53 protein-coding genes, 4 tRNA genes and 3 pseudogenes (1 of these 60 only partly in view) are annotated in these 56,976 nt (G+C 63.9%); 31 read left to right on the top strand and 29 right to left on the bottom strand.

The window, feature by feature from the left end; genetic code table 11:
- From MB901379_RS00295 to MB901379_RS00285, 3 genes are all read left to right on the top strand, one after another.
- Positions 1–45 carry the 3' portion of an amino acid ABC transporter ATP-binding protein gene (locus MB901379_RS00295; protein WP_158018849.1) on the top strand. It extends 702 nt beyond the left edge of the window, so the window shows 45 of its 747 coding nt (coding positions 703–747); its start codon lies off the left edge, out of view; the stop codon is at positions 43–45.
- Positions 46–108: 63 nt separating this feature from the next.
- A complete protein-coding gene (locus tag MB901379_RS00290) occupies positions 109–621 on the top strand; it encodes a MarR family winged helix-turn-helix transcriptional regulator (RefSeq protein ID WP_158014786.1) in 513 nt (170 codons plus the stop codon).
- 30 nt (positions 622–651) lie between these two features.
- Positions 652–1,317 carry an SDR family oxidoreductase gene (locus MB901379_RS00285; RefSeq protein ID WP_158014785.1) on the top strand — a complete coding sequence of 222 codons (666 nt, stop codon included), beginning with the start codon at positions 652–654 and terminating at the stop codon, positions 1,315–1,317.
- A gap of 57 nt (positions 1,318–1,374) precedes the next feature.
- Here the strand turns inward: MB901379_RS00285 and leuS are convergent, their stop codons facing one another.
- Positions 1,375–4,305 carry a leucine--tRNA ligase gene (gene leuS, locus MB901379_RS00280; RefSeq protein WP_408632324.1) on the bottom strand — a complete coding sequence of 977 codons (2,931 nt, stop codon included), beginning with the start codon at positions 4,303–4,305 and terminating at the stop codon, positions 1,375–1,377.
- Positions 4,306–4,503: 198 nt separating this feature from the next.
- Here leuS and MB901379_RS00275 point away from each other — a divergent pair, with 198 nt between their 5' ends.
- Both MB901379_RS00275 and MB901379_RS00270 read left to right on the top strand, forming a co-directional pair.
- Positions 4,504–5,583, top strand: a complete 1,080-nt coding sequence (locus MB901379_RS00275; protein WP_158014784.1) for an LpqN/LpqT family lipoprotein — start codon at positions 4,504–4,506, stop codon at positions 5,581–5,583.
- Between the two features lie 77 nt (positions 5,584–5,660).
- A complete protein-coding gene (locus MB901379_RS00270) occupies positions 5,661–6,011 on the top strand; it encodes a hypothetical protein (protein WP_158014783.1) in 351 nt (116 codons plus the stop codon).
- Positions 6,012–6,069: 58 nt separating this feature from the next.
- Here MB901379_RS00270 and MB901379_RS00265 read toward each other — a convergent pair whose 3' ends face one another.
- Entirely contained in the window at positions 6,070–6,678 is a 609-nt protein-coding gene (locus tag MB901379_RS00265; protein WP_158014782.1) for a YqgE/AlgH family protein, read from the bottom strand.
- Positions 6,679–6,818: 140 nt separating this feature from the next.
- Between MB901379_RS00265 and MB901379_RS00260 the strand changes: the two genes are divergently transcribed.
- Both MB901379_RS00260 and MB901379_RS00255 read left to right on the top strand, forming a co-directional pair.
- Positions 6,819–8,105, top strand: coding sequence for an MFS transporter (locus tag MB901379_RS00260; protein ID WP_158018847.1), 1,287 nt, complete (start codon positions 6,819–6,821; stop codon positions 8,103–8,105).
- A 12-nt stretch (positions 8,106–8,117) separates the two neighbouring features.
- Positions 8,118–8,891 (top strand): TIGR03084 family metal-binding protein, encoded by a 774-nt coding sequence (locus MB901379_RS00255; RefSeq protein ID WP_158014781.1) that lies wholly within the window; start codon positions 8,118–8,120, stop codon positions 8,889–8,891.
- A 104-nt stretch (positions 8,892–8,995) separates the two neighbouring features.
- Here MB901379_RS00255 and MB901379_RS00250 read toward each other — a convergent pair whose 3' ends face one another.
- Together MB901379_RS00250 and MB901379_RS00245 are read right to left on the bottom strand one after the other, a co-directional pair.
- A complete protein-coding gene (locus tag MB901379_RS00250) occupies positions 8,996–9,316 on the bottom strand; it encodes a DUF2710 family protein (RefSeq protein ID WP_158014780.1) in 321 nt (106 codons plus the stop codon).
- Between the two features lie 87 nt (positions 9,317–9,403).
- Entirely contained in the window at positions 9,404–10,567 is a 1,164-nt protein-coding gene (locus tag MB901379_RS00245) for a DUF5631 domain-containing protein (protein WP_158014779.1), read from the bottom strand.
- A 79-nt stretch (positions 10,568–10,646) separates the two neighbouring features.
- On the opposite strand from MB901379_RS00245, the gene MB901379_RS23940 reads away from it, so the two are divergent.
- On the top strand, positions 10,647–10,790 hold the full coding sequence (locus MB901379_RS23940) for a hypothetical protein (protein WP_174236956.1): 144 nt from the start codon (positions 10,647–10,649) through the stop codon (positions 10,788–10,790).
- A 4-nt stretch (positions 10,791–10,794) separates the two neighbouring features.
- Here MB901379_RS23940 and MB901379_RS00240 read toward each other — a convergent pair whose 3' ends face one another.
- The 6 genes from MB901379_RS00240 to MB901379_RS00215 form a co-directional block, all read right to left on the bottom strand.
- Positions 10,795–11,100 carry a DUF2694 family protein gene (locus MB901379_RS00240; protein WP_158014778.1) on the bottom strand — a complete coding sequence of 102 codons (306 nt, stop codon included), beginning with the start codon at positions 11,098–11,100 and terminating at the stop codon, positions 10,795–10,797.
- Entirely contained in the window at positions 11,097–11,414 is a 318-nt protein-coding gene (locus MB901379_RS00235; RefSeq protein ID WP_158014777.1) for an ESX-1 secretion-associated protein, read from the bottom strand. Before MB901379_RS00235 ends, MB901379_RS00240 begins: the two co-directional genes overlap by 4 nt.
- 49 nt (positions 11,415–11,463) lie before the next feature.
- On the bottom strand, positions 11,464–12,741 hold the full coding sequence (locus tag MB901379_RS00230) for a DUF4226 domain-containing protein (protein ID WP_158014776.1): 1,278 nt from the start codon (positions 12,739–12,741) through the stop codon (positions 11,464–11,466).
- 62 nt (positions 12,742–12,803) lie between these two features.
- On the bottom strand, positions 12,804–13,166 hold the full coding sequence (locus MB901379_RS00225; RefSeq protein ID WP_158014775.1) for a DUF4226 domain-containing protein: 363 nt from the start codon (positions 13,164–13,166) through the stop codon (positions 12,804–12,806).
- Between the two features lie 49 nt (positions 13,167–13,215).
- Positions 13,216–14,043: a C40 family peptidase gene (locus MB901379_RS00220; RefSeq protein WP_158014774.1), complete on the bottom strand. Its 828-nt coding sequence runs from the start codon at positions 14,041–14,043 to the stop codon at positions 13,216–13,218.
- Positions 14,044–14,072: 29 nt separating this feature from the next.
- A complete protein-coding gene (locus tag MB901379_RS00215) occupies positions 14,073–14,837 on the bottom strand; it encodes a helix-turn-helix domain-containing protein (protein WP_158014773.1) in 765 nt (254 codons plus the stop codon).
- Positions 14,838–14,980: 143 nt separating this feature from the next.
- Between MB901379_RS00215 and MB901379_RS00210 the strand changes: the two genes are divergently transcribed.
- From MB901379_RS00210 to MB901379_RS00200, 3 genes are all read left to right on the top strand, one after another.
- Complete coding sequence (locus tag MB901379_RS00210) at positions 14,981–15,397, top strand: WhiB family transcriptional regulator (RefSeq protein WP_158014772.1); 417 nt, start codon at positions 14,981–14,983, stop codon at positions 15,395–15,397.
- A 151-nt stretch (positions 15,398–15,548) separates the two neighbouring features.
- A complete protein-coding gene (locus MB901379_RS00205) occupies positions 15,549–16,517 on the top strand; it encodes a pirin family protein (protein ID WP_158014771.1) in 969 nt (322 codons plus the stop codon).
- Positions 16,514–16,822, top strand: a complete 309-nt coding sequence (locus MB901379_RS00200; protein ID WP_158014770.1) for a GNAT family N-acetyltransferase — start codon at positions 16,514–16,516, stop codon at positions 16,820–16,822. Before MB901379_RS00205 ends, MB901379_RS00200 begins: the two co-directional genes overlap by 4 nt.
- A gap of 425 nt (positions 16,823–17,247) precedes the next feature.
- Here MB901379_RS00200 and MB901379_RS00195 read toward each other — a convergent pair whose 3' ends face one another.
- From MB901379_RS00195 to MB901379_RS00180, 4 genes are all read right to left on the bottom strand, one after another.
- Positions 17,248–18,495: an ammonium transporter gene (locus MB901379_RS00195; protein ID WP_232022174.1), complete on the bottom strand. Its 1,248-nt coding sequence runs from the start codon at positions 18,493–18,495 to the stop codon at positions 17,248–17,250.
- A 235-nt stretch (positions 18,496–18,730) separates the two neighbouring features.
- A complete protein-coding gene (locus MB901379_RS00190) occupies positions 18,731–20,314 on the bottom strand; it encodes a DHA2 family efflux MFS transporter permease subunit (RefSeq protein WP_158014768.1) in 1,584 nt (527 codons plus the stop codon).
- Positions 20,315–20,608: 294 nt separating this feature from the next.
- Entirely contained in the window at positions 20,609–21,583 is a 975-nt protein-coding gene (locus MB901379_RS00185) for a nicotinamide-nucleotide adenylyltransferase (protein ID WP_158014767.1), read from the bottom strand.
- Between the two features lie 513 nt (positions 21,584–22,096).
- Positions 22,097–22,179: transfer RNA gene (locus tag MB901379_RS00180), tRNA-Leu, on the bottom strand.
- A gap of 232 nt (positions 22,180–22,411) precedes the next feature.
- Here MB901379_RS00180 and MB901379_RS00175 point away from each other — a divergent pair.
- From MB901379_RS00175 to pknB, 7 genes are all read left to right on the top strand, one after another.
- Positions 22,412–24,013, top strand: a complete 1,602-nt coding sequence (locus tag MB901379_RS00175; RefSeq protein WP_158014766.1) for a DUF3662 and FHA domain-containing protein — start codon at positions 22,412–22,414, stop codon at positions 24,011–24,013.
- Between the two features lie 125 nt (positions 24,014–24,138).
- Positions 24,139–24,606 (top strand): FHA domain-containing protein FhaB/FipA, encoded by a 468-nt coding sequence (locus tag MB901379_RS00170; protein ID WP_158014765.1) that lies wholly within the window; start codon positions 24,139–24,141, stop codon positions 24,604–24,606.
- Positions 24,603–26,186, top strand: coding sequence for a PP2C family protein-serine/threonine phosphatase (locus tag MB901379_RS00165; RefSeq protein WP_158014764.1), 1,584 nt, complete (start codon positions 24,603–24,605; stop codon positions 26,184–26,186). The genes MB901379_RS00170 and MB901379_RS00165 overlap by 4 nt, the downstream gene beginning before the upstream one ends.
- Positions 26,183–27,592, top strand: coding sequence for an FtsW/RodA/SpoVE family cell cycle protein (locus tag MB901379_RS00160; RefSeq protein ID WP_158014763.1), 1,410 nt, complete (start codon positions 26,183–26,185; stop codon positions 27,590–27,592). The genes MB901379_RS00165 and MB901379_RS00160 overlap by 4 nt, the downstream gene beginning before the upstream one ends.
- On the top strand, positions 27,589–29,064 hold the full coding sequence (pbpA, locus tag MB901379_RS00155) for a D,D-transpeptidase PbpA (RefSeq protein WP_158014762.1): 1,476 nt from the start codon (positions 27,589–27,591) through the stop codon (positions 29,062–29,064). The genes MB901379_RS00160 and pbpA overlap by 4 nt, the downstream gene beginning before the upstream one ends.
- Positions 29,061–30,368: a serine/threonine-protein kinase gene (locus MB901379_RS00150; RefSeq protein ID WP_408632323.1), complete on the top strand. Its 1,308-nt coding sequence runs from the start codon at positions 29,061–29,063 to the stop codon at positions 30,366–30,368. Before pbpA ends, MB901379_RS00150 begins: the two co-directional genes overlap by 4 nt.
- Positions 30,365–32,245 carry a Stk1 family PASTA domain-containing Ser/Thr kinase gene (gene pknB / locus MB901379_RS00145; RefSeq protein WP_158014761.1) on the top strand — a complete coding sequence of 627 codons (1,881 nt, stop codon included), beginning with the start codon at positions 30,365–30,367 and terminating at the stop codon, positions 32,243–32,245. Before MB901379_RS00150 ends, pknB begins: the two co-directional genes overlap by 4 nt.
- Here pknB and MB901379_RS00140 read toward each other — a convergent pair.
- The gene (locus MB901379_RS00140; protein ID WP_158014760.1) at positions 32,223–32,909 is read right to left on the bottom strand and encodes an aminodeoxychorismate/anthranilate synthase component II; all 687 of its coding nucleotides are present in this window, start codon (positions 32,907–32,909) and stop codon (positions 32,223–32,225) included. The genes pknB and MB901379_RS00140 overlap by 23 nt on opposite strands.
- 37 nt (positions 32,910–32,946) lie before the next feature.
- Positions 32,947–33,690 (bottom strand): DUF881 domain-containing protein, encoded by a 744-nt coding sequence (locus MB901379_RS00135; RefSeq protein WP_158014759.1) that lies wholly within the window; start codon positions 33,688–33,690, stop codon positions 32,947–32,949.
- A 129-nt stretch (positions 33,691–33,819) separates the two neighbouring features.
- Between MB901379_RS00135 and crgA the strand changes: the two genes are divergently transcribed.
- Positions 33,820–34,101: a cell division protein CrgA gene (gene crgA / locus MB901379_RS00130; protein WP_158014758.1), complete on the top strand. Its 282-nt coding sequence runs from the start codon at positions 33,820–33,822 to the stop codon at positions 34,099–34,101.
- A gap of 155 nt (positions 34,102–34,256) precedes the next feature.
- Complete coding sequence (locus MB901379_RS00125; RefSeq protein ID WP_158014757.1) at positions 34,257–34,682, top strand: PH domain-containing protein; 426 nt, start codon at positions 34,257–34,259, stop codon at positions 34,680–34,682.
- A 10-nt stretch (positions 34,683–34,692) separates the two neighbouring features.
- Here MB901379_RS00125 and MB901379_RS00120 read toward each other — a convergent pair whose 3' ends face one another.
- Positions 34,693–35,241: a peptidylprolyl isomerase gene (locus MB901379_RS00120; RefSeq protein ID WP_158014756.1), complete on the bottom strand. Its 549-nt coding sequence runs from the start codon at positions 35,239–35,241 to the stop codon at positions 34,693–34,695.
- Positions 35,242–35,381: 140 nt separating this feature from the next.
- Between MB901379_RS00120 and cwsA the strand changes: the two genes are divergently transcribed.
- The 4 genes and pseudogenes from cwsA (at position 35,382) to MB901379_RS00100 (ending at position 37,593) form a co-directional block, all read left to right on the top strand.
- Positions 35,382–35,810, top strand: coding sequence for a cell wall synthesis protein CwsA (cwsA, locus tag MB901379_RS00115; RefSeq protein ID WP_158014755.1), 429 nt, complete (start codon positions 35,382–35,384; stop codon positions 35,808–35,810).
- Positions 35,811–36,456: 646 nt separating this feature from the next.
- Positions 36,457–36,751, top strand: a pseudogene (locus MB901379_RS00110) (hypothetical protein).
- 12 nt (positions 36,752–36,763) lie between these two features.
- Positions 36,764–37,226, top strand: a pseudogene (locus tag MB901379_RS24295) (hypothetical protein); the annotation flags it as partial.
- Positions 37,227–37,248: 22 nt separating this feature from the next.
- Positions 37,249–37,593, top strand: a complete 345-nt coding sequence (locus MB901379_RS00100; protein WP_232021952.1) for a hypothetical protein — start codon at positions 37,249–37,251, stop codon at positions 37,591–37,593.
- A gap of 25 nt (positions 37,594–37,618) precedes the next feature.
- Here the strand turns inward: MB901379_RS00100 and MB901379_RS00095 are convergent.
- Positions 37,619–37,681, bottom strand: a tRNA-Ala gene (locus MB901379_RS00095).
- Positions 37,682–37,805: 124 nt separating this feature from the next.
- Here MB901379_RS00095 and MB901379_RS00090 point away from each other — a divergent pair.
- The 3 genes from MB901379_RS00090 to MB901379_RS00080 all read left to right on the top strand — a co-directional run bounded on the left by MB901379_RS00090 (position 37,806) and on the right by MB901379_RS00080 (position 40,728).
- The gene (locus MB901379_RS00090; protein ID WP_232021951.1) at positions 37,806–38,288 is read left to right on the top strand and encodes a hypothetical protein; all 483 of its coding nucleotides are present in this window, start codon (positions 37,806–37,808) and stop codon (positions 38,286–38,288) included.
- Complete coding sequence (locus MB901379_RS00085) at positions 38,285–39,394, top strand: protein kinase domain-containing protein (RefSeq protein WP_158014754.1); 1,110 nt, start codon at positions 38,285–38,287, stop codon at positions 39,392–39,394. The genes MB901379_RS00090 and MB901379_RS00085 overlap by 4 nt, the downstream gene beginning before the upstream one ends.
- Positions 39,395–40,254: 860 nt before the next feature.
- Positions 40,255–40,728: an NADAR family protein gene (locus MB901379_RS00080; RefSeq protein WP_158014753.1), complete on the top strand. Its 474-nt coding sequence runs from the start codon at positions 40,255–40,257 to the stop codon at positions 40,726–40,728.
- Positions 40,729–40,731: 3 nt separating this feature from the next.
- On the opposite strand, the gene MB901379_RS00075 is transcribed toward MB901379_RS00080, so the two are convergent.
- Positions 40,732–40,959, bottom strand: a complete 228-nt coding sequence (locus tag MB901379_RS00075) for a hypothetical protein (protein WP_158014752.1) — start codon at positions 40,957–40,959, stop codon at positions 40,732–40,734.
- Between the two features lie 230 nt (positions 40,960–41,189).
- On the opposite strand from MB901379_RS00075, the gene MB901379_RS00070 reads away from it, so the two are divergent.
- The gene (locus tag MB901379_RS00070; protein WP_158014751.1) at positions 41,190–42,743 is read left to right on the top strand and encodes a hypothetical protein; all 1,554 of its coding nucleotides are present in this window, start codon (positions 41,190–41,192) and stop codon (positions 42,741–42,743) included.
- 41 nt (positions 42,744–42,784) lie between these two features.
- The gene (locus MB901379_RS00065; RefSeq protein WP_158014750.1) at positions 42,785–43,966 is read left to right on the top strand and encodes a hypothetical protein; all 1,182 of its coding nucleotides are present in this window, start codon (positions 42,785–42,787) and stop codon (positions 43,964–43,966) included.
- A gap of 8 nt (positions 43,967–43,974) precedes the next feature.
- Here MB901379_RS00065 and MB901379_RS00060 read toward each other — a convergent pair whose 3' ends face one another.
- On the bottom strand, positions 43,975–44,367 hold the full coding sequence (locus MB901379_RS00060) for a hypothetical protein (protein WP_158014749.1): 393 nt from the start codon (positions 44,365–44,367) through the stop codon (positions 43,975–43,977).
- 242 nt (positions 44,368–44,609) lie between these two features.
- Between MB901379_RS00060 and MB901379_RS25220 the strand changes: the two are divergent.
- Positions 44,610–44,663: pseudogene (locus MB901379_RS25220) on the top strand (Arm DNA-binding domain-containing protein); the annotation flags it as partial.
- 24 nt (positions 44,664–44,687) lie between these two features.
- Positions 44,688–45,695 (top strand): tyrosine-type recombinase/integrase, encoded by a 1,008-nt coding sequence (locus MB901379_RS00050; RefSeq protein WP_158014748.1) that lies wholly within the window; start codon positions 44,688–44,690, stop codon positions 45,693–45,695.
- A 17-nt stretch (positions 45,696–45,712) separates the two neighbouring features.
- Here MB901379_RS00050 and MB901379_RS00045 read toward each other — a convergent pair.
- The 9 genes from MB901379_RS00045 to dnaA all read right to left on the bottom strand — a co-directional run bounded on the left by MB901379_RS00045 (position 45,713) and on the right by dnaA (position 56,952).
- A tRNA-Ala gene (locus tag MB901379_RS00045) sits at positions 45,713–45,785 on the bottom strand.
- A 139-nt stretch (positions 45,786–45,924) separates the two neighbouring features.
- A tRNA-Ile gene (locus tag MB901379_RS00040) sits at positions 45,925–45,998 on the bottom strand.
- 59 nt (positions 45,999–46,057) lie between these two features.
- Positions 46,058–46,969, bottom strand: a complete 912-nt coding sequence (locus MB901379_RS00035) for a DUF3566 domain-containing protein (protein ID WP_158014747.1) — start codon at positions 46,967–46,969, stop codon at positions 46,058–46,060.
- A gap of 99 nt (positions 46,970–47,068) precedes the next feature.
- Positions 47,069–49,588, bottom strand: a complete 2,520-nt coding sequence (gene gyrA, locus MB901379_RS00030; RefSeq protein ID WP_158014746.1) for a DNA gyrase subunit A — start codon at positions 49,586–49,588, stop codon at positions 47,069–47,071.
- A 37-nt stretch (positions 49,589–49,625) separates the two neighbouring features.
- On the bottom strand, positions 49,626–51,653 hold the full coding sequence (gene gyrB, locus MB901379_RS00025; RefSeq protein WP_158014745.1) for a DNA topoisomerase (ATP-hydrolyzing) subunit B: 2,028 nt from the start codon (positions 51,651–51,653) through the stop codon (positions 49,626–49,628).
- A 243-nt stretch (positions 51,654–51,896) separates the two neighbouring features.
- The gene (locus tag MB901379_RS00020; protein ID WP_158014744.1) at positions 51,897–52,460 is read right to left on the bottom strand and encodes a DUF721 family protein; all 564 of its coding nucleotides are present in this window, start codon (positions 52,458–52,460) and stop codon (positions 51,897–51,899) included.
- A complete protein-coding gene (gene recF, locus MB901379_RS00015; RefSeq protein WP_158014743.1) occupies positions 52,457–53,614 on the bottom strand; it encodes a DNA replication/repair protein RecF in 1,158 nt (385 codons plus the stop codon). The genes MB901379_RS00020 and recF overlap by 4 nt, the downstream gene beginning before the upstream one ends.
- Before the next feature lie 20 nt (positions 53,615–53,634).
- A complete protein-coding gene (gene dnaN, locus MB901379_RS00010; RefSeq protein WP_158014742.1) occupies positions 53,635–54,834 on the bottom strand; it encodes a DNA polymerase III subunit beta in 1,200 nt (399 codons plus the stop codon).
- Between the two features lie 549 nt (positions 54,835–55,383).
- Positions 55,384–56,952 (bottom strand): chromosomal replication initiator protein DnaA, encoded by a 1,569-nt coding sequence (gene dnaA / locus MB901379_RS00005; protein WP_158014741.1) that lies wholly within the window; start codon positions 56,950–56,952, stop codon positions 55,384–55,386.
- Between the last annotated feature and the right edge of the window lie 24 nt (positions 56,953–56,976).

Raw genomic sequence — 56,976 nt, 5'->3', positions numbered from 1 at the left:
GCACAAACCGAGCGGCTACAGCGGATCCTGGCCCAAGTGCTGTGATCATCGCGGGCTGGACCAAACAGTGTCTTGAGCTAGACACATGTCGGGTTAGACTGCCGACTTATGGCGGAGAGCAAATCCACCGCACCCGAGGTGACGGAGCTGGCGGAGGGATTGCATCGCGCATTGTCCAAGCTGTTCTCGATCCTGCGGCGCGGAGACCCCAACGGAGCGGTCGCCGGCGAATTGACGCTAGCGCAACTGTCGATTCTAGTGACGTTGCTCGACCGAGGTCCGATCAGGATGACCGACCTGGCCGCGCACGAACGGGTTCGAACGCCCACGACCACCGTGGCGATCCGCCGCCTGGAGAAAATTGGCCTGGTCAAGCGATCACGTGACCCATCAGACCTGCGTGCCGTGCTGGTCGACATCACCGCAGAGGGGCGTTCCGTACACGCCGAGTCGCTGGCCAACAGGCACGCTGCTCTCGCCGGCATGCTTAGCCAACTCCCGCACTCCGACCTCGACACCCTGACCGCGGCGCTGGCGCCGCTGCAACGTTTGGCCGCTGGCGAACCCGCCGGCCCGCCCCCGAGCGACCCATCGCACCCAATGAATCGTGAAACTAACTGACTGCCAGAGAGATTGGTAATTACTAAAGCGATGCCAACTGCACTCATCACCGGCGCCAGCCGCGGCATTGGCTCCGCGATCGCGAAAGCGTTGGCGCCAACGCACACCCTGCTCTTGGCCGGCCGTCCCTCCGAGCGGCTTGACGCCGTCGCCGAGCGGCTGGGTGCCACCACGTTTCCGCTGGAACTGACTGACACCGATACGATCCAGGCCAGCTGCGAGGTGGTGGACCAACTAGACGTGTTGGTCCACAACGCCGGGTTGTCCATTCCCGGTCATTTTGGGGACTCCGACGTCGACGACTGGCGGGCCACTTTCGATGTCAATGTCTTTGGAGCGGTGGCACTTACGTTGGCCCTGTTACCAGCGCTGCGACAAGCACGCGGCCAAGTGGTGTTCATCAACTCTGGCTCGGGACGCAATGTTTCCCCGGGCATGGCGTCCTACTCCGCGAGCAAGTTCGCCTTACGCGCAGTCGCCAACTCGTTGCGTGCCGACGAGCCCACGTTGCGGGTGACCACGGTCTTTCCCGGACGTACCGATACCGACATGCAGCGCGAACTGGTCGAGTTCGAAGGTGGTGACTACGATCCCAGCAGATTCCTGCGGGCCGACACCATTGCCGCAGCGGTCGCCAACGCGGTGGCCACCCCGCCCGACGGCCACGTCCACGAGGTCGTCATCCGGCCTCGGTAGCGTGCTACCGTGCGTACCATTCCCGTCATATCACGAAAATGATTGTGCACCGGCCACTTAGACGACGAGGTTGACCAAGCGACCGGTGACCACGATGACCTTGCGTGGCGTGGCACCGGCCAGAAACGCCTGCACTTTTTCATCCGCCAGTGCAGCGGCCTGGACCGCGTCGTCGGCGGCGTCGGCGGCCACAACTACCCGACCGCGCACCTTGCCATTCACCTGCACCGGGTATTCGACGGTGTCGTCGATCAGATATCGAGGATCGGCTTGCGGGAAAGGGCCGTGCGCTAGCGAGGTGCTATTTCCCAGCCGTAGCCACAGCTCCTCTGCCATGTGTGGGGCAAGTGGCGCGAGCATCAACACCAGCGGCTCCACCGCGACCCGAGGAACTGACGCGCGATGCTGCTTGGTCAGATGGTTGGTGTACTCGATCAGCTTGGCCGCCGCAGTGTTATTGCGTAGTGCCGCATAGTCTTCAGAGACACCGGCGATCGTGCGATGCAACACACGTAAGGTGTCGATATTCAGCTCGCCATTGTCGTCGCGTACCCGGGTTTCGCCGGTGCGCTCGTCGATTACCAACCGCCATACCCGCTGCAGAAAGCGTTGGGCACCAACGACGTCCTTAGTAGCCCACGGCCTGGACGCCTCAAGTGGGCCCATCGACATCTCATAGACCCGCAGCGTATCGGCTCCGTATTCGTCGCAGATTTCGTCGGGTGATATCGAATTCTTCAGGCTCTTACCAATTTTGCCGAATTCCTCGAACACTTCGATCTCGCCGTCAGGGCCCGGATAGACAAACTTGCCGTCACGCTCGATCACCTTGTCGGCCGGCACATACGATCCGCGCGAATCGGTATAGGCAAATGCCTGGATGTAGCCCTGATTGATGAGCTTGCGGTAGGGCTCGCGCGAACTCACGTGACCCAGGTCGTATAGCACCTTGTGCCAGAACCTGGCGTACAGCAGATGCAGGACGGCGTGCTCGGCGCCACCGACGTACAGGTCGACGCCGCCAGGATCGTCCGGGCCGTATTCGGCTGGCCTCGGGCCCATCCAATACGCCTCGTTTTCCTTGGCGCACAGCTGTGTTGAGTTGTGCGGATCCGTATAGCGCAGCTCATACCAAGAGCTACCGGCCCACTGCGGCATCACATTGGTGTCGCGGGTGTAGGGCTTTAGGCCGTCGCCCAGATCCAATTCCACGTGTACCCAGTCGGTCGCCTTGGCCAGCGGTGGCGAGGGCTGGCTATCCGCGTCGTCTGGATCGAACAACACCGGCGAGTAGTCCGGCACATCGGGCAACTCAACCGGCAACGCGGCCTCGTCGAGGGCATGCGGCCTTTCATCGCTGTCGTACACGATCGGGAACGGCTCGCCCCAATACCGCTGTCGCGCGAAAAGCCAGTCACGGAGCTTGAATTCGATACGCGCACGGCCCCGGCCATCTGACTCGAGGCGAGCGGTGATGGCTTCTTTGGCGTCCGCCACGTTCATGCCGTCGAGATAGCCGGAGTTCACCAGGGCGCCGTCACCGGTGTACGCCGATTCTGAAATATCGCCGCCAGCAATCACTTCCACGACCGGAAGGCCAAAGGCCCGGGCAAAGTCCCAGTCCCGCTGATCATGGCCCGGCACCGCCATGATGGCCCCGGTGCCGTAGCCGGCCAACACGTAGTCAGCGATGAAGATCGGCACCCGCTGACCGTTGGCCGGGTTCCCAGCGTAGCTGCCCAGGAAGACGCCGGTCTTCTCCCTGCTTTCCTGACGCTCCAAGTCCGACTTGGCCGCAATTGCGCGACGATAGGCGGCGACGGCCTCTGCCGGCGTTGCCGCGCCATAGGTCCATCGCGAGTCGACGCCATCTGGCCAAGCTGCGGCGACCAGGTCATCAACCAGTTCATGTTCGGGAGCCAGAACCAGATACGTCGCGCCGAACATGGTGTCGGGCCGGGTGGTAAAAACCTCGAGGTCGACTCCTGCACCGGCCCGGTCACCACTGGCCGCCGTCGCCGAAAACAACGCAGAAGAGCCGGTCGAGCGGCCGATCCAGTTTCGCTGCATGGTCTTGACCTGCTCTGGCCAATCCAGCACATCCAGGTCGTCGAGCAACCGGTCCGAGTAGGCGGTAATGCGCATCATCCATTGCCGCAGCCGCTTGCGGAACACCGGAAAGTTACCCCGATCGCTGCGGCCGTCGGCGGTGACTTCTTCGTTGGCCAGCACCGTGCCCAGCCCCGGGCACCAATTGACCATCGAGTCGGCCCGATAAACCAGCCGGTAACTGTCGACGACATCGGCCCGCTCCCCCGCCGACAGCGCGGCCCAATACCGACCATCATCGAGAGTCTTGGCACCGGAATCGAATTCGGCAATTAGCTCTTTGATGGGACGGGCCTTGTTGGAGTTGACATCGAACCAGGCGTTGTAGATCTGCAGGAAAATCCACTGCGTCCACCTGTAGAACTCGACATCCGTGGTCGAGAAGCTGCGGCGGCTGTCATAGCCGAGACCAAGTCGGCCCAACTGGCGCCGGAAGTTGACGATGTTGGCCTCGGTCCTGATGCGCGGGTGCGTGCCCGTCTGTACGGCGTATTGCTCCGCTGGCAGCCCAAAGGAATCGAACCCCAACGCATGCAGCACGTTGTGGCCCTTCATCCGGTGGAAGCGGGCGAAGACGTCGGTGGCGATATAGCCCAGCGGATGACCTACGTGTAGGCCTTCACCGGATGGATAGGGAAACATGTCCTGGACGAACAGCTTGTCGGTCGGTACCGGGGACCCGTCCATTGGAGCCAACGTTCCCACCGGGTTGGGCACATTAAACGTCCCCAGTCGGTCCCAATTGTCCTGCCAGGTCCGCTCCAGCCCGGCCGCCAGCTCGGCGGTGTAGCGGTACCGCGGCGCCTCGGACTCCGCGTCTTGGACACCGAGCATGTCGCCGGGTGGGCCGCCGGGTGTCGTGGTCGACGATTCGGTCACGCCCAACAGGGTATAAGGGCGGCACCGTGGGGGTTAGCGCCCAGGCGGCGGCCACAGGTTGGTATCGGTTGCATTGCACACCGGTCAGAGGTTCATCCCAGCTCTATTTCGAGCCTGTTCAGCGCCGTTGACCGCTGGTTACATTCAGCCTCGACGACGGGCATTGGCGCCCGATCAGTTCGGAGGGACCGACGCAAAATGATCCGGATCGCGCGCACCTTGCGGGTCTTCGCAGGTGGCATCGCCGCCGGTGTCATCGGCGTCATGGTTATCGCGGGCGGCAAGGCGTCAGCCGAACCACTGATTCCCCAGCCACCCGCCCCCGCTCCGGTTCCCGCGCAGTCGACAACCCCACCCGTTCAGAACCTCACCGCAGTTCCGGGCGGGGTCAGCAACAGATTCTCTCCCGCTCCCGCACCGGTACCCGTACAAGCGCCGATAGCGACCTCGGCGCCCATCCCCGCAGCCGTCCCGGCAACCGGGTCCGCACCCGCGGCAGCGGTGCCGCTGCCCCCCTCGGTGACTCCCGCCACGACCGGCACGCTGAGGGAGTACCTGCAAGACAAAGGCGTCAAACTGGAGGCGCAGCGCCCCGAGGGGTTCAAAGCTCTCGACATCGTGCTGCCAATGCCTCCGCGGTGGACTCAGGTGCCCGATCCCAATGTGCCCGATGCGTTTGCGGTCATCGCCGACCGGGTCGGCGGCAATAGCGTTTACACGTCGAACGCACAGGTGGTGGTGTACCGGCTGCTCGGCGATTTCGATGCCACCGAGGCGATCTCGCACGGCTTCGTCGAAAGCCAGAAACTGCTGGCCTGGCGCACGACAAACGCGTCGATGGCCAACTTCGCCGGCTTCCCGTCCTCAATCATTGAGGGCACCTTTCGCGAGAACGACATGACGCTCAACACCTCCCGACGCCATGTGCTGGCCAGCGCTGGAGCCGATAGATATCTGGTGTCGCTATCGGTGACTACCGCGCTGTCGCAGGCGGTGGCCGACGGTCCGGCCACCGACGCCATCATCAACGGGTTCCGGGTGTCAGTGCCGGCGGCGCAGGGGCATGCGCCCGCGCGACCGGGGGCAGCGTCCACAGCACCGGTCGCGCCCGTTCAAGCACCGGCCCCGGTAACAACCCACCCGGCGCCGGTGGCCGCGCCCGCCCAGGTACCCCCGCACGCGCCCGCACCCAACCTCAATACCGCCGTGCAGTCGGTGCCGGGCACCGCGTCCGCGCTGCCGCCGCTGGCAACGCTGACGCCCGCCCCGTCGCACTAGCCACCGCCGAACCCGCGCGATCGATCCCGAACCTGGCCGAAGGCGTAGCGGTAATCGCCAGCTCGTATTGTGAGCCCATGCTTATCGCGGGCGTGCTGTGTCTATGCGCGGCGCTGGCTTCAGCAATTTCGGCCACCTGGTCCGTTTCCCAGCCGCCGACCGCGGAAACCGGTCGGCTAGCGCTCCGCGCGATGGCGCCCACTCAGTTCGCCGCCGCCATCATGCTGGCAGCCGGGGGAGTGGTTGGGCTCACCGCATCCCCGCCCACCGCCGTGGTGGTGGTGATCGTCTGCGTTGCCGGCGCGTTCGGAACTCTGGCCGCCGGTTCGTGGCAGAGCGCCCGCTACCTGCTCGCGCGGCAGGCCGCGGACCCTGACCCGGATGCTTGCACCGGCTCCTGCGAATCCTGCGCGTTTTCCTGTCACTGAATTCGGGGCCATCGATCACCCGGTGCGTATCCAGGGGCCGACGAGCCGGGGGAGCGCGCTAGTTCCGACTGAGATCGATCGGATGGGTGGCAATCAGCGAAAGTGGCCACGGCTGTCGGCGCAGCACCTGTCCCCACAGGTCGGCTCTGGGCGGGACCAGAACGTCAGATGGCAATGCCGACAACACAATCCAATCGTCGCGTTCGATCTCTCCTTCGAGCTGACCGATGGTCCAACCGGAGTACCCAGCGTAGATTCGTACCCCTTCGACCAGCGGCGCGATCAGATCCGGTTCGGCATCGAGATCAACCATCACGATGCGGCCTGCGACGTGACGCAGGCCGGATACTCCATCTGGATCGGCGCCGATACGCAACGCCGCCAGACACAGCGCAGCGTCGCGCTTCACCGGGCCTCCCACGAACATCGTCTTTGGCTTGGACGCGAGTTTGGCCCACTGTGGCAATACGTTGTAGACCGCGGTTTCGCTGGGTCTGTTGAGCACCACACCCAAGGTGCCGCCGTCATTGTGCTCGACGATGTAGATCACACTGCGCCGGAAAGTTGGTTCCAGCAGATCGGTGTTGGCCAGTAGCAAAGTGCCCGCCCGCACCCGCTGCGCCGCGGGTGCGGCATAGTCTTCCGGATCGTCGTGCGCCGCCACCACAACATCATGGCACTCCCAACAGCATTGCCGGGTTAAACCAGCGCGGTCGACAGATATTTGTACTGTTGTTGGATCGGCACCGCGGGAATCAGCCTTGCCTGCGTCCGACCGTGGAAGTGGGTTCAGTGATTCGCAGCCGGATGCACGCCAGCGCACCGCTGGCACTTTGGCATTCGGTGCGTGATCTGCCCGATTTCTGGCGGCTGTTGCAGGTGCGCATGGCAAGCCAATTCGGCGACGGGCTTTTCCAGGCGGGTTTGGCAGGAGCGCTGCTATTCAACCCTGACCGGGCTACCGATCCGATGGCGATTGCGCGCGCGTTTGCGGTGCTGTTTCTGCCGTACTCGCTGATTGGTCCCTTTGCCGGCGCGCTGATGGACCGGTGGGATCGGCGGCTGGTGCTGGTTGGCGCCAACGCGGGCCGGTTGGTCTTCATTGCCGGGATCGCCACGATTTTGGCGGTTGGGGCCGGCGACCTGCTGCTGCTGTGCGGCGCCCTGCTGGCCAACGGCTTGGCCCGGTTCGTGGCCTCCGGGTTATCGGCGGCGTTGCCGCACGTAGTGCCCCGCGAGCAGGTGGTCACGATGAATTCGGTGGCCATCGCGGCGGGCGCGGTCTCGGCATTCCTCGGTGCCAACTTCATGTTGCTGCCCCGTTGGCTCGCCGGCGGCGGAGACCACGGCGCCGCCGCAGTCATCTTCATCGCCATGCTCCCGGTAGCGCTGGCACTGCTGCTATCGCTGCGATTCGCGCCGCGGGCGCTTGGTCCCGACGACACCCAGCGCGCAATCCACGGATCGGCCGTCTACGCGGTGATCACCGGCTGGCTACACGGGGTGCGCACCGTTATTCAGCTCCCCAGCGTCGGCGCCGCCTTGTCCGGCTTGGCCGCACACCGGATGGTGGTCGGCATCAATTCATTGCTGGTCCTGCTGTTGGTCCACCACATGCGAGACGCCGAGGTGGAAGGGTTGGGGACCGCCCTGATGTTCTTCGCCGCCACCGGTCTCGGGGCGTTTCTGGCCAATGTCTTGACCCCGGCCTGCATTCGGCGCTGGGGCCGCTATGCCACCGCCAACGGCGCATTGGCGGCGGCCGCGACCGTCCAGCTCGCCGGTGCCGGCTTGGTGCTCCCGATCATGGTGGTGTGCGGATTTCTGCTGGGTGTGGCCGGTCAAGTGGTTAAACTGTGCGCCGATTCCGCGATGCAAATCGACGTCGACGACGCCCTGCGCGGCCACGTTTTCGCTGTGCAGGATGCGTTGTTCTGGGTCTCATATATCGCTTCGGTTACTGTGGCCGCGGCATTGATCCCAGATGACGGACACGCGCCGGCGTTCGCCCTGTCCGGTTCGGTCATCTATGTGGTCGGGCTGGCGGTGCACGGCATGGTGGGGCGGCGGACACCGTCGTCGAACGGCAACTAAGGGAGGTTAATCATGGCGGACCCAGGTCCGATCGTCGCTGACCTACGCGCGGAGAGCGACGACCTCGACGCCCTGGTGGCACCCCTACCACCGGAGCGCTGGAGCGAGCCGACGCCGGCGCCGGGTTGGAGCATCGCGCACCAGATCGCGCATCTGCTGTGGACCGACCGGGTGGCGCTGACCGCGGTCACCGATGAGGCCGCTTTCGCCGACGTCCTGACCGCGGCCGCGGCCAACCCGACCGGGTTCGTGGACGAGGGCGCCGAAGAGCTGGCCACCGGGGCGCCCAGCGAGCTGCTCCGCGATTGGCGGGTCACTCGCGGCCAACTCCACGATGCGCTGCGGACTGTTCCCGAGGGCCGCAAGTTGCCCTGGTTTGGTCCGCCAATGAGCGCCCCGTCGATGGCCACCGCACGGTTGATGGAGACCTGGGCGCATGGACTTGACGTGGCCGACGCCCTGAGGGTCGTTCGTCCCGCCACCGAACGGCTGCGGTCGATCGCGCATCTCGGTGTCCGCACCCGTGATTACGCCTACTTCGTGAACAATCTGGCACCGCCGACCCAGCCTTTTCTGGTCGAGCTGAGCGGCCCGGGCGGAGACATCTGGTCGTGGGGACCGGCCGATGCGGCGCAGCGAGTCACCGGATCCGCCGAAGACTTCTGCTTTCTGGTCACCCAGCGGCGACCGTTGAGCGAGCTCAACCTCAACGCGACGGGGCAGGACGCACAGCAGTGGCTAGAGATCGCGCAAGCCTTCGCCGGACCTCCCGGCCCTGGCCGATAGGCGCGCGCAGCGACTCATGCTCACCAGGATTCCGCATCCTGGTCAAACACCATGTACTACAACGTGTTCAGTCAATACGCCCGCGTGAAGCGCGGCCACGCACGTCACTGCAGGCCACCGCCGTACCGGGCCTCGTTCTCGGCCTCGGCCTCGGCGCGCAGGGCCGCGATCGCGGCGTTCAATCTGTCCGCCAGCTCTCCATGCGAGTAGCCGGTCATTACGCCGGGATGAAGCGTCAACTCCAGCAGCCGACCGTCGGAATTGGCAACTGCGTGAATATCTCCCAGGTCCACGCTGTAAGTAACGGTCTCTGCCTGCGCAACCAACGCCTCCCACTTGTCGGCCGCCTCGCTTAGGTCGCGAAGAACCGATTCGACGAGGTCTTTGTCACTCAGTTCCGCGCGACTGCCAGGCCCCGACACCAAGACAGTATGTCGACGGCTCCCACCAGCGTCAATTCAAAAATGCGGCGCATTTGCGGTAAGAACAAGAAGTAATCGTCCACCCGTCCACTAGGTCACCGGCGGCTGGTCAAACGCCCGAAACCAGGAGAAGTGATAGTTCGCCGACATCGCATCGCCGGTGACGCTGCTCTCGATGGCGGCCAACAACATGCAGTTGAGCAGCAACGGGACATCGACACCGGGATACTGCGCCAAGGTCTCGTGCTGCGCGGTGTCTAAATGCACTCGCACCAAGTCGATTTCGTCTTCGGCGACGTGCGTACCGGCGGCGGCAGCCTTCGCCAATATATGTACCACTCGCGGCAGTTCGGCCCGCGCGAGTGTAGCGTCGCTCAGCTTTTGTTCCAGGTTCTCCAGGTTCGGCAACTCCCGCGGCCGTACCGAAGACCGCGTCGCGGTTGGCCTTTCCGTCCAGGCCAAAGAGTCCCCGGGGCTGTAGGTCACCGTGCGCGCCGTAACACCGAGAAGAGCGGTGCCTCGGCGACTACGCTGACCGGGCGGCAACAATCGCACGCCTTCGGGAACCATGATGCCAGGAGGTATCCAGCCGTGGGCGAGATCGGTGGCCAGCACCACTGCCCCGTCCTCGAGTTGTCCGACCGCCCAACGCAGACGAGGTTCCTGACGGGCCACAAAGGTAAGCAGCCGCCGCAGTCGCTCGCCCTCGGATTCCTGCGCATCGGCGGCCTGCACCGGGGGCCGAGGCTCCTTTTCAGCAATCCCTCGCTCGGATTCGGTTGCGGGTTCGCCAACGTCCTCGTCGATGGAGACGGTCGCCGGTTCGACAGCCGGCTCCTCGTCTCTGACGGCCGGCAACACCTGGGTCCGCTCCAGCGCTGGGTTGCCTTGCTGCCCGGAACGCTCGCGCTCGCGTAGTTGACGCAGAGTCGAATCAACTCGTCGCACCGCCAGCACGCGTGCTTCATCGATCACCCTGGCTTCTGCTTCGCGCCGAGCCGAATCAATCAAGACCGACTGCCTGATGTTCCGCAGCTCTTCGTTGGCAACGCTGACGATGCGTTGCAAATCGGCTTGCAAATACTCTGCGAGCGTGGCCGTTTCGGCGATGTTCGGCGACAGCTCGGCTGGCCATAGCCCGCCGATCACCCAGGGCGTGCAATCAGGCGGGGAGCTAAACGCCGGAATCGTGAGCGATTCCTCGGTCGCTCTCCGCAGGCGCCGGCGCGCCGCTCTTCGACCAAAGATCGCCACCGGCTAAGCGTACCGGGATCCCCACCGCCGCTGCGGGTGGTGAATTGTGTCGCAGACACCGCCTGGGTAGCGTGGGGCCATGGCTGATTCTGCGCTGCAGCAGCAACTCGACGAGGTGCGCTCCTTGCTAAGCCGCGCGCGAGAATTGTTCGGCGCCAATCCCGTCGAGCCGCCCACCGAAATCGCACCCGATCCCGACGCTGCCAAGCGCTGGCTGCTCTAACCCGTCAGCGACGGCGCGGACGTAATTGGTGCGCTACTAGTTTCTCAATCGCCGCGTCGAGATCTTCGACCGTCGGAACCTCCGCGGAGGGTGTGTGACCGGCCGCAACGATCTCATCGCGCACTTCGAGCAATGCCTTGAGGCATGAGACGTCGGCGGTCAGCCGAATTCCCTCCGCCAGCGTTTGGGCATCGGTTTCCATCGCCGCCTCGCTTAGTGCGACGCTGTGCATGTACCCACCGCGGCAGGACCGCACCAGAATGGATCCGCTGGGGTGGACGGTATCGAATGCGGGGTTAGCGTCGGTCATCGACCGTCGTCAACGATGCTGCCGAAGTCACGAGCCGCGTCTTGGTCATGCTGTTCCCACATCGCGGCCGACGTCCTTAGGTTCTGCGCGATATCGGCATGATCGTCGGCCTGTTGCTCATAACACTGGCGCCGCAACTCAAGCAGATCACGCCCGGCACCGCGGAGCTCGCTGAAGATTGGCCCGAGTGAATCCAGGCTCTCCAGGATTGCGGCGTGCGACGACGGCACCGTCCGCAAATACTCGGAGGTTTGTTCATGGTGTGCAGCGGCTTCCCGCAGGTGCTCCGGCGCCACATGGATTCCATCTGCCATCCGCTGTCTCCTCTTTGTTCACCGGTGGTTGACGCCGGCGGGCTCAGTATTACGAGGCGGCCGTCGTGCCGGACGGCCGGGTAGGTGTGGGTGCGTCGGTCCTGGCCGGCGCAGTCGTGGTCATGGGCGCGCTCGGCGCTGTCGGCGGATGCTGCCAGCCTAGGAAGTTCGTCCCGGAAATGCTGGAGACCTGTTGGATCTGCCCGTCAAGCAGAGCCTTGTCACGGCCGAGGGCCAGGGCGTGCCGATCGGTGAGGATGCCGATGTCCCCCGCAGCGACCTGCGCTGGATCGAGCGGGTTGCTGACCGGCGTACCCGGCGGTGGAATGGTAATTCCTTGCTGTTGGAAGGCATCTGAGATCGGCGTTCCGCCAGCGGCGGCCTTGATTGCGGCTGCCAGTTCGGGGCTGGCGGCGGTCACCGTCTCCCCGTTGGGCAGGGACACGGTCGTCGGACCCGCTGGCAAGGGTTTCGGCTGGCCCGAGGATGCGTCATCCTCGGTGTCCTGTTGACGGCTGTCGTCGTCTGGGCCGTCCGAGAATGCGTGTGCCTCACGATCGGGATCGAAATCGTTCAGGTCTCGTTCGTCGACGTCGTCGAGTCCCGATCTGATTCCCCGCAACAGCCCAGAAAGCGGCGCCCGGGTATCGCCGCTTGGGCCGGGCCCGATGGCCGGCGCAGTTGCGCCTGCCGGCGCGCCACCCAGACCGGGAATGCTGGGCATCGTCGGACTCGCCGGCGGCGCTGGCAAGGCGGCGCCTTGGTTGGCTGCGTAGTCGTCGAGCGGGCTCGGATCGTCCAGCAATAGCGAGGCCAGTAGGGGATCAACCGGCATCAGATCGGGCTGTTGGTCCGGGCTAGCGGCGCCTCCCACGGGAGCCAAGACCGGTGAGTCTTGGGCGCCCAGCTCACTCTTCGACGCGTTATACAGCGACGTCCACGCCGCCATCAAGCTTGCCTTGGACGTGTCGTCCAGACTCACGTTGGCGACTACGCCACGGATGTCCCTGAGCTTGCCGATCAGAAACCGCTGGAAATCACGAGCTCCGGTCGGTGTGTCCAGATCGGATCGGCTCCGTACCGCGGCTTCGGTTTCTTCTTGCAGTTGGTTCAGCGCTTCTCCGCCTTCGACGGCGGTAAGGTGCGCATTCAGGATCGCCGAGACCACTTGCAGATCCAGCAGAGAACTTTGTGAATTCTGATGCGCTAGAGCCGCTTCGGCGTCTGCGATCGCTTCAGCCGCGGCCCCTCGTTCATGCTTTACTGGTGCCGACGGCACCTCGGCGGGAACGCTGCCCCGCTGCGGGCGATCACGCGACCCTTCCATGTCGCGTGACAGTACCCAGGCACCTCGGCGCCGACAATTCACCCACTACTGCTGTCGAATACCTATCCTGCCGGATCTGCGTAGTGGCCCCGCAAGCTCGCCAGCACAGCGCTTTTCGTGCGATCGAGCTCACGCAGACCGGTCACGATGGCAGCGATCTCGCGCTGTTTGGAGACCAGGAATCGCTCAAACTCACGGGCTCCCATTGGGGTATCGACGGCAAGGTCAGTCTGACCCGACACCGCACCGTCAATTTCGGCGCCGATTGCGTCTAGCCGACGAATGCTCTCGCGCATCGCGGCATGTGCACTGGCAAGCGCCTGCGTCAGTGCGCGGTCGGCCTCGGCCGCGGCGTCGTGTTTTCTGGCCAGCACCGCTTGCTGCGCCCGAATGGCAGCTAGCGAGGATCCGGCTGACTCAGACATGGTTTCCACTTTCTCATTCCGTCCAAAGCGCTGGGCAGCATTTGGGTGCTCACCACGGCCTACGGATCGCTACGGTGTTGCCCAACGGACTGATCCGGACCGAGGCGCCGGAGTACGGCGCCTCGACGACCAGGTTGTTGCCGATCGCCAGCTGCACGTGTCCCGGGTGCGGAAAGACCAGATCACCAGGCCGAACCTGCGGGCGCGGCACCGGGATCCCGTCGTTGATCTGCTGATACGTGGTTCGGTCGAGGTGAACCCCGGCGTGCGCGTAGGCCCACTGGACCAACCCGGAACAGTCGAACTGGCTGGGCCCGCTCGCCCCCCAGACATAAGGGCAGCCCAGTCTCGATAGCGCGGCGCGCACCGCGATCCCCGCACGTCCGCTACGTGACGGCAGCCTGAGCGCCGCACCGCCGTGATGTGCTATCCGATACCGCAATAGCCGCAATGCCGCCAGATGCCGTCGCGCGCGTCCACGAGCTGACAAGACATGCGCGTGTTGCGCCCGCAGCCGAGCCGCTCGCCGTCGGAGCGCCTCTCGCTGGGCCATCGGCGTTACCGGCGCGGTCGCGGCGTCAGCGCGGGCCGCCGCCAGTACCGTTCCGGTCAATTCACGGGCCCCGTCCCGATCCCGGTGGGCGTCGGCAACGACCGCGGTAACCGCCGTGTCGGTCCGTGCCGCGGCGAGCAGCGCGTCGTAGCTGCGCTGTGTCCTTAGTTGATAGCGCCTCTGTGGCGCCGCGACAGTCAGCGCTACGGCACCTCGTAACCGCATTTCGTAAGGTGCGGCAGCGGCGTCCACCACCGGCTGACGACCGCCGCCCGTGAACATCTGATGCGCGCGCCTCAAGGCGTCGATTTCCGTGGGACTCAATCGTCGTCCTCTCCGCCGTCTCGACGCACCTAGTCGTCGTCCGTCGATTCCGCATGGCCGATCGCATCGACGAAGGCACGGATGCGGGGGAGGGCTCCGGCGGGGATCACACCCCTATTGCGGATATCCCACAATTCCTCGCTGCCAACCCCGATCAGCGCCGCGACCACCGCTTCCGGCAACGGCGACTGCGCACAAGCCCGATCAAACCGTGCGCTCAAGCTCGTCGGCATCCGATCCAGCAGGGCGGCGCGGATTGCCTCAAGGGCGCGCAGATGCGCCATGAGCCGGCCACTTGAGTCAGAGCCGGCGTTTACCGCCACCCGCCACGAGCTGGCGGCGAGCATCTCTGCCTTCACGCATTGAGCGACCACAGAGAGAATATACGTCTCATATTCGTTTGAGGTACTCGCCGGCAGGCGATCGATGACAGATCTGAGGGCATCCAGCTGCGCTTCGGCGTAGCCTTCCAGCACATCGGTGTCGCTGTGACGGTCGACCACCACGGTCCCGGTACGCCGAGGCGACATTGCCTCGGGCGGTTGCGCCGCCATCAGCCGGGCTAGCTCGGCATCCGGGTCCGCGGCCACCAACAGCCGCGAATACGTCCCCGGCGGCAGGCCTAGGCCGTTTTCAACCTTTTGAACTGTGCCTTTGTGTGGTTTGCGGGCGCCCCGTTCCAGATAGCTCAACCCCATGATGCTGACGCCCGTCGCTCCGGCGAGGTCGGCCAGGGACCAGTCGCGCGACTCCCGCAGGGCGCGGATGGCCGCGCCTGCCGATTCACGGCTCACCGCGGGCTCCGGCCATAGGCCGGATATTACACAGGGGCCACGCCTCTTCCACAAATATACGTTTTTGTCACTTTTCCCTTGCCGGCCCGCATGGTTTGCGTATACGCTTTTGCCTACGTTTTACTCGAGGAGGAGACAGACCGATGGCGAATCCCTGCGCGGCCAACCCGGAACTGTGGTTCGGCTACCCCGACGATGACAGCGGCGACGGAGCCGCGAAGGCACGCGCCTACGAGCGGTCCGCCATCGAGGCGCGGATCCACTGCCTGCGCCGCTGCCCGCTCGCGCAGCAACGCCTGTGCGCCCAACGAGCCGTCAAGCATCGGGAGGAGTACGGCGTCTGGGCCGGCGTCAAACTTCCCGGCGGCCAGTACCGCAAGCGCGAACAGCTGGCACAGGCTCACGAAATCTTGCGGCAGATCGCCGCCGGCGAAATCAATGCGCGACAGTTACCGGACAATGCGGCACTGCTCGCGCGCACCGAACGCCACGCGATCCCGATAGCCGCGGTGGTTGTGCACATGCCCGCCGCACAGGTGGGCCCGCGCACGGCGGCGTGACCCCTTTCCCCGGCCGATGCCGGGGGAGGGGGCCTCCCCGGCAACGCTGGACGGCCCACGCCACCAAGCCGGAGACGTTCGGCGGGCGGATAGCTAAACCGGCGTAGGGTCGCCGGTATCTCGCGAAGCAAGCCCACACGAAGGCTGGACGATGAGCACCCTGGACGCCGCGCCCATCGAAGTCATCTGCAGTGCTTCACACGCCACCGGTATCGAGGTGCTCAGTCCGCGTGCGGTTCCCCTGGGTGGACCGCGAGGGATCCGGGTGCAACGGACACTTCCGCAACGGCGCCGCTCGCTGGTCGGCGCGTGGTGCTTTGTCGACCACTACGGGCCGGTGTCGGCACGCATGGATGTCGCTCCCCACCCACACACCGGACTGCAAACGGTCAGCTGGCTGTTCAGCGGGGAGGTGGAACATCGCGACAGCGCCGGCGTCCACGCCATAGTCCGGCCCGGCGAACTGAATCTGATGACCGCGGGTGCGGGCATCTGCCACTCGGAAGTGTCGGTGGGAGCACGCGTTCTACACGGTGCGCAGCTGTGGGTCGCCCTGCCCGACTCCGCCCGAAACACCGGCCGCGACTTCGCTCATTACCGTCCTTCGCCAATCTCACTGCCGGGTGCCGCCGCGCGGGTTTTTCTTGGTGAGCTGGCCGGAAGTCGTTCGCCGGTACACACATTCACCCCCCTGCTGGGCGCCCAGATCGACCTCACCGCGCAGGCCGCGCTGGTCATCGACGTCGACCCGGCATTCGAACATGCGGTGTTGTGCGATACCGGCGATCTGGAAATGCGCGGCAATGCACTGACGGTTGGCGATCTGGGCTATCAGGGGCCCGGCGACACCACCCTGCCGTTGCGCAACATCGCGGCACGCCCCGCCCGGGTGTTACTGCTGGGCGGCACTCCGTTTACCGAAGAATTAGTGATGTGGTGGAACTTCGTGGGACGCAGCCACGACGACATCGTCGCCTATCGACAGCAGTGGCAGGACGGCGACGAACGATTCGGCGTCGTTACCGGGTATCAAGGGACGGTGGCCCGGCTGCCGGCCCCGCCGCTGCCCACCACCCGATTGCTGCCCAGACCGCTACCGAGCCGAAAGGAATCCCAGTGACGACCGACAAGACAGGCGCCCAAACCACCGTCACCGCCGAAGAGGGCAAATACACGATCACCGTCGAGGGCCAAACCGTGGGTTTTGCCAGCTATATCGATCGCGGCCAACAACGCGTTTTCGATCACACCGAAATCGAACCGGAGTTCGGTGGTCGCGGGCTGGCCACCATTCTTGTGGAGCAGGCCCTGCGTGACGCGCGGGCAGCAGGCAAGCGCATCGTCGCGGCGTGCTCCATGGTCGGCACGGTGCTCAAAAGCCATCCCGAGTACGACGACATCACCGATCCCGTCAGGATCGTTTAGCGGGCTCGGCGATGGGCAAGGGGCGTGTCGGTAGCCGCGGAACATGGCCGGATCGCCGCCCCCTCGGGTGGGCCAACAACATCGAATGAATCTCGGGCGGTATTGCCATCCATACCGGGGTCGTCACCATCGGCCTTGCCCGCAGACCGTGCGGCCAGCTCGCGCGCTCAGGTAACGCGACATTACACATGACTTCGTCATCGGCGATCCCCCGGACCTGCCGCCCCGGTTGCCGCAACGTGCGATCAGGGCGGTAACGGCATATCGCTACATCAAGGCCAGTAACCCGCGGGGCGACCGGCTAACCCCCGCAGTCCAAGTGGGTTCAGCCGGACCGGGCCAGGATCCACCGCAGGGCGGTGAGCTGGAGGCGCCACCCTGCGGCGCTCCGGTTGCGAGTCCGAGCCGCGTGCGAATACGGGTACTTAGCCCGCTTCGCCGCCGTTCGGCCGCGGGCGGAACACGTCCCGCTCACCTAACAACGGACGATGCAACTGCTGATGGCCATAGACGCCCTCGGTATAGGCCGTCTCAGCATGCTGGGTGAGGTCGACGCCACTTACCTCTTCCTCGCGGCTGACCCGGAAGCCCATGAGGCGCTCGATCACCGTGGCCAGCACATAGCTCACCGTGAAGGCGTAGGGGCCCACCACCGCCATCGCCAACGCCTGCTTGCCGAGTTGGGCCAATCCCCCGCCATAGAAGAGGCCCTGCGGACCGCCGGTCATCACGGCGGTGGCCAGGAGCCCGATCAGCAGCACACCCACGACGCCGCCGACAAAGTGCACGCCCACCACGTCGAGCGAATCGTCGTAGTTGAGTTTGAACTTCAGCCCGATCGCGAACGAGCACACGATTCCGGCCAACAGTCCCACCACCGCGGCTCCGACGGTGTTTACCGTGCCACACGACGGAGTGATCGCCACCAAACCGGCAACCACACCCGAGGCGGCACCGAATGTGGTCGGTTTGCCATCCCGAATCTGTTCTACCGATAGCCATCCCAGCATCCCCAGGCAACCGGCGACCAAGGTATTCAGGAAGATCGCGGCCGCTAATCCATTGGCGGCCAACGCCGAACCCGCGTTGAACCCGAACCAGCCAAACCACAGCAGCCCCACCCCCAGCAGCACGAAGGGCAGGTTGTGCGGGCGCATGGCCTCCACCTTGAAACCGATGCGCGGACCGAGCACCAGCGCCAACGCCAACGCCGAAGAGCCCGACACGATCTCGACAACCAGTCCGCCCGCGTAGTCGAGCACACCCATCTTGAACAACCAGCCGTTGGGCGCCCACACCCAGTGCGCAACAACGGAATACACCGCGACCGCCCAGAGTGGCACGAAGACCATCCAGGCGGCGAACTTGGCCCGGTCGGCGATGGCCCCGCTAACCAGGGCCGCGGTGATGATCGCAAAACTGAGTTGAAAGGTGGCGTACAGCAGTTCGGGAACCGATCCGTGCGCGGCTTCCGGGCCGATGCCCCGCATCCCGGCATGCGTGATCCCGCCCACGAATCCGCCCCCGCCGCCGCCGGAGAACGCCAGGCTGTAGCCGACCAGCAGCCATGCCACGGTAACCAGCGGGATCGAGATGAAACTCATCATGATCATGTTGAGCACGCCGGTGGTGCGCACCATGCCCCCGTAGAAGATCGCCAACCCGGGTGTCATCAGCAGCACGAGCGCGGTGCTGGCCAGTAGCCAAGCGGTCGCGGCGGGATCGATGTCCAACTCTGCGGCTCCTTCGATGGTCGTCGACGACGAATGCCGGCGAGGTTTCAGATAGACGGTAGACGGTGCCGCTATCGGCGAAGGAGGCCGTCGCGCGTTCGGTCCGCGCCCTACCAGCCCGGCCGAACTGTGGTGACAAGACCACGTCGGCGCCAGTCCACCTCGGCGACGACGATCAGGGAACTCCCGTCGAGGACTGCCCGCTACGCAGCGTGGTGTCGCCGGAGGGTGCGTCACTTTCGGATGTGGGTTGGCGCGATGTCTCGCTGAGTGCCGCCTTCGGCGACCCTTTGGGCAAAAAGGCCAGTGGGATAGGGATCAACCCCACCAGCAAGGCCGCTATCACAAACGCCACGCTGTAGGCGTGCGCAACGGTCTCCGGGAAACCGGGGGAAGGCAAGCCGCCTGGTATGGCACCGATCCTGTGTGTGCCGGAGACGTTTTCACCACCGTTGACCTGGCTGCTCACGATCACCGACATCAGCGCGGCCCCCACCGCCGCCGCCATCTGCTGATTGACTTTGATCAGCGTTGAGCCTCGTGCGATCTGACTTGGCGAAAGGCTCCGCATCGCCACCGCGACCAGCGGCATCCTGGTGCTGCCCATGCCCAGCCCCAAGATCGTCAGACCGATCAACAGCATCGGAAGGTTGCCGCTCCGGAAGGCAACCCCGTAGACGAAGATGCCCAGGCCCGCGGCGAGTAGCGTGACGCCGACGATGAGAACGCCGCGACCGCCACGCCGATCCACCAGCGCTCCCGCCAGAGGTATCGCCAGCGCGGCACCGATCCCTCGGGGTAGCAAGCTCATCCCAGCTTGCAGCGGAGTGTGACCGAGCAACTGCTGGAAGTAGCTGGGAAACAACACGCCGGCGCCGAAAGTCGAGACGATGTAAAGAAACATCGCCGCGTTAGCCAGTGTGAGCGCTCGGTTGGTCAACAAGCGCAGATCGATAAGGGGCTTGTCGGCACGGTAGAGAGCATGGAACACGAACGCGACGATCAACGCTATCCCGATGCCCGCCGGTATCCACACCCGGAGATCAGCCACGGTGCCGCAGCTTGGGATCTCCGACATCCCGTAGAGGAACGCCGGCAACCCAGGTGAGAGCAGCAGCATTCCGATGAAATCGAAGGTCTCCGACGGGGCTGGGTGATCTCGGGGGAACACGAGCGCGGCGAGGCCGACAGCGGCCACGCCGACCGGCAGGTTGATCCAGAAGATCCACTGCCAGCCATAGCTGTCGATGAGCCAGCCGCCCAAGGCCGGCCCGAAGGCCGGGCCGAGCACACCTGGGATCCCCAGCACCGCCATTACCCGGCCGACGCGTTTGGGGCCTGCCTCACGATTGACGATGGTGAGGGTCAACGGTGCCAGCATGCCGCCGCCAAAGCCCTGCAACGCTCTAAAGGCGATGAGCGATGTGATGTTCGGCGCTAGCGCGCACAACAGCGAGCTCAGGGTGAAGACGAGAACCGAACCCAGAAAAATTCGTTTGGTGCCGAATCGATCGGCCGCCCACCCTGCCAGTGGGATCACGGCGGCCAGCGCCAGGGTGTAGCCGGTGATCGTCCAGGCGACGACCGCCTGGGTCGAATCGAAGGTGATGGCAAACGTGCGTTGCGCAACGGTAACAACACTGGTGTCAACCATGGTCATGATCGAGCCCAGGACGCAGACCCCCGCGATGCGCCACAGCCTGGCGTCCAGCTTGTCCGGATAGCTGCATTGATCTGGGCTCACCGAGGACGATGTCATGCGCTTCCTGCCGCGGTGGGCGCTCTCCGCGGCGCCAGCATGCGGCCACCTCGGCTCGGCATCCACCTCGGTTGCTTCGGCTTGGTCCGCGTCATCCGCCCAGCTTCTTCCACTGCATCGGCGCAAGCCAGAAGGCGCCGGATAGCACGCTGCTCTGGCAAACCAGGACGGGAAGATGCTAATCGAATTCGCGGGATCTCGGCGGGCTCTTCGGCCGCATCAACATCGATGTCCCCGACCACGAGCAGCACACCACGCCCACCCGATTGCCGGGACGATCCCCATTCGCCGTGCTTACGAGCGCTGCGAAGGCGCCAGCTTCTCGACGGCCCGCAGGGCCGCGGAGGTCCTCTCTTCCCAACCGCCGCCGACCACCACAAAGGGTCGTCCGGCCGCGCGCAGAGCGTGCTCGCAGGCGGCGAAGAACTCGTCGGACTGCCCCGGTAGACAGCGCACGCCGTTACCGCTGCAGGGCGCATCGGGCCGAGTCAACAGCGTCAGATCGTAAGGACGCCTGGCCAATTCACGCAACTGTTCGGGGCAGCTGCCTCGCAGGAACTCGGCCCAAACGGTGGCCACCAGCGGATCGGTGTCACAGATCAGCACCCGATCGGCGTTGCGCGCCAAAGCCTCCTCCGAAGCGATTTGCCCCCGAACAATTTCGGTCCAGTCCAGCCCCACCAGCGAGCCACCGTTGCGGTCCCGCAGCGTCCTCGTCCACTCCGGGACCCAGGTCGTTTCGAGCGTTTCCGCGACGACCCGGGCGAGGGTCGTCTTTCCGGTGAATTCGGGGCCGATGATGCTCACCCGTTTTACGAAGGCGGGACGCACGCAGCGCGGGATGTGTTGCCAGTGGGCAAGCGGGTCCGCTCGGATGCTCGTTCCGCTGACCGGAACGATGGCGCGAGCCTGATCCACCGCCACAAAACGCGCTCCGAGGATGTTGGCGAGGTCCACGCCGTACGGCTCGGAGGCAAAGACGAACTCGGGCCGCTTAGGAAGCACGCGCTCCAGCCTCGCCTTCCAGACGTCCCAGGATGGCGGCTGCTCGCACGGATCCTGCGGCTTCCTGACGGCGAGATGGACCACGCGATCGAACGGGAACAACTCCCGCATCCATGCGAAACGTTGGGTACCCGAAATCGGGTCTCCGTTCTGAACTGAGATGACGATCGTCAGATCATCCACCCATCGGCGCGCGAACTCGCAGAGGTAAACGTGACCGGCATGGGGCGGTAGGAACCGTCCGAGCACCATTCCGTGCGTCATGTCGGTGCCCGCAACGTGGCCCGCACATCGCGGGGTGGCGCTGGTTCGTCGGTCACCGGTGGGCCGTACGCGCCGTGCTCGGGACCGATGTGGACCACCGGCTCCCCGTGGGGCGATGAGATATCGAGCGATGAGGTAGCGGTGCCCGATCGGGCGGGACCTGCCACCGGAAGGCGACCGCGTCTAGCTCGTCGGGCCGCGCGGTGGGGTGAAACATAGTTTCCCCAGGATAACGTCGAGTACACCCGCTGCGGGTGGAATCGTGCCGCGGGCATCTCGTGCGATAGTTCGGCAATCCAGCTAACCGGAAACGTCGATCGGCCCGGGTGTGCACTGCTCGCTGGTAAGGCCTTGACCGCCACCAACGCCCGATGTGCCGACGTCAGGCTGGTGCGTTCATGGCGCCGTCAGCTATTGCGCCGACGCTAATCACGCCCATCTGAGCGACCAAAACAAAAACCCCGGCCGATGGCCGGGGCAATCTGTAACCGATGACTCGGCTCACCACAACAGTGGGCGAAGGGGGACTTGAACCCCCACGTCCCGAAGGACACTGGCACCTGAAGCCAGCGCGTCTGCCATTCCGCCACTCGCCCGAAACAACCGGAGGACCATATCACTGTAATAGCCGCGGGCCCCAACCGCTGCCGACCGGGGTCGGGCCGCACCACTTGATCTCTGAGCTGTCTCGATGTGATTCTCAGGGTTCTCACGGTGCCGCCGGGTGACTGTGTCCCGATAGCATGGGCTGTTAATCACAACACGCAGGTGAGTCGTTTGCCTCGCGCCGACGATAGACCAGGACATTAGTGAGGCGAGCGCTGAAAGATGGGTGGCCAGAAAGGGCTGGTTCAGCGCATTGAACGCAAGCTCGAGTCGACCGTCGGGGATGCGTTTGCCCGGATGTTCGGGGGATCGATCGTTCCGCAAGAGGTAGAGGCCCTGTTGCGGCGCGAAGCCGCTGATGGCGTGCGGACGCTGCAGGGAAATCGTCTTTTGGCGCCCAACGAATACATCATTACCCTCAGTGTGCACGACTCGGAAAAGTTGAGTGCCGATCCGGATCTCACCTCGAGCGATTTTGCTCGGCACTTGGGGCTCTATATCCAAGAACAGGGGTGGCAAACGTATGGTGAGGTGGTCGTTCGGTTCGAGCAGTCGTCGAACCTGCGCACCGGCCAGTTCCGCGCCCGCGGGGCTGTTAACCCCGACGTCGAGCCCCGCCCGATGGGCACCGATTTCGCCCGGCCACAATCGAATGACGCGTTTGGCGCAGAACCAGGAGTACCACCAATGACTGACAATTCGACCTACCGCGGCGGTCAGGGGCAGGGGCGGCCCGACGAATACTACGACGATCGCTATCCACATCCACAGGAGGATCCGCGCGGTGGTGCACACGGCGGACCGGATCCCCGGGGTGGATACCCGCCAGAGGCCGGCGGCTACCCGCCCCAGCAGGGCTACCCGCCACAGCAGCGGCACCCAGATCAGGGCGGATATCCCGACCAACGCGGCTACCAAGACCAAGGCGGCTACCCCGAACAGCGCGGCGGCTACCCCGACCAACGGGGCTACCAAGACCAAAGCGGCTACCCCGACCAACGGGGCTACCAAGACCAAGGCGGCTACCCCGAGCAGCGCGGCGGATACCCCGACCAGGGCGGCTACCCGCCGTCCTACGAACAGCGTCCGCCAGCTCCTTCCGGGTATGGCCAAGCCTATGACCAGGGTTACCGCCAGGGCGGCGGCTACGGCCAGCCGCCGGGCGGCGGGCAGCCGGGTTACGGCGGCTACGGCGACTACGGGCGGGAGCCCGGGCGACAGGAGGAAGGCGGTTACGCCGCTTCCGGTGCCCCGCCGGCGCCCGCCGAACAACAGCGGCCGTCCTACCCCGATCAGGGCGGTGGCTATGATCAGGGCTACCAGCAGGGCGGCGGATACGGCCGACAGGACTACGGGCAGGGCGACTACACGCAGTACGCCGAGACTTCGGCGCCGGGCGGGTATCCGCCGCAAGGCGGCGGATACGGCGAGCCGGCCGGCCGTGATTACGACTACGGCCAGGCGGCTGCACCCGACTACGGCCAGGCGCCCGGCGGCGGCTATGGGGGCTACAGTCAGGGCGGCTACGGGTCTCCGGGTACCACGGTCACCTTGCAGCTCGACGACGGTAGCGGCCGGACATACCAGCTGCGGGACGGCTCGAACATCATCGGCCGCGGCCAGGACGCGCAGTTCCGCTTGCCTGACACCGGCGTTTCGCGTCGACACCTGGAGATCCGCTGGGATGGACAGGTCGCGCTGCTGACGGACCTCAACTCCACCAACGGCACCACGGTCAACAACGCGCCGGTACAAGAGTGGCAACTGGCCGATGGCGACGTGGTTCGGTTGGGTCATTCCGAGATCATCGTCCGGATTCACTGAACCCTCTGGGCTCAATGCTGCCGCGCTTGACCTCGCTCCGACCGCCGTCCAAGTATCGTGACTTTGCTGATGTGCTCGGAATGACCGGCGCGGGGGTGACAGCACCAGGACGGAAAGGACGCCAGATGCAGGGGTTGGTACTGCAACTGACGCGTGCCGGATTTTTGATGCTGCTATGGCTGTTCATCTGGTCGGTGCTGCGGATCCTGCGAACCGACATCTACGCACCGACCGGCGCCGTGATGGTGCGTCGGGGGTTGGCGTTGCGTGGCACGCTGTTGCCGTCGCGCCGCCGGGGCCAATCAGCGCGCTATCTCGTGGTGACCGAGGGTGCGCTCTCGGGAGCGCGCATCACGTTGAGCGGGCAGCCGGTGTTGATCGGCCGCGCTGACGACTCGACCTTGGTGTTGACCGACGATTACGCCTCGACACGGCATGCCAAGCTAAGTCAGCGGGGAACGGAATGGTACGTCGAAGACCTAGGGTCGACGAACGGCACTTACCTTGACAGGGCGAAGGTGACGACTGCGGTACGAGTTCCAATGGGGACGCCGGTACGGATCGGCAAGACGGCAATCGAGCTGCGCCCGTGACCCTGGTTCTGCGATATGCGGCCCGCAGCGATCGCGGCCTGGTGCGCGCCAATAACGAGGACTCCGTCTACGCCGGTGCGCGCCTGCTGGCCCTGGCCGACGGGATGGGTGGTCACGCCGCCGGCGAAGTCGCTTCTCAACTGGTCATCGCCGCGCTGGCGCATCTCGATGACGACGAGCCCGGTGGCGACCTGCTGGCCAAGCTGGACACCGCGGTTCGTTCCGGCAACTCGGCGATCGCGGCTCAGGTGGAGATGGAGCCGGAACTCGAAGGCATGGGCACCACACTCACCGCGATCCTGTTTGCCGGTAACCGGCTGGGACTGGTCCATATCGGTGACTCGCGGGGCTATTTGTTGCGCGACGGCGAGCTGACGCAGATCACCAAAGACGACACCTTTGTCCAGACTCTGGTCGACGAAGGCCGAATCACCGCGGAGGAAGCGCATAGCCACCCGCAGAGGTCGTTGATCATGCGCGCGCTGACCGGTCATGAGGTCGAGCCCACGTTGACCATGCGGGAAGTGCGCGCCGGCGACCGCTACCTGCTGTGCTCGGACGGATTGTCCGACCCGGTGAGCGACGAAACCATCCACGAGGCGCTGCAGATTCCCGATGTCGCCGAAAGCGCCTACCGCTTGATCGAGCTTGCGCTGCGCGGCGGCGGCCCGGACAACGTGACCGTGGTGGTCGCCGACGTGGTCGATTACGAGTACGGCCAGACGCAGCCGATTTTGGCGGGGGCGGTATCCGGTGACGACGACCAACTGACGCTGCCCAACACCGCGGCGGGACGGGCCTCGGCGATAGCTCCACGAAAGGAAGTCGTCAAGCGGGTTCCCCCACAGGCCGAGACACTCCATCGACACCGCTGGTCGCGGCGGCGGGTGACGTTGGTTGCCGCCCTGGTCGTGCTGCTGGCCCTGGCGGGGCTGTTTATCGGTCGTGCGATCATCCGCAACAACTATTACGTCGCCGAATACAACGGCACGGTGTCGATCATGCGCGGGATTCAAGGCTCGCTGTTGGGCATCTCCCTGCACGAGCCCTATCTAATGGGCTGTCTGAACTCTCGCAATGACCTGTCTCAGGTCAGTTACGGACAATCCGTCGATAACCTGGACTGCCACCTGATGAAGTTGGAGGATCTGCGTCCCCCCGAGCGTGCGCAGGTGCAAGCCGGGCTGCCAACAGGATCGCTGGATGACGCCATCGGGCAGTTGCGCGAGTTGGCCGCCAATTCGCTGCTGCCACCCTGCCCGGCGCCGCGCGCGACCTCCCCGCCGGAATCCACGGGGCCGACCACCGGCAGCGACACCCCCGGACAACCGGCCGTCACCCCCTCGCCAACGAGCACGACTTCCCCGACCTCCGCAACCGCCCCGACTACGCCGACCACCACCTCTTCCGCCGGCTCCGCACCGACGACCACTTCCGGGACTGCAGGCACCACCCCCGCTGATACCCCTCCCACTGCGTCGGCGTCACCCCCCGCTACACCGACAACCCCTCCGCCGACTGTGACCGCGCTTCCGCCACCCCCACCGCAGCCGGGCATTGACTGCCGGGCGGCGGCATGACGACGCAGCTACAGCCGCCCGTGACGGTGACGCCGCCGTTGCCGACCCGACGAAATGCCGAGCTGCTGTTGTTGTGCTTCGCCGCGGTGATCACCATCGCCGCGCTGCTGATCGTGCAAGCCAACCAAGAACGCGGCTTGAGCTGGGACCTGGCCAGCTATGGACTGGCTTTCCTGACCCTGTTCGGATTCGCGCACCTGGCGATTAGGCGCTTCGCACCGTTTACCGACCCGCTTCTGCTGCCGGTAGTCGCGCTGCTGAATGGGCTCGGTCTGGTCATGATTCACCGACTCGACCTGGTCGATAACGAGGTGGGTGCGCACGGCCATCCGAGCGCAAACCTGCAGATGCTGTGGACTCTGGTCGGCGTAATCTCATTCGCGCTCGTGGTGATCTTCCTCAAGGATCACCGGCAGCTCGCCCGCTATGGCTACACCTGCGGACTGGTCGGTCTGATCATCTTGGCCATTCCCGCGCTGCTGCCCGCGTCGCTATCCGAGCAGAACGGCGCCAAGATCTGGATTCGGTTGCCGGGCTTCTCCATTCAACCCGCCGAGTTCTCCAAGATCCTGCTGCTGATCTTCTTTTCGGCGGTGCTGGTGGCCAAGCGTGGCCTATTCACCAGCGCGGGTAAGCATCTGATGGGCATGACCCTGCCACGTCCGCGCGACCTGGCTCCGCTGCTCGCGGCCTGGGTGACCTCGGTGGGTGTGATGGTCTTCGAGAAAGACCTCGGCACTTCACTGCTGCTGTATGCGTCGTTCCTGGTGGTGGTCTACCTGGCCACCCAACGGTTCAGTTGGGTCATCATCGGGCTGACGCTGTTCGCTGCGGGAAGCACTGTGGCTTACTTCTTGTTCGACCATGTCCGGGTTCGAGTGCAGAACTGGCTCGATCCGTTCGCCGACCCCGACGGTAGCGGCTACCAGATGGTGCAGGCGCTGTTTAGCTTCGCCACCGGCGGCGTCTTCGGCACCGGTCTGGGCAATGGGCAACCCGACACCGTGCCGGCGGCCTCCACCGACTTCATCATCGCCGCCTTCGGCGAAGAGTTAGGGCTTGTCGGGCTGGCAGCCATCTTGATGCTCTACACGATCGTGATCATCCGGGGCCTTCGCACCGCGATCGCCACCCGGGACAGTTTTGGCAAGCTGTTGGCCGCAGGTTTGGCATCCACCCTGGCCATCCAGCTGTTCATCGTTGTCGGCGGTGTCACCAAGCTCATCCCGCTGACCGGGTTGACTACCCCGTGGATGTCTTACGGTGGGTCGTCGTTGTTGGCCAACTATGTACTGCTGGCCATCTTGGCGCGCATCTCGCACAGCGCCCGCCGTCCGCTGCGCACCCGTCCCCGAAATACCTCGTCGATCGCGGCGGCCGGCACTGAGGTGATCGAGCGGGTATGAACGCCTCTCTGCGCCGTATCTCGGTGACCGTTATGGCGTTGATCGTGCTGCTACTACTCAACGCCACGATGACGCAGGTATTCACCGCCGACGGGCTGCGTGCCGATCCGCGCAACCAGCGGGTACTGCTCGACGAGTACTCGCGGCAGCGTGGTCAGATCACCGCCGGCGGCCAACTGTTGGCCTATTCAGTGGCCACCGACGGCCGGTTTCGTTTTCTCAGGTTCTATCCCAATCCCGAGGTGTACGCGCCGGTGACCGGCTTTTACTCGCTGCGCTATTCCAGTACCGGCCTGGAACGCGCCGAGGACCCGGTGCTCAACGGGTCCGACCAGCGGTTGTTCGGGCGGCGACTGGCCGACTTCTTTACCGGACGCGACCCACGTGGCGGCAATGTGGACACCACGATCAGCCCGCGTATCCAGCAGGCCGGCTGGGACGCGATGCAACAGGGCTGCGACGGTCCCTGCCGGGGCGCGATCGTCGCCCTGGAACCGTCGACCGGCAAGATTTTGGCGTTGGTGTCGGCGCCGTCATATGACCCCAACCTGTTGGCGTCGCATGATCCGGAGGTACAGGCGCACGCCTGGCAGCGGCTGCGTGATAGTCCCGGATCGCCGCTGACCAACCGAGCTATTTCCGAGACGTACCCGCCGGGTTCGACGTTCAAAGTGATCACCACGGCGGCCGCGTTGCAGGCTGGCGCCAACGAGACCGAGCAGCTCACCGCCGCGGCCGCGATCTCGCTGCCCAACAGCACCGCGACGCTGGAAAACTACGGTGGTACACCATGCGGCGGCCAGGACACCGTCTCGCTGAGCGAGGCCTTCGCCAAGTCCTGCAATACCGCGTTCGTCCAGTTGGGCATCCAGACCGGAGCTGGAGCCCTGCGCGCCATGGCGCAGGCGTTCGGTCTGGACACGCCACCGAGCGCGATACCGTTGCAGGTCGCCGAATCGACGGTGGGCGCGATTCCGGACGCCGCCGCTTTGGGCATGTCGAGTATCGGACAAAAAGACGTTGCACTCACCCCGCTGCAAAACGCGCAGATCGCCGCGACCATTGCCAACGGCGGGATCGCCATGCGGCCATACCTGGTCGACAGCCTGAAAGGGCCCGATTTAGCTAACATCAGCACGACCGCGCCACATCAGCAGCGCCGCGCAGTGTCGCCGCAGGTCGCCGCTAAGCTAACAGAGCTGATGGTCGGCGCCGAGAAAGTCGCACAGCAGAAAGGGGCCATCCCCGGCGTGCAGATCGCATCCAAGACGGGTACCGCAGAGCACGGATCAGACCCCCGTCACACTCCACCGCACGCGTGGTACATCGCGTTTGCGCCCGCACAGGCTCCTAAAGTTGCCGTCGCGGTGCTGGTGGAGAACGGGGGCGATCGCTTGTCGGCGACCGGGGGTGCGCTTGCCGCGCCGATCGGGCGGGCCGTCATCGAGGCAGCGCTTCAGGGGGGTCCATGAGCCCCCGCGTTGGTGTGACGCTTTCCGGCCGATACCGCCTGCAGCGGCTCATCGCCACCGGTGGCATGGGCCAGGTCTGGGAGGCGGTAGATAGCCGGCTCGGCCGCCGGGTCGCGGTCAAAGTGCTCAAGGGCGAATTCTCCTCAGATCCGGAGTTCATCGAACGGTTCCGGGCCGAGGCCCGTACGACGGCTATGTTGAACCACCCGGGGATCGCCGCGGTCCACGACTATGGCGAGAGCCAGATGGACGGAGAGGGCCGCACCGCCTATCTGGTGATGGAGCTGGTCAACGGGGAGCCGCTGAACTCGGTCCTCAAGCGCACCGGCCGACTGTCGCTTCGACACGCGCTGGACATGCTCGAGCAGACGGGCCGCGCTCTTCAAGTCGCCCATGCCGCCGGGCTGGTCCACCGCGACGTCAAACCGGGCAACATCTTGATCACCCCCACCGGGCAGGTGAAGATCACCGACTTCGGCATCGCCAAGGCGGTCGATGCGGCGCCAGTGACCCAGACCGGCATGGTGATGGGCACCGCGCAATACATCGCCCCCGAACAGGCACTGGGCCACGACGCCAGTCCGTCCAGCGACGTCTACTCCTTGGGGGTCGTGGGATACGAAGCGGTTTCGGGCAAGCGGCCGTTTACCGGTGACGGTGCCCTGACCGTGGCGATGAAGCACATCAAAGAACCGCCACCGCCACTGCCGCCGGATTTGCCGCCCAACGTGCGCGAACTCATCGAGATCACCTTGGTGAAGAACCCCACCATGCGTTATCGCAGTGGGGGACCGTTTGCCGACGCCGTGGCGGCGGTACGGGCGGGACGTCGTCCACCCAGGCCCAGCCAGTCACCGCCGCCCGGGCGGGCCGCTCCGGCAGCGATACCGTCGAGCGCACCGGCCAGAATCGCCAGCAACACCGCCAGCCGAACCGCGCCGCCCCGTCGATCCCGACCGGCGACCGGAGGACACCGACCGCCGCCGGCCCGGCGTACCTTTTCCTCGGGCCAGCGGGCGTTGCTGTGGGCCGCTGGGGTGCTCGGGGCGCTGGCGATCATCATCGCTGTGCTCATCGTCATCAATTCGCGTGCCGACGGCCAGCAACAGTCACCGCCGCCGACGGTGACCCAGACGTCACCGGTCAGCCCAACCGGCCCGACCCCCACTGGGCAACGCCACCAGGATTGGGGCCTGCGGTGGGATGGCGATCACCCCGGAGCTACTGGACCGCAACGCGGCGGGGCTGTGCCGCTGACGCATGCTGACCGCGCGTCGCAGGACCGATACGAGACACCGCAATGACGACTCCTCGGCACCTCTCCGACCGCTACGAGCTGGGTGACATCCTCGGCTTCGGGGGTATGTCCGAAGTACACCTCGCCCGCGACCTGCGGCTGCACCGTGATGTCGCGGTCAAGGTGCTGCGCGCCGACCTGGCCCGCGATCCAAGTTTTTACCTCCGCTTCCGGCGGGAAGCGCAAAACGCTGCAGCGCTGAATCATCCGGCGATCGTCGCCGTGTACGACACCGGCGAGGCCGAAACACCCACTGGACCGTTGCCCTACATCGTCATGGAGTACGTCAACGGCGTCACCCTGCGGGACATCGTGCATACCGACGGCCCGATGCCGCCCAAGCGTGCCATCGAGGTGATCGCAGATGCGTGCCAGGCGCTGAACTTCAGCCATCAGAACGGCATCATTCACCGCGACGTCAAACCGGCGAACATCATGATCAGCACCACCAATGCGGTGAAAGTGATGGACTTCGGCATTGCTCGGGCGATCGCCGACAGCGGTAACAGCGTCACCCAAACGGCTGCAGTGATCGGGACGGCGCAATATCTCTCCCCGGAGCAGGCTCGCGGAGACTCGGTCGATGCCCGCTCCGATGTCTATTCGTTGGGCTGCGTGCTCTATGAGGTCCTGACCGGCGAGCCGCCCTTCACCGGGGACTCACCGGTGGCAGTCGCCTACCAGCATGTCCGCGAGGATCCCATCCCGCCGTCAGAACGCCACGAGGGCATCCCGGCCGACCTCGACGCCGTCGTACTCAAGGCGCTGGCCAAGAACCCGGAAAATCGCTATCAGACCGCGGCGGAAATGCGGGCCGACCTGGTCCGGGTGCACAACGGCGAGCCACCCGAGGCTCCCAAAGTGCTCACCGGCGCCGAGCGACGCTCGTTGATAGCGTCGTCGGCGTCCAGCGCGACCGCTCCGCGTACCGATCCGTTACCCCGCCAAGCCCTCGAGGACGTCGACCGTGACCGGTCCACCCCGTCGGTGGGTCGGTGGATGGCCGTGGTCGCGGTGCTAGCGGTGCTGACCATCGTGGTGACCCTGGCCATCAACACGTTCGGCGGCAACACCCGCAACATCCAGGTACCCAACGTGCGTGGTCAGGCCTCGGCCGACGCCATAGCGGCCCTACAAAACCGGGGCTTCAAGACACGCACCCTGCAAAAACCGGATTCGACAATCCCGCCCGACCATGTGATCGGCACCGACCCGGCGGCGAACGCCTCGGTGGCTGCCGGCGACGAGATCACCATCAACGTATCCACCGGGCCTGAGCAGCGGGAGCTGCCCGACGTCTCCTCGATGACCTACGCCGAGGCGGTCAAGAAGCTCACCGCGGCGGGATTCGGTAAATTCAGAGAGGCGAAGTCGCCGTCGACCCCCGAACTCATGGGCAGGGTGATCGGGACCAATCCGCCGGCCAACCAGACGTCGGCGATCACCAACGTGATCACGATCATCGTTGGCACCGGGCCGGCCACCAAGGAGATTCCCGACGTCGCCGGCCAGACCGTCGACGAGGCGCAGAAGAATCTCAACGTCTACGGCTTCACCAAGTTCAGCCAGGCATCGGTCGACAGCCCCAAACCGGCCGGTAGTGTCGTCGGCACCAACCCGCCGGCCGGAACCACGGTTTCGATCGACTCGGTGATAGAGCTTGAGGTGTCGAAGGGCAACCAATTCGTCATGCCCGACCTGTCCGGCATGTTTTGGACCGACGCCGAACCCCGCCTACGCGCGCTGGGCTGGACCGGTGCGTTGGACAAGGGGCCCGACGTGGACGCCGGCGGATCTCAACACAACCGGGTCGTCTATCAGAACCCGCCGGCCGGTGCCGGCGTCAACCGGGACGGCATCATCACGCTGAAGTTCGGTCAGTAGCCCCGGCATCCATCGGGACGTGCGCCCGCACCGCGGTCATGACCTCGTTCTCCAACCGCCGCACCAGCGTGTCATCCCTGGCCCAACCGCAGTAGGCGAGCCAGTTGGCCAGCATCCGATGCCCGCCCTCGGTGAGGATGGATTCGGGATGAAACTGGACCCCATGAATCGGCAGTTCGGTGTGCCGAACTCCCATGATCACGCCGCTTCCGGTGTGCGCTACGACGTGCAATTCGGCCGGCAGCGACTCGGGCAGGATGGTCAGTGAATGGTAGCGAGTCGCCGTGAAGGGATCCGGAAGCCCCTGCAGCACACCGCTATTGGTGTGAAATACGCTGCTGGTCTTGCCGTGCAACAGCTCGGGCGCACGATCTACGGTGGCGCCGAACGCGACGCCGATGGCCTGGTGCCCCAGGCAGACCCCCAGCACCGGGGTGCGTGCCGTTGCACAAGCCCGAACAAGGCTCACCGAAGCCCCTGCCCGTTCGGGAGTGCCCGGACCGGGGCTGAGTAGCACACCGGCGAACCGGTCGGTGATCGCGGCTGCGTCGGATAGCCGTGCGTCGTCGTTGCGCCATACTTCGGCCTCGACACCCAACTGGCCCAGGTACTGAACCAGGTTGAATACGAAGCTGTCGTAGTTGTCAACGACCAGGATCCGCATCGTGACAGGTTACCGTTCGGTCCGGCGGGGGCGGGGCTCAGTAACCCATTGGGCCCATGGGCTGCGCGTAGTGCAGCCGTACCGGCTCGGAATGGCCCTCGAGTTGGAGGTCGGTTTTCACCTCTTCGCGGTAGCCCAGGCCGAACCGGACCACGTACTGCTTGTAGAGGATCACCGGGGGAGCTTCGGCGAGCGCCGCTTGCATGGCGGTGGCGTCGCCGATGGCGCTAATTGTGTAGGGCGGACTGTAAGTGCGTCCGTTGAGCAGCAAGGTGTTGCCGACGCAGCGCACCACAGAGGTGGCGATGATGCGCTGGTCCTGCATCTGGATCGCCTCGGCTCCGGCGCTCCACATTGCGTTGAGGACGCCATCGATGTCCTGTTGGTGCACGACCAGGTCGTCGGGGGAGGCGTCGCGCGGGAAACGTCCGTTGCCGTCACGCTGGGCGTCGTTCAGAGTCACCATCAGCCCGGGTCCGTGGATCGGATTCATATCGGCTTCGCCGGCCAGCTCGCTGATGCGCCGAAGCATCGCGGCCAGCGCCATGTCGGAGGACCGGCCGTGGGTGGCGTCAATCCGTTTGGTCAGTGCATCGCGCTGGGCGGAGAGCCGGGACACCGACGATTGCGACTGTCGGACCAGATCGACGAGCCGCGGTGCGTCACTGCGGCGGATCTCGGCGCCACCGGAAACCCCGTGCGTCGCGGCCAGCAACAACCCGGCAAGCAAACACACCAGCGGGACACCGAAGCGCCACGGTGAGCGGCGCCTATCGATCACGGTGTCTCCATTTCCTGGTCATGGGTCCCCTTGGGCTAGTCTCGTAGCCAAGCTCTGCCTGCAGATGCAACCGTAACCGTTGCACACCTGCGCCGCTCATTGTGTTGTTGAGGTATTCCGAGGTACTAAATGCCCAAGTCGAAGGTCCGTAAGAAGAACGACTTCACCGTCAGCGCGGTCAGCCGTACGCCGGTGAAGGTGAAGGTCGGCCCGTCCAGCGTGTGGTTCGTCGCCTTGTTCATCGGTTTGATGCTGATCGGCCTGATCTGGTTGATGGTGTTCCAGTTGGCTGCGGTCGGCAGCCAGGCCCCGACGGCCCTCACTTGGATGGCGGATCTGGGTCCGTGGAACTACGCGATCGCGTTCGCTTTCATGATCACCGGGTTGTTGCTGACGATGCGGTGGCACTGATCGAAGCCACCGGTTTATGAATCCCTGCGAGGGTGGTGTCGATTGCTGAGCCAGCAACCTTGTAATTACTCAATCACACGCGTGTGATTTATCCCCACTGTTGATAGCGTCTGTGGATAACCGCATCTGCGGTGGTCGAAGGGTCTAGATAGCGCATGCAGCAAACACAGTGGGAGCCACGTACGCCGGGAATCGCTGGCTGCGCAGCCGCGGGCGTTTTGATGGCTATCGCCGCTGTGACCCTTGTCACAGACCCACCGGGCCGTGTTATGGCGGTGATTGCCGCACTGGGTTTGATCTTGTTTGCGGGCGCTTCCTGGCGCGCACGGCCAAAACTGGCAATCACCGAGGACGGTCTGGCGATCCGGGGTTGGTTTCGGACCCAGTTGTTGGGGAGCCCCGACATCAAGATCATCCGGATCTCGCAATTCCGCCGCTACGCGCGCACGGTCCGCCTACTCGAGATCGAGACGGTCGATGGAGCGCTGTTCGTCTTGTCGCGTTGGGACCTCGGCACCGATCCGATTGACGTGCTCGACGCCCTTACGGCCGCCGGTTATGCCGGCCGCAAGAAGAGTTGAGTGCGACGGCCTAGGAGATCGTGATCGATTCGATCGCGACCGGGTCGGTGGGCCGGTCGTTGCCGTCGGTGGCGGTGGTGGAGATCGCCTCGACGACCCGCTGCGACTCCGGGTCGGTCACCTCGCCGAAGATAGTGTGCCGACGGTTCAGGTGCGGGGTGGGGCCGACCGTGATGAAGAATTGGGAGCCGTTGGTGCCGGGACCGGCATTGGCCATCGCCAACAGGTACGGCTTGTCGAACTGCAACTCGGGATGGAATTCGTCGGCGAACTTGTAGCCGGGGCCGCCGCGGCCCGTTCCGGTCGGATCGCCACCCTGGATCATGAAGCCCCGGATCACCCGGTGAAAGACCGCACCGTCATAGAACGGACCGGAAGTACCACCCGATGCGTTCTGGGTCGAGTAGTCCTTGGTGCCCTGCGCCAGGCCGACGAAGTTGGCGACCGTCTTGGGCGCGTGATTTCCGAACAGGGCGACCTTGATGTCTCCGCGGTTGGTGTGCAGCGTGGCGGTGGCAGTCTGAATTGGGCTGTTGGTCACGGGATCACAGTCTGCCATTACCCGTCGACCGGGCCGCACCCGGTGTCCACTCGACTGAACCGGTGTGGCGTCGAGACAATCGGCCCACAGTGGTCCTGATGGTGGCAATCTGTTCACGTACCCGAGTGGCCATGGACCAGCACACAGGAAGGCTGCAGATGAGCGAGAAGGTGGATACCCCGTTGACACCCCGGGAGCGGCTGGCCCGCGGCCTGACCTACTCGGCAGTGGGACCGGTGGACGTCACCCGAGGCGTTGTCGGGCTCGGGGTGAACTCTGCCCACTCGACGGCGACCGAGCTGCGTCGCCGGTACCGAACCGGCCGGCTGGCCCGGGAGATCGCCGCCGCTCAAGAAACAATCGCCCAGGAATTGGCCGCCGCCCAGGAAGTCGTGGCCAACCTGCCCCAGGTGCTTCAGGAGGCGCGCCGCAAACAACGCCGCGGCAAGCGCAAGTGGGTGATCGCGGGGGTGGCCACCGTCGTGGTCCTGGCCGGCGGGGCGGTGGCATTCAGTGTCGTGCGGCGTTCGGCTCGCCCAGAACCCTCGCCGCGCCCGCCCAGCGTTGACGTCCAGACGCGTCCCTAGGGGCGCGGCATCGAGCTTGCCGAGCGCAGCTCGCGATTCCCTCATCTAGGTGTACTTGCTCGACGCAGGCCAGCGATGGCGGTCTGGGCGGTCTCGTTGTCGTGGATCTATGGGCTCGCCGGTTCGAATATCGATGTGCGACAGCGATTCAGACGACGCCGCAACACCACCGCGTGCACCGTGGAGGTCCGACATGGACAACCGGGACGCGATCGCCACCGGGACAGCCGGCGCCGCCGCCGTAGATGCGCAATTTTGCGGACCAGTACCACCGACGTGCGAGTGGGGCTGCGGTGCGGTCGGCTGGACCCGATCGGTCATCCCTTCCGAACCCATCGCCGCATACCGCGACGCCCAGCGCTTGGCCGTTGGCCATGACACGTGGAAGTGCCCGTCGGCCCGCACGATTGGCCCGCCCTCCGCGGGCGCGGATACGACGGCAGTGCGCGGCGGCGCGCGCCTCAGCGAGGTTGGGGTCTTCGGGGTCCAACCACTCGTTGATCTCGTCGGCGGTCGGATCAGGCACGCGGAGCGAGATATCTCCGTGGAACCGGGCCGCCGGGGGATCTGCGGCTGAATCAGTACGCGTTGTCGCCGCTTTCGATAAATACCGATCCACGAGTATGCCGCTTAAAATCCTGCGGTCATGGGGCAGGATGCATTGGAGGTCGTCCCCACCGAGCTGGAAGCGACAGCCGGCCAGTGGGAAGCGCTGGCCCCCCAACTCGTGGGGGGCGCCGCCGTCTCCGGGGCAACCATTCCAGGCCACCACGGTGGCCGTGAACGCCGTCAACGCAGCGATCGGCGTTGCCGCAACATCCTTTGCCGCGCGAACGCAGGAAACGGTCCGCGGGGTGACCACGGCCGCCGGCGGTTACACCGCCCAAGAGGCCAGATCGGCGGCCGCGATGTACGACGTGACGAAGATGACGGTGGTGTAATCGCCCGTTACGCTGTCACAAATCCAGGCTTGGAGCACCGAGCACCTCCTTGACGCGGCGGGCCTATTGGACGCAAACCGCCGACCGCCGGGAAGATGCATTCTTGACGATGCGCAGCCGGGCGCAATCCATCACCTGGCACGACGCTGGCGGCGACGCGTTGCGGCAACGCACCGGGGCCGACCTCTCCGTTGTCAGCGGTAAAGCCGACCTGCTACGGCAGGCTGCCGGGATAGCGCGTAACCGCGCCAGCGACATCAGCGCGGCCCAGCGGCGTGTCCTCGACGGCGTAGAAGACGCCCAGAACGCGGGATTCGCTGTTGGAGAAGACCTATCGGTCACCGACACCCGCAGCACCAGCCCGGCCGAACGCGCTGCGCGCCAAGCTCAGGCCGAAGCGTTCGCCGCTGACCTGCGGTTGCGCGCCGAGCAACTCGGCGGGGCAGACACCAAGGTCTCAGGCCAACTCACCGCCGCAAACTCGGCCTCCAACCGTGGTGCGCAAGCTTCGACTAACAGCGGCCCCCCCCCCCCGGGGGGGCCAGAGCCCTACCTGGCCCGGCCCAAGGCCACCCCAAGGCAGCACCGAACACTTCCGCATCCGCCACGACACCGTCGACCAATTCGGCAAGCTCACCCTGCGCCACGGCAGCCGACTCCACCACCTCGGCATCGGACGAAACCGCGCCCGCACCCCCGTGCTTATCCTCGTAACCACCCAAACCATCACCGTCATCAGCAAAACCGGCCAGTACCTCATCGCCAGCCACACCATCGACCCCGACCACAACTACTGGCGCAACCAACAGAAAACCCCGGCCGACGGCCGGGGCAATCTGTAACCGATGACTCGACTCACCACAACTGTGGAGCCTAGGGGAATCGAACCCCTGACACCCGCCTTGCAAAGGCGAATCCTGCTGCAGGACAACGGGTCGAAGTCCTTCCGAAGTGCGAAAAGACACAACTGTGGTTAACAGCAGTTATCTGTAACTGTGGTCAGGTTGTGGTCAGTCCGTGGTCATCGCGCCTGTTTTGTCGCAAACTGGTTGTCGTGCGGGCAGGCGGGATCAACATCGAAGCAGGGACGTTGTTCCTGGCTGTCGTCGAACCAAGCGACACGGCGTTCGGCACACCTGTGGTTGTCTCCCAGCCGCGGTTGGCACCGCACCAGCACTTGGTCGGCGCCGAGGCCCTCCACGATTTCACTGAGCGTGTACGCCAAGAGTTGGATGCCGCCGCAGTGCGGGCTGTCGGACTGGTGGAGACGCGAGCGTTTTACAACCTCCAGTACAAACACGTGTACCCGAGGGTGACTGCGATGTGTGCTGTCATGGCTGCCTGCACAGCTCTCGGGGTGGGCTACGAGACACTCAAGACCGAAACGATCGGCGCCGCCGTGGGCTGTCCAGCAAAACAGTTGAAAACGGTTGACCTGGCAAAATTCGCCTTCGCGAGCCCGCCGACCTATTGGACTACGGGGCTAGCGGAGGCGTACGCGGCCGCCGCCACGGTCATCGTCAGGAACGGCGCATGATCGCGCAAGCCCCGGACGCCGACGAACTGAGTGTTCCTAGCCCTAACCCGGAGCGAATGCGGCTTCTGCGACTGGACTTCGAATGCCTGCGGACGCTCGCCGTTGGATCGAGTCCCGTGCGGGTCTGGTGGGACGAAAACCTCCAGTGCTACCGAGTAGGCAAGCGAGTTGAGCTTTCGAGTCTGGACGGTGTGCTCCCGGAACCGGCCACCCTGCAAAAGATCAAACACAACAACGTCGTCCCCGTAATCGCGGCCCCAGTCGTAGAGGGCTTAATTCATCCTCTTCGCGCGATCGAGATCATTACTCCTTACTACCCGCGGGGTAGCTTGACTGATGCTCTGCTAAGAGGTGAGCGTTTCACACCCACGGAAGCGGTCCGGGTGGTCCAAGCTGGACTTCGAGGCTTAGGTCATCTCCACGAAGTGCAGCGAATTCTGCACCGGGACATCAAGAGCCCGAACCTCCTTCTCGACGACGTGCACACCGCCAGAGTCGCTGATCTCGGATGTGCTGGCGCGATTCGGCCCGACGGGACAGTCGCTGCACTTGACATACCCACTCTGTACAGCCCGCCGGAGCTGGTTTCCACTGGTGTGCTGACCCGAGCAAGCGACCTGTACCCAATGGGCTTGGTGTTGTTGGAATTGCTCAGGGGCGGATTCAACTACGAGGCGTATCCCAAGGCCGTCGTAGCCGACCGACTCATGCGCGGAATGTCTCCGCTAACGATGGAGGAGCGCCGCCGTCCGATCTGGCTATCCCGATCGTTACGACGTGTCCTGACCAGAGCGCTGCAAACTCAACCCTCCCAACGCTTTCAGACCGCGAGTGCAATGGACAACGAGTTGTCTCGGGCGTGCGTGATCGACTGGAAGGAAGCAGATGACCGGCGGTGGGAGGCTCCATTTCGCCATGACCGCGGGCGCCTGATCCGGGTTGAAGCAGTTCCGCTCCCGAAGGGTGGCTTTCGCTTGTCTACTCGGGTGAACCGCGGCAATGGTTGGCGGCGCTACGGAGTCGACGATTTCGACGTTGGTGTTTTGGATTGCACGCCCGTCCGACGCTTGTTTGACCACGCCACGGACACCGCGATTACTCGTTGAGCCGCGACTTGCACAGCCCGTGCCTCATCTTGGCTCAGCGTCGACCATAATTCATCAACTTGCACCCGGCGAGATGCGTCAATCATCCATGTGGCGGTGGAACCGATGCCATCTGGAACAAGCCAGCCACCTTGAGCCAGATCCAAGAACACGTCCTCGGTGCTGGCACCCGTGACCCCGCGGCCGGCCGTAAAGAGCCGCTGCAAGGTTCGCAAGGCGTGACTACTGGGAAGGCTGCGCAGCAGCTCCTCCACCAGCATTTGTCCAATCCATGAGCTCCGACTGAGCACCGCCCCAGTCGCACGTCCGTACTCGACAGCGGCGTCTGCAGCCAACAAAACGACAGCGCTGGGTGTTAGGAGTGGCGGACGACTCATACTGCTCATCGTATGTCGTTACGCGTTTTGCGTTACGCGTTACGCGTAATATGCACGGCGTGTCGTTAGCAGATAACCCGGATGTACATGCGCTCTCGCGCGTGTTATTCGGTCAGACACACCGCCTGGCAGTAATGCTCGGGATTGCCCGAGGACCAAAGGATTTCGTTCTTTCTGAACTCGCCGAAGGACTTGGATTTCAGAACCTAAGCAGCATCCAAGACCCCATCCGCGATCTAGAGCTGTCCCAGCTAATCACCCGGTTGCCGAAGGTCGCCAACAAGGTGCGATTCCGCCGGAACACAAGCCTTGCCTGGCGATGGGCGAGAGAGCTGGGTCAATCCCTCGCCGTTTGATCTTTGAAAAGTCCGCGCCTCGTCGACCATGTGCCCCGGCCCGGCCTTCGCGCCGCGTTGTCGGTCAATGTGATCGACGTACAGGATCCGCTGATCACGTGGCGAGTCATCGGCGAAGATGAACGGTATGAAAGTGGCCACCGAGGCATTGTGGGTACCGGTTATCGACCGGTTCCGCGGTGAGCACTTCTTCCTGTCGAACCTCTATCCGGCTATCACACCGCACCGCGGCCGCGAGTTCCCAACATGCGAGCACGCCTACATGGCAGCCAAGACCGACGACGCGGATGCCGCTGCGGCCATCCTTGCCGCAGCAGATCCGTTGGAGGCTCAGCGGATTGGCCGCGCGGCGCCACTCGTCGACGGATGGGAACAGCAGCGGTATGCGGTCATGGATGAGATAGTCACCGCCAAGTTCACCCACAACCCCGACTTGGCAAAACGGCTGGCCGGAACCGCCGGCGCCCTGCTGGTGGAGGGCAACGACTGGCACGACCAAACCTGGGGTTCCTGCAGGTGCGATGAGCACCGCGAGACGCCGGGCGCCAACGCGTTGGGCGTCATCCTGATGAACGTTCGGATGCGCCTCGAGCAACGGTAGCGACTAACCGGTGCGCCGGCGTGCCTGGAAGTCAGCAATTACCTGCTCAGCTTCGGCCTGGGTGCAGGATTCATACTCGCCGCGAAGCATCATTTGTGTCGAGACCATAGGATCTTCCCGCCAGGTGTTGGTGCGGTAGTTGAACGTCTCGGCGCGAGCGTGCAGGAACGCATGACCAAACTCGTCGGCGTCAACGCGGGCGACGTCGTGGTAGTCCTTGAAGTACCGCATGGCGAGTCTCCATTCGCCGCTAAGACCTCAGTCTACGGCGGCGGGCGGCCGAAACCTGCGTCGCCAGGCGCGCGCGTTCCTCTAGTTCGGAAGATCCGCAGTAGCGCCGCCGGGCTCCGACGTCGTGCTGGTAGCGGGGAAATGGCTGGCTCACCAGACCAAGCGACTACATAGCCGGGCGGGGATAAATTGCTCGATACCTGATCTGGGACCTTGTAAGTTCAGCGTTCATGTCGCAACAAACTCCGGTTCGCAGTAGTTGGGTGCGGATGCGACTTCCTGCCCCGCTGTACGGCGGCAATCCGGAGAGTTTGCTTCAATTCCTCAGGCTCGAAGGCCGCCGCGTCAAAGACGAGCTGTGGGACGTGAGAAGCGCGTGCCACGATTGGATCAGCTGGCGCGCTATCGCAGATCAAAGCGGGCGAGCTCACCGATTTGACCTGCTAGACAAGCATGTCGAAGCCCCGGTAGCCGACTTATCCGAATTCGTCGCCCAGGCACGCAAACTGCAAAACCAATTGTGGCAGCGCGCCAAGATCCCGGACGAGACCGCAGCGATTTTTCACAGCATTCAGATTGACCTCATGCTCGGCCAACACGGCCATCTTGGCGACTTGGTCGAGTCTGCATACGAGGCGATCGGTAATAGGATGCCAATCGAAGGTACCGAGACACCAGCCTTCCCTGACCGCAGCGTCCACCTGATAACAATTTCCGACGAGCTGATACATCGAACTCGCCTCCCAGGAATCCTGTTCCGGTTCGACCAAGACCCCGATGCACTCGAGACGGTGCGGGCGATACAGCAAGCTCAAACCGATCAGCCAGAAGGCTATTTCGCGTCATCGTCTGACTGGTACCACAACCTCATTGGTGTAGCCCATTACCTTGGCCCGCTCCTGGGTTGTCTTACTCCGCGATTCTGGGGTTTCCATACGATTCGCACTCAGGCGATAGTGCTCTTCAGCCTAGGACGGGATCTGCGTGGATTCGGTAGCGCCCCAATGGAGTTGATGCAACTACTGCCTGCATCCGACATGCGGACGCGAGAATCTCCACTGACGGTCGAACTTGAACGCACATCTTGCACTGACGGAGTCGACTGGTGGGTGATGCGGCTCAACCAAATGTCCGAATACCTCTCGGATCCAACAACTTTCGCAGACGCTAACGGAATGTACTCACCGCATGAGCACCATCACTGGCTATTAACCATTGATCAAGTGTTTGGCCTGATGACATCGCTCCAGTCCGCCCACCGCGATTTCGCAGCTCAACGCGCGCTGATGAACAACTTGCTCGACATCTTTGCCGATCGCATCTTCGAACGTGACCTCGTTGACCTGTGCTCGTTGCAGTGGGCGAGAGAAAGGGCTGCCGAAGTTCGCGGGAAAATGTCGAAGGAAGTTGCTGCATTGCTGATGCCAGCGGCGGACAGGGCGGTAGACGCGCTCGAGCATGTCCAGGACGGATTCTTCATCCAACGCCAGCGCGGCGACACTGAAGTGAGATTGCGGATGCCGGACGGTAGATGGGAATCCCGGAGCCCGGCGAAGGCCGCGGCGCTGTTACTCAAGCTGTACCGCAATGCGACTCATGGATTCGGCCGGCGTAAAGGCAGAGGCGCGAAGGCGAAAACTGAGCTCGACACGAGTCTTCTGATACATCATGACGGTCAGATGCCGGCCGATATAGTTCTGCTCCCCTACCTGTATTTGCTTGACACGCTATGCAACCCGGATCGGGTGCGAAGCACCATCATGCGGAAGGTAGCGACCGGCTGAGTGCAACCCATTGATGAGCGGTCGGCGTAGCGTTAGCCACCATGACAGCCTCGACTGCCGATGCGCTTTTCGACGACTACGAGAGAACAGACGACAGTCCACCCTCCTATGCTGAAAGCACATATTCATACCTGAATCGCGCTGCAGAAGAACGGTGGTCGCGTGTCAGATCGCTGTTGAACGGCTGGTTTGCGGCCTATCCCGACGAGCATAAAGATCAGCTGCGCAAGGCTTTAACTGCCAGTGACCCAGGACAGCACCTAGGCGCGTGGTGGGAACTGTACACATTCACGCTCTACCGTCAGCTTGGATACGAGATTGAGATTCACCCAGATCTTGATGGCGTCGCAACAAGACCAGATTTCCGCGTAACTCGTGATGCGGAGTCGATGTATGTCGAATGCACTGTCGTATCAGCTGCCGACGGTCCTGTGACGCGGAATCCAGGCGTCGAGGCTGCGATTTGTGACGCAATAAATCAGGTGTCTGACGACAATTTCATGATCGGGCTCAAGTTCACGACGGAGGGTAAACAGCAGCCCCGTCGGCGGCAGATCGTCACGGCCATCGGCAACTGGCTGGGGGGGCTTGATCCTGATGACATCCTCGCGAAGATCGCAGCGGCACGCGCCGCCGGCGAACTAACCGCTCTCCCCGAGAAGTCCTTTCAATTTCATGATTGGGTCTTGAGCTGCACCGCCTACCCACTGGATCCGGGAAACCGAGGTCAAGTAAGCAGGCTACTTGGAGCCGTCTCCTCACCCGGCGTGTTCATCATCAAGAACGCAGAACACATCCGCGACGCTGTGCAAGACAAAGGAAGTCACTACGGGGCGCTGGGCACGCTCGTCAGGCCGTTGATTGTCGCCGTGCTTAGTGTCAATAATATGGCTCAAATACGTGATGCAGCAGATGCATTGTTTGGGACAACGGCGATCAGCGTCCCCCAAGACGACCCCTCTGCCGTCGAATTCTTCCGCAAGACAGACGGGTACTGGCGGGGGCCAGGTTCCGAGCGTGGTACCCGTGTGTCGGCGGTGCTATTCAGCCACGACGTCCAGCCATGGTCGGTCGCGTCACACTTGCCGGTTGCACTGATCAATCCATGGGCCGATAAGCCCATTGACGGCCATCCGCCGTTTTCGATGGTCACGATCACAGATCGCGGTGAAACCGTCGAGACACCGCCGCAGTCCACACCGCAACAGGTATTCGGCCTGTAATTACCGCGTCAACGGCTTTTCGTCACGGGAACCAGCGTGTCGTCAGCGTGCGCGATGAGCAGCACCCATTTGCCATGCTCGCCCTGCATTCCCCTGATCGTTTGTGCCAGCCCGGGAAGTGCCTCGCCCAAATCGGCAAAGCCCGGCCGCCCCAGATGATGGCACCATCCCGGTAGCTTCACCGGTTCTCCGCGCTCCAACGCCGGCAACAACTTCGAGCGCACAAGCCACTCGTCCGGACAAGGCTCGCCCCGCTGGCCAGCCGCCGTGTAGCGCCATCGTGGATCCGGATCCGGCACCCGCTCATGCTCCCGGATCCGCGCGTACAGGCCGGGAACACATACGCCAGGACCAAGGGAACCGTCCCCGCGGCCGCTGTCGTCGTCACTGAACCACGGCACTCGGGCCCTCCGGCTGTGGCGCCAGATCGATGAGTGGCGCAAGCGATTGTCTTCCATCGGCCGGAGAAACCGCGGTGAGCTAACCGACGATCAGCGGCGCGAGATTGCCTTCTACGAAGCACAGATTGATGCCCTTCGAGCCGAACTTGGACTGGCGTCCGATGGCGACGATTGAGCGATACGAAACCGCCTCCGGCGGTGCGCGCTACCGAGTGCGGTAGCGGACCCCTGACCGGCGCCAGTCCACGAAACGTGGCTTCGAGACCAAGCGCGATGCGCAGGCGTGGGCCGATCAGCTCGAAGTCGACAAGCGCCGCGGGGTGTACGTTGCGCCGGCCGCAGGCCGGATCAAGCTAGGGGAGTACGCGCAGTCGTGGCTAGATTCCAAGCACAAGCTGTCGGAATCAACCCGGGCCCGCTATCAGGGCGTGCTGGACACCGCGGTCGCGAAACACGCCGCTGTGGCGCTGGGGGATATCAGCCGGCGGTTCGTCCGCGAGTGGGTGGCGGACCTGAGTGTGGATCTGGCGCCGGCGTCGGTACACAAGACGGTCGGCGTGCTGCGTCAGGTGCTGGCAATGGCGGTCGAGGACAACCGGTTGCCGATGAACCCGGTCGACGGGGTCGAGCTGCCGTCGGTGCGGGCCGCCGAGCAACGGTTCCTGACGTTGAAACAGTTGCATGCCCTGGCCGATGGTGCTGGCGTCCGGCGGCCGCTGGTGTACGTGCTGGGGACGTGTGGGTTGCGGTTCGGTGAAGTGGCCGAGCTGCGGTGGCGAGATATCGACATCGACAAGCGGCGGGTGCGGGTCTCGCGGTCGGTGACCCTCGTCGATGGAGTGTTCGTTGTGGGCTCTCCAAAGAACGGGAAGGCGCGCATGGTGAGCGTGCCGGCGTTCGTCGCCGAGCTGCTGGTCCCCGGCGATCCGGACTCGCTGGCGTTCCCTGACTCAGCGGGCGGATACATGCGGGGGAGCAACGTGCGACGGCGGTGGTGGTCGCGGGCGGTCACAGCGGCCGAGCTGTTCCCAAGGACGGTGACGGACGCCGCCGGGAAGCCCTCGGTGGTGTACGAGTTCAAGTTGCATGAGCTGCGGCATACCGCGGCGTCGCTGGCGATCCAGGCCGGGGCGAACATCAAGGCGTTGCAGAATATGCTGGGACACGAGTCCGCGGGGCTCACGTTGGACCGCTACGGGCACCTGTACGGGTCGGATGTTGAGGCCGTCGGTGTGGCCATCAACGCCCTATTAACTCGCGATTGTGGTCAAAATGTGGTCAGCGGGTCGGATTTGCCGGCGGCCACACCGGGGTCAAACAACGTCTGACCTGCACTTTTACTTTGTGGAGCCTAGGGGAATCGAACCCCTGACACCCGCCTTGCAAAGGCGGTGCTCTACCAACTGAGCTAAGGCCCCTCTTCGTGACCAGAGGTTGGATCTGGCGCCACGTGCCAGACCTCGACGTCGCGTCGCGTCCGCACCGCTGCTACCACCGCAGCGAGCGCTGCCAGCGACAACGCGAGCTTTACGCAACGTCTTGACGGGCACATGGTCGTGGGCCTAGGAGGACTCGAACCTCCGACCTCTTCGTTATCAGCGAAGCGCTCTAACCGCCTGAGCTATAGGCCCCTACTACGCGTACGGCCGAGCGACGAGATTACCGCAATCGCCGCCCGACTCCCAAAACGCTAGTCCCGGTCGGCCAACGTCACTTCGATCCCGCCGATCAGATCCGTGGTCAGGTTGTAGATAAATGCGGCGATGGTCGACATCGCGGTCATCAAGACGATGTTGACCAAGCCGATCAAGATGGCGCCACCGAAGATTGTGCCGCTAGAGACGAGCTCGGCACTGCTGCCGCTGGTGTTGTTCAGCAGGTCACCGACGTTGCTATTGAGCTTGGCCCACACGCCCATGCCGCCGAGCACCAGGTAGATGAAGGCCACCGAGATCATCCAGATGAAGAACAGCGCCACCGATAACAGCAGCGACACCTTCAACGTGCTCCACGGATCGATCCGCCGGATCTGCATGCTGGCCCGCACCGGCCCACGCGACCGCCGGGGGGAGACCTGGACCCGTGATTCTCGGGGTTCGCTGGGCGCCGGCCGACCGGGAGTCGGCGCCGGTGCGGCGGGCGAATGCTCCAGCGGGCGGTCCGGAGCCGGCTTGCGTTGGGTGGTTCGCGGGATCGGTCCAGACAGGTCGGGCAGCTCGCTGGCATAGGCGTCGCCCGCCGGGCCGTCACCGCGACCCGCGCCCTCGGGTTCGGGCTGCGGGATCTTCGCCGGCGCCCCGGACGACGGTGCCGAGGTGCCCGATATGAAGCGGTTCAGGCGGGCGTCGGCCGCCGACGTGGCACCTTGTGGCCGTACGTCGGTGTGTGGTTCTCCCGATTGCCGTGGTCCAGGCTGCCCGGGTCGAGCCGCGCCGCGCTGCCAGGGTGGGGAGTCTGTGGGATCGGGCAAACGCCCGGGTCCGGTCGCCGATGCGGGCCCGGAGCCGGTCGTGGTTCGGTGTGCACCGCTACGGTCGACCACGGCATCCCCGTTCGGTTTGTCGCCCATTTTTGGGGGGCCCGGTTCGTTCGGTGAACTCACCCCGACTCCTAACGTATATACCCAGGCCGATGAGTCTAATTGGCCGACCCATCCGCGGGCCGTTGGGCCCGCGGCACCGGTCCTAGGCGGCGGGCCGAACTACTTGCCCGGCTCGTCGTCACCCTCGGCTTCGGCAACAGTCTCGTCGGCGTTTTCCTCGGCGTTGCGTGCGATGGCCAACAACGTGTCACCGTCACCCAAGTTCATCAGCCGAACGCCCTTGGTCTGCCGTCCTGCCTTGCGCACCTGGCGGGCCGCGGTTCGGATAACGCCGCCACCGGAGGTGATCGCGTACAGCTCGCTGTCGTCATCGACAATCAACGCCCCGACCAGCCTGCCCCGCCGGCGGTCGTACATGACGGTCAGGACGCCCTTGCCGCCGCGGCCCTGCACCGGATACTCCTCGATCGCGGTTCTTTTGGCGTAACCACCGGACGTGGCGACCAGCAGGTAGGTGCCTTCACGAACGACGTTGAGTGACAGCAACCGGTCGTCGGCGTTGAACCGCATGCCTTGCACACCGGAGGTGGCGCGGCCCATTGGCCGCAGGGCTTCATCGGTGGCCGAGAACCTGATGGACTGGCCATTGGCCGACACCAGCAGCAGGTCGTCCTCCGAGGAGCAGAGCACCGCACCGACCAGTTCGTCTTCGCCGCGCAGATTGATCGCGACGATGCCGCCGGAGCGGTTGGAATCGAAGTCGGTCAGTTTCGACTTCTTGACCAACCCGTTTTGGGTGGCCAGCACCAGGTAGGGCGCGTCCTCGTAGCTCTTGATCTGGATGACCTGGGCGATGCGCTCCTCGGGCTGGAAGGCCAACAGGTTGGCCACATGCTGGCCCCGGGCGGTGCGAGACGCCTCGGGCAGCTCGTAGGCCTTGGCCCGATACACCCGACCCTGGGTGGTGAAGAACAGGATCCAGTCGTGGGTTGAGCAGACAAAGAAGTGCCGGACTATGTCGTCTTGTTTGAGCCCGGCACCTTGCACGCCCTTGCCGCCGCGCTTCTGGCTGCGATACAGGTCGGTCTTGGTGCGCTTGGCGTAGCCGGTTTCGGTGATGGTGACGACGACGTCCTCGCGAGCGATCAGATCCTCGTCGTTGACGTCACCGTCGGCGGCGATGATCCGGGTACGACGGTCGTCACCGTGCTTCTCCACGATCTCACCGAGTTCGTCGCGCACGATGGCACGTTGCCGTTCCGGTTTAGCGAGAATGTCTTCCAGGTCCGCGATTTCGGCTTCGATCTTCGCCAGGTCATCGACGATGCGTTGGCGTTCCAGGGCTGCCAGCCGCCGCAGCTGCATGTCCAGGATGGCCTGGGCCTGGATCTCGTCGATGTCGAGGAGCTCGATCAGGCCGGCTCGTGCGATGTCGACCGTTTCCGATGCCCGGATCAGCGCTATGACTTCGTCGAGCGCATCCAGCGCTTTGACCAGACCGCGCAGAATGTGGGCCCGCTCGTTGGCTTTTCGCAACCGATAGGTGGTACGCCGGACGATCACATCGAGTTGGTGCTCGACGTAGTAGCGGATCATCTGGTCAAGACGCAGTGTCCGTGGCACGCCGTCGACGATGGACAGCATGTTGGCCCCGAAGCTGGTCTGCAGCTGGGTGTGCTTGTAGAGGTTGTTCAGCACCACCTTGGCCACTGCGTCGCGTTTGAGTTCGACAACGATACGCAGCCCGACGCGGTCACTGGACTGGTCTTCGATGTTGGAGATACCGGCCAGTTTTCCGTCGCGCACCTGCTCGGCGATCGAGGTGATGAAGTTGTCGTGGTTGACCTGGTACGGCAACTCGGTGATCACCAAAGAGGTCCGGCCGCGCGAATCTTCTTCTACCTCAACGACTCCGCGCATCCGGATGGACCCGCGTCCGGTCTTGTAGGCATCGGCGATGCCCTGTGATCCGACAATCAGCCCGGAGGTGGGGAAGTCGGGGCCTTTGACCCGCTCGGTAACCGCGGCCAACGTCGCCTCTTCGTCGGCGTCGTGATTGTCCAGGCACCAGAACACGGCGTCGGCCAGTTCGCGCAGGTTGTGCGGCGGGATGTTGGTTGCCATCCCGACCGCGATGCCCCCCGACCCATTGGCCAACAGATTCGGGAACCGGCTCGGCAGCACGGTCGGTTCCTGTACCCGGCCGTCATAGTTCGGGATGAAATCGACGGTCTCCTCGTCGATTTCACGCAGCATCTCCATGGCTAGGGGAGTCAACCGTGCTTCGGTGTACCGCATGGCGGCTGGCGGATCGTTGCCCGGCGAACCGAAGTTGCCCTGGCCGTCTACTAGTGGATAACGCAGCGACCACGGCTGCGCCATACGCACCAGGGTGTCGTAGATCGACGCGTCGCCGTGTGGGTGGTAGTTGCCCATGGTCTCGGCGACCGATCGCGCCGACTTCGCGTGACTGCGGTCCGGCCGAAATCCCGAGTCGTACATCGCGTAGAGCACCCTGCGGTGTACCGGTTTGAGCCCATCCCGGACTTCCGGCAGGGCGCGGCCAACGATGACGCTCATCGCGTAGTCGATGTAGCTGCGCTGCATCTCTTGCTGAATGTCGACCGGTTCTATCCGGTCACTGGCTTCACCACCAGGCGGCAGCGTCGTGTCTGTCATGTATTCCTCGTTTGCTCAGTCAAAACGCGGAGTGGGGTTAAACGTCCAAGAACCGAACATCTTTGGCATTACGAGTGATAAAGCTGCGCCGCGCATCGACGTCTTCGCCCATCAGGATGGAGAACAGTTCGTCGGCCGCGGCGGCATCGTCGAGGGTGACTTGGCGCAACACTCGCACGGTTGGATCCATGGTCGTCTCCCACAACTCTTTGGCGTCCATTTCACCCAGACCTTTGTACCGCTGGATGCCATCCTCTTTGTTGATCTTCTTGCCGGCCTTCAGCCCGGCCTCCAGCAATCCGTCGCGCTCCCGATCGGAGTAAGCGAATTCGGGATCGCTGCGCTGCCACTTCAACTTGTACAGCGGCGGCTGGGCCAAGAACACGTGTCCGTTCTCGATGAGCGGACGCATGAACCGGAACAGCAATGTCAGTAGCAGCGTGGAGATGTGCTGGCCGTCCACGTCCGCATCGGCCATCAGCACGATCTTGTGGTAGCGAAGCTTGGAAATATCGAACTCGTCGTGGATCCCGGTACCCAGCGCCGTGATGATTGCCTGGACTTCGGTGTTTTTCAGCACCCGGTCGATCCGTGCTTTTTCGACGTTGATGATCTTGCCGCGTAGCGGAAGAATCGCCTGAAACATTGAATCGCGGCCACTCTTTGCCGAACCGCCAGCCGAATCGCCCTCTACGACATACAGTTCGGACTTACGCGGATCGGTCGACCGACAGTCGGCCAACTTGCCCGGCAACCCGCCGAGGTCCGTTGCGCTCTTACGGCGCACCAACTCTCGTGCTTTGCGCGCCGCAATCCGTGCTTGTGCTGACGACACCGCTTTGTTCACAACCGTTTTCGCATCAGCTGGGTTGGCTTCAAACCAGTGCGTGAGCTGTTCGTTGCACACCTTCTGCACAAACGACTTGACTTCGGTATTACCGAGCTTGGTCTTGGTCTGACCTTCGAATTGCGGTTCGCTGACCTTGACAGAGATCACCGCGGCCAGGCCTTCGCGGATATCGTCGCCAGTGAGGTTGGGATCTTTGTCCTTCAACAGCTTGCGGTCTTTGGCGTACTTATTCACCACCGACGTCAGCGCGCTACGGAATCCCTCTTCGTGGGTTCCGCCCTCGTGAGTGTTGATGGTGTTGGCAAACGTGTGCACGGACTCCGAGTAACCCGCGTTCCACTGCATGGCGATTTCGACCTCGTGGCCGGTTCCTTTGCCGGAGAAATCGACGATGCTGCTGTGGATCGCGTTCTTGGTGCGGTTGATGTGTTTGACGTAGTCGACCAGTCCGCCCGGGTAGTGGAAGGTGCGGCTTTTGACCTTGTGTGGACCACTCGATTCGGCCGCCTTCTGCCGCGCCGATTTGGGTGCTTCGGCGACGTCGCTGACAACCTCGTCAACCACTTCGTCCTGGCTTACCCGCTGGTCGGTCAAGTTGATGGTCAGCCCCTTGTTGAGGAAGGCCATCTCCTGTAGCCGCCGCGCGACGGTTTCGAAGTCATACTCGGTGGTTTCGAAGACGCTCGGATCGGCCCAGAAGCGCACCGTCGATCCGGTTTTTTTGGTTGGATCGCCCTGCTTGAGGCCCAGTGGCTCGGACTTCTCGTACGTCTGCGACCACTCGTGGCCATCACGTTTGATCTCTACCTCGAGTCGGGTGGACAAAGCATTGACCACCGAGACGCCCACCCCATGCAGACCCCCGGATATTGCGTAGGCGTCCGAATCGAATTTCCCACCGGCATGCAGCTGGGTCATGACGACGTCCACGGTGGGAACGCCGGACGCGTGCATCCCGACCGGGATACCTCGGCCGTCGTCGGTGACCTCGACACCGCCGTCCTCAAGCAAGACTACGTTGACTGTGGTCGCGTAACCGGCCATCGCCTCGTCCACGGCGTTGTCCACCACTTCCCAGATGAGATGGTGCAAACCACGCTCACCGGTGGAGCCGATGTACATGCCAGGGCGTTTGCGGACGGCCTCTAGACCTTCGAGAATTGTGATGGATGAAGCGCCATATTCTTCTTGGGCCTTCTTCTTCTGGGCAGCCACGGTCCGAATGCTCTCCTCGGGGTTGCATGCGAGCGGTCCAGTCACCGCAGCGGGTCGCAGTCCCACTCTACCGTGATCGGTTGTCCGCACCGGTTCTCTGGGCGCGTTTCTACCTATCTAACCGCGCCGTGCGCTCGATATCTTCGTTCCGGGCGCGTCCCGACCTTCGCGATACGGCTCAGCTCGGTCCTGGTGGATCTGAGAGGTCGGTGCGCCGCGGCCACCCGTTGCCGGTCAGTTGCCCTACCCGTAGGTGTCTCTCGGACCTCTGCCGGCGATATGTCGGGGTCCCTTCCGCCACGACGGGGTCACCGGACCGGTGATTTTCAGTGATGTCACCACGCCGTTGCCCACGGCGGCGGCAATCTTGGCCAACAGCTGGGACTGCACAATACGCAACTGCGTGGCCCACGCCGTCGATTCCGCGGTAATGCTCAACACCCCATCATTGAGTGCGGTCGGACTTGCATGGTCGGCAATCTGCTGCCCCACCACGGAGGTCCACTGACCCAACACTGTGCCTTCCGCCACGTGTGTCGACCAACCACGCTTTTTCGCCAACTCACGAGCCACCCGCCCCAGGGGTTGCGGATCACGCTTGTCCGGCCCCGGACCCGACCAGCTTCGTCGCTGCCCGGCGACGCGGCGCGGGACGGGCGGCGTCGAACGACCACGGCCAGGATCCTGCCCCCGAGCCCGGGCCGCAGCGCGGGCTTCTTCCAAAGTCCGTCGGACCAGATCAATCCCGCTCGCTTCGCTGGGTGCAAAGCCACGATCCCGGTCGGGTTGTTCATCGGAACGTGTCACGCGCACACCTCCGATACCCGTCCGCTGTCGCCTTCACAAAGATCGATGTGCACATGCCTAGCGTCCCACCCCGCAGGAATGTCCTCCAGCACCGCCGCGGTTACCAGTACCTGTTCGGCCGCCTCCGCGACTGCGGCCAAGGCAAGCCGGCGCCGGGTGTCCAGCTCGGCGAACACATCGTCGAGTAACAGCACCGGCTCAGACCCGTCGGCACGCAACAGTTCGTATGCCGCCAACCTCAAGGCCACTGCCATCGACCACGACTCCCCGTGGCTGGCAAAGCCTTTGGTGGGTTGGTCACCCAACCGCAGTTCCAGATCGTCTCGGTGCGGGCCCACCAAACACACTCCACGTTCGAGCTCGGCGTCTCGACGCGCGGCCAGTGCGGCCAGCAGCCCGACTTCCAGGGCGTGCCGATCGGTGGGCCGCTCGGCCACCGGGACTATGGTCTGCATGCTGGCTCGATAACCGATCGACGCCGCTCGTGATTCCGGCGCCAACAACTGATATGCCTTTTCCACCTCGGGCGCCAACTGGTCCACCAGTTCGATACGGGCTGCCATCAATTCCGCACCGTGTTCGGCCAACCGGCTGTCCCACACATCCAACGTGTCCAAGGCCCCGCGGTCGCCGCGATATCGCGTACCCGATACGGACTTCAACAGCGCCGTGCGCTGCCGAAGCACCTTGTCATAATCGGTGCGCACAGCAGCGATTGCCGGCCGACGAACGGTCGCCAAATCGTCGAGGTAGCGACGACGATCGCTGGGATCCCCCCGAACCAGAGCCAAATCTTCGGGCGCGAACAGTACCGCCCGCAATACCCCGACCACCTCGCGCGTACTACGCACCGGTGAACGATTCAACCGTGCCTTGTTAGCACGCCCAGCGGCGATTTCCAGATCAACCGCGCATTCTCTACCGTCGTTCACCACAATCGTCGAGACCACCGCCCGGTCGGCACCGGCACGAATCAACGGCATGTCCGTACCGACCCGGTGCGAACTCAACGTAGTCGAATACCACAGTGCCTCAATGAGATTCGTCTTACCATAGCCATTGGGTCCGACGAACACCGTGCGACCAGGATGTAGCTCAAGATCTGCGTGCGCCCACGATCGGAAATCACGCAATCCCAATTGCCGGACAAACACCTACTTCGGCACCACGACGACTAGCCCGGCAGTCGTACCGGCATTAAAAGGTACACGTAGTCGGTGGGCACCGCCGAGAACGGACCCCCGCCGGTCGGTACGGCATCCTCGGCAGAGGCGGGCCGCAGCAACGCCGGCTTGCCGGGCGTGGTGAAACCAAACGACACCCGTTCGGAACGCAGCGACCCCAGCCCGTCGGTCAGATAGGTGGGATTGAACGCGATCGTCAGCGGCTCACCGGCGAAATCAACAGCCAGGTCCTCTTCAGCTCGACCGACGTCATCGGCCCCTGCCGAAAGCCGCAACATCCCATCGGCAAATTCCATGCGTACCTGTGCCCCACGGTCGGCGACCAACGCGACCAGCTTGATTGCTTCGGTCAATTCGGCCACATTCGCGGTGGCCACCGCAGTGTGTTCGGCAGGTAGCAATTGCCGAAACTTTGGAAACTCGGCGTCTAGCAGCCGCGTCGTACTGCACTTACCGTCGCCGCTTATACCCAGCAACCCGTCGCGCCCGACTCCCGTCCCGGCACCCAATGACAGCCGAATCTCCGAACCGTCGGTACTGGCCTTTCCAGCTTCGGCCAACGTCTTGGCCGGCACCAGAACCGACGCCTCGATATCCGGAGAGAGCGCGGTCCACGTCAGCTCACGAACCGCCAGGCGGAACCTGTCGGTTGCAGCCAAAACCACCTTGTCACCGGAGATCTCGACGCGGATACCGGTCAGCATAGGCAATGTGTCATCACGACCGGCCGCGATGGCCACCTGACTGATCGCCTCGGCAAACAACTCCGAGGGCAACGTTCCGGTGTCTTCGGGCAGCACCGGTAGTGTCGGATAATCCTCGACCGCCATCGTCGGCAATGAGAATCTGGCATTTCCGCAGGTCAACGCGACCCGGTTGCCGTCGACGTAGAAGTCGACCGGCTTGTTGGGCAGTGCGCGTGTAATGTCGGATAACAACCTTCCGGATACCAAAACGCTTCCCGGAGAGGCTATTTCGGCTGCGACCTGTACTTCGGCGGAAACCTCGTAGTCGAATCCGGAAATCTTCAGTCCGTCGTCCGAGCCGGTTAGCAGCACTCCGGAAAGTACCGGCACCGCCGGTCTGGTGGGCAGATTCTTCGCCACCCACGACACCGCGTCAGCGAAGGACTCTCGCATCAAACGAAACTTCAAGTCGGTGAGACTTGCTCGTGTTGTAGCCGCGTCCATTGCGTCCCTTCACCTAACAGTGAGTTCGAATCCCTCAAAATCTATGAGCCAGCCCCACCGGCCAGCATGGTAACTACCCCGAACGAACGCCGATGGCGTGGTGGCCATGGCGACCGCAACGGCAGTCGAACAACAACCGTAGAGCTTCTGGCCGCAAGTTGAAAGCTAATCGTCAACGGTTGTGTGCCGCGCTGAGGTGCCCGGTCGTGACGCGGTGACGAGGGCCGAGTGCGGGTGTCCCCAAAGCTGTTCTTCAAAGAAGAAACAGCGAAGATATTTCAATAGCAGTAATAAGGCATGTGAGTCTTGGGGATGACGCGGTCTTGGCGCTGCTAGGCGACGGGTGGGCTTGTGGATGACGATGGTGAACGCTGTGTGGCCAGTGTGGGCGCGCTGGGGATGAATCACCAGTCTGCACGGTCGGGACGAATTTTGCACTCCAGCGTGACTGGCTTGTGCACAGACCTACACACAACCGTATTGCTGTGGCCGATGTGACTGGAGTGAGAAAAGTTTTTTGCAGGAAAATGCCGAAATTTGGCGGCGAACTCAGCGCTTGGAGCGCTGACGGATCCGGGTTGTGAGTTCCTTGACGTGATCGAAGACCTCTCGGCGCTCGGCCATCTCCGACAAGATCTTGCGCTGGGCGTACATCACCGTGGTGTGGTCGCGGCCGAACGCCTGGCCGATCTTGGGCAGTGAAAGGTCGGTGAGCTCGCGACACAAGTACATCGCGATCTGGCGAGATTGGGCCAACGCTCGGGTTTTGCCGGGGCCGCGCAGTTCTTCAACGGTGGTGTCGAAGTACTCCGCCGTGGCCGCCATGATGGTGGCCGCGCTGATCTGCATGGTGCTGGCGTCTGCAATCAGGTCGCGCAGCACAATCTCGGCCAATGCTTTGTCGATTGGGGTCTTGTTTAGCGAGGCAAAGGCGGTGACCCGGATCAGTGCGCCCTCGAGTTCGCGAATGTTGCGTTCGATGCTGCTGGCGATCAGCTCGAGCACGTCATCGGGTACCGCAAGCCGTTCCATCTGCGCTTTCTTGCGAAGGATCGCGATGCGCGTCTCCAGCTCTGGCGGCTGAACATCGGTAATGAGGCCCCACTCGAAGCGGGTTCTGAGCCGGTCTTCGAGGGTGGCGAGTTGTTTGGGCGGGCGATCGGAGGAGATGACGATTTGCTTGTTGGCGTTGTGCAACGTGTTGAAGGTGTGGAAGAACTCTTCCTGGATGCCTTCCTTACCTTCAATGAATTGAATGTCGTCGACCAGTAACACGTCGACATCGCGATAGCTGCGCTTGAAGGCGACCTTGCGGTCATCGCGAAGTGAGTTGATGAAGTCGTTGGTGAATTCTTCGGTGGATACGTATTTGACCCGCATGCCGGGAAACAGTCGCTGCGCGTAGTTACCGGCGGCGTGCAAAAGATGCGTCTTGCCCAGGCCGGACTCGCCCCAGATAAACAATGGGTTGTAGGCGCGAGCGGGTGCTTCGGCGATGGCCAGTGTGGCTGCATGCGCGAACCGATTGGAGGCGCCGATGACGAAAGTGTCGAACGTGTAGCGCCGGTTGAGGCTGGTACCGCCGGCGGCAGCGACGGTATCGGTGTCGTGCGAGCGCTTGGTGAAGTAGGTTGGCCAGTTCTGTTGGGCGCTTTCTGCGTTTTCGTCGAAGGTGTCGATATCCCTTAGGACTTCTGCTGACGTTTCTCGTGACGTTTCTGGGCGTAGGTCTAGCGGCGCTTCCGAGGACTGTTCGAAGTCCGCATCGTCGGTTGCGGAGATTGGGCCGTCGTCGGCGACGTCAGTGGAAGGCGGCGCTATCCGGACGCCGAGTTGTATCTGTTGTCCGAGCCGTCGGCTCAAAGCATCGGTGATCGGAGTACGCAGGTGACGTTCGATTTCGTTTTGGACGAAGCTGCTTGGTACCGACAGCAAGGCGAATCCCTCGACAATGGTGAGGGGTTGGACGAGTTTCAACCACGCGCGCTGTTGCGGGGTGAGGGGATTGACGAGGGTGGTGCCATTACCGGGAGTGCCGTCAGCGTTGGATTCCCCGTTGAGTTCGGCGAGGACCGCATTCCACACTGTGGCGAAACCGGAACCTGGATCATCGGTCAACGACGCATCTCCCTGGTCCGACAT

The organism is Mycobacterium basiliense (genome assembly GCF_900292015.1).
GTDB lineage: Bacteria > Actinomycetota > Actinomycetes > Mycobacteriales > Mycobacteriaceae > Mycobacterium > Mycobacterium basiliense.
This window is presented reverse-complemented; position numbering and strand designations above follow the sequence as displayed.

Bases quoted from the DNA above. Each gene is read 5' to 3' on its own strand.
- MB901379_RS00290 (WP_158014786.1), top strand. From the start codon at position 109: ATGGCGGAGAGCAAATCCACCGCACCCGAGGTGACGGAGCTGGCGGAG.
- MB901379_RS00285 (WP_158014785.1), top strand. From the start codon at position 652: ATGCCAACTGCACTCATCACCGGCGCCAGCCGCGGCATTGGCTCCGCG.
- MB901379_RS00275 (WP_158014784.1), top strand. From the start codon at position 4,504: ATGATCCGGATCGCGCGCACCTTGCGGGTCTTCGCAGGTGGCATCGCC.
- MB901379_RS00270 (WP_158014783.1), top strand. From the start codon at position 5,661: ATGCTTATCGCGGGCGTGCTGTGTCTATGCGCGGCGCTGGCTTCAGCA.
- MB901379_RS00260 (WP_158018847.1), top strand. From the start codon at position 6,819: ATGCACGCCAGCGCACCGCTGGCACTTTGGCATTCGGTGCGTGATCTG.
- MB901379_RS00255 (WP_158014781.1), top strand. From the start codon at position 8,118: ATGGCGGACCCAGGTCCGATCGTCGCTGACCTACGCGCGGAGAGCGAC.
- MB901379_RS23940 (WP_174236956.1), top strand. From the start codon at position 10,647: ATGGCTGATTCTGCGCTGCAGCAGCAACTCGACGAGGTGCGCTCCTTG.
- MB901379_RS00240 (WP_158014778.1), bottom strand. From the start codon at position 11,100: ATGACCGACGCTAACCCCGCATTCGATACCGTCCACCCCAGCGGATCC.
- MB901379_RS00235 (WP_158014777.1), bottom strand. From the start codon at position 11,414: ATGGCAGATGGAATCCATGTGGCGCCGGAGCACCTGCGGGAAGCCGCT.
- MB901379_RS00230 (WP_158014776.1), bottom strand. From the start codon at position 12,741: ATGGAAGGGTCGCGTGATCGCCCGCAGCGGGGCAGCGTTCCCGCCGAG.
- MB901379_RS00225 (WP_158014775.1), bottom strand. From the start codon at position 13,166: ATGTCTGAGTCAGCCGGATCCTCGCTAGCTGCCATTCGGGCGCAGCAA.
- MB901379_RS00210 (WP_158014772.1), top strand. From the start codon at position 14,981: ATGGCGAATCCCTGCGCGGCCAACCCGGAACTGTGGTTCGGCTACCCC.
- MB901379_RS00205 (WP_158014771.1), top strand. From the start codon at position 15,549: ATGAGCACCCTGGACGCCGCGCCCATCGAAGTCATCTGCAGTGCTTCA.
- MB901379_RS00195 (WP_232022174.1), bottom strand. From the start codon at position 18,495: ATGACACCCGGGTTGGCGATCTTCTACGGGGGCATGGTGCGCACCACC.
- MB901379_RS00190 (WP_158014768.1), bottom strand. From the start codon at position 20,314: ATGACATCGTCCTCGGTGAGCCCAGATCAATGCAGCTATCCGGACAAG.
- MB901379_RS00185 (WP_158014767.1), bottom strand. From the start codon at position 21,583: ATGACGCACGGAATGGTGCTCGGACGGTTCCTACCGCCCCATGCCGGT.
- MB901379_RS00175 (WP_158014766.1), top strand. From the start codon at position 22,412: ATGGGTGGCCAGAAAGGGCTGGTTCAGCGCATTGAACGCAAGCTCGAG.
- MB901379_RS00170 (WP_158014765.1), top strand. From the start codon at position 24,139: ATGCAGGGGTTGGTACTGCAACTGACGCGTGCCGGATTTTTGATGCTG.
- MB901379_RS00160 (WP_158014763.1), top strand. From the start codon at position 26,183: ATGACGACGCAGCTACAGCCGCCCGTGACGGTGACGCCGCCGTTGCCG.
- pbpA (WP_158014762.1), top strand. From the start codon at position 27,589: ATGAACGCCTCTCTGCGCCGTATCTCGGTGACCGTTATGGCGTTGATC.
- MB901379_RS00150 (WP_408632323.1), top strand. From the start codon at position 29,061: ATGAGCCCCCGCGTTGGTGTGACGCTTTCCGGCCGATACCGCCTGCAG.
- pknB (WP_158014761.1), top strand. From the start codon at position 30,365: ATGACGACTCCTCGGCACCTCTCCGACCGCTACGAGCTGGGTGACATC.
- MB901379_RS00140 (WP_158014760.1), bottom strand. From the start codon at position 32,909: ATGCGGATCCTGGTCGTTGACAACTACGACAGCTTCGTATTCAACCTG.
- crgA (WP_158014758.1), top strand. From the start codon at position 33,820: ATGCCCAAGTCGAAGGTCCGTAAGAAGAACGACTTCACCGTCAGCGCG.
- MB901379_RS00125 (WP_158014757.1), top strand. From the start codon at position 34,257: ATGCAGCAAACACAGTGGGAGCCACGTACGCCGGGAATCGCTGGCTGC.
- MB901379_RS00120 (WP_158014756.1), bottom strand. From the start codon at position 35,241: ATGGCAGACTGTGATCCCGTGACCAACAGCCCAATTCAGACTGCCACC.
- cwsA (WP_158014755.1), top strand. From the start codon at position 35,382: ATGAGCGAGAAGGTGGATACCCCGTTGACACCCCGGGAGCGGCTGGCC.
- MB901379_RS00085 (WP_158014754.1), top strand. From the start codon at position 38,285: ATGATCGCGCAAGCCCCGGACGCCGACGAACTGAGTGTTCCTAGCCCT.
- MB901379_RS00080 (WP_158014753.1), top strand. From the start codon at position 40,255: ATGAAAGTGGCCACCGAGGCATTGTGGGTACCGGTTATCGACCGGTTC.
- MB901379_RS00075 (WP_158014752.1), bottom strand. From the start codon at position 40,959: ATGCGGTACTTCAAGGACTACCACGACGTCGCCCGCGTTGACGCCGAC.
- MB901379_RS00070 (WP_158014751.1), top strand. From the start codon at position 41,190: ATGTCGCAACAAACTCCGGTTCGCAGTAGTTGGGTGCGGATGCGACTT.
- MB901379_RS00065 (WP_158014750.1), top strand. From the start codon at position 42,785: ATGACAGCCTCGACTGCCGATGCGCTTTTCGACGACTACGAGAGAACA.
- gyrA (WP_158014746.1), bottom strand. From the start codon at position 49,588: ATGACAGACACGACGCTGCCGCCTGGTGGTGAAGCCAGTGACCGGATA.
- dnaN (WP_158014742.1), bottom strand. From the start codon at position 54,834: ATGGACGCGGCTACAACACGAGCAAGTCTCACCGACTTGAAGTTTCGT.